Origin of the sequence: Nocardia sp. NBC_01388 (assembly GCF_045040085.1) — a bacterium.
Lineage (GTDB): Bacteria > Actinomycetota > Actinomycetes > Mycobacteriales > Mycobacteriaceae > Nocardia.
Genome location: NZ_CP109553.1, coordinates 3,641,310 through 3,696,431, shown reverse-complemented (window position 1 = coordinate 3,696,431; position 55,122 = coordinate 3,641,310). Strand labels below are relative to the sequence as shown.

62 protein-coding genes, 7 tRNA genes and 1 pseudogene (2 of these 70 running past the window's edge) are annotated in these 55,122 nt (G+C 65.3%); 26 read left to right on the top strand and 44 right to left on the bottom strand.

All coding sequences use genetic code 11. The features are described 5' to 3' along the window. Positions 1-240 carry the 5' portion of a VOC family protein gene (locus OG716_RS18315; RefSeq protein WP_405138768.1) on the bottom strand. It extends 201 nt beyond the left edge of the window, so the window shows 240 of its 441 coding nt (coding positions 1-240); its start codon is at positions 238-240; the stop codon falls past the left edge of the window. Positions 241-627: 387 nt separating this feature from the next. Here OG716_RS18315 and OG716_RS18310 point away from each other — a divergent pair, with 387 nt between their 5' ends. Then, a complete protein-coding gene (locus OG716_RS18310; RefSeq protein ID WP_405139736.1) occupies positions 628-1,131 on the top strand; it encodes a GtrA family protein in 504 nt (167 codons plus the stop codon). A gap of 94 nt (positions 1,132-1,225) precedes the next feature. On the opposite strand, the gene OG716_RS18305 is transcribed toward OG716_RS18310, so the two are convergent. The 8 genes from OG716_RS18305 to OG716_RS18270 all read right to left on the bottom strand — a co-directional run bounded on the left by OG716_RS18305 (position 1,226) and on the right by OG716_RS18270 (position 7,856). Continuing rightward, the gene (locus OG716_RS18305; RefSeq protein ID WP_327146498.1) at positions 1,226-1,525 is read right to left on the bottom strand and encodes a hypothetical protein; all 300 of its coding nucleotides are present in this window, start codon (positions 1,523-1,525) and stop codon (positions 1,226-1,228) included. 186 nt (positions 1,526-1,711) lie between these two features. Next, positions 1,712-1,783, bottom strand: a tRNA-Gly gene (locus OG716_RS18300). Between the two features lie 111 nt (positions 1,784-1,894). After that, the gene (locus OG716_RS18295) at positions 1,895-2,731 is read right to left on the bottom strand and encodes a hypothetical protein (RefSeq protein ID WP_405138767.1); all 837 of its coding nucleotides are present in this window, start codon (positions 2,729-2,731) and stop codon (positions 1,895-1,897) included. After that, positions 2,728-4,407, bottom strand: coding sequence for a cutinase family protein (locus tag OG716_RS18290; RefSeq protein WP_405138766.1), 1,680 nt, complete (start codon positions 4,405-4,407; stop codon positions 2,728-2,730). Before OG716_RS18290 ends, OG716_RS18295 begins: the two co-directional genes overlap by 4 nt. 17 nt (positions 4,408-4,424) lie before the next feature. Next, positions 4,425-5,054: a hypothetical protein gene (locus OG716_RS18285; RefSeq protein WP_405138765.1), complete on the bottom strand. Its 630-nt coding sequence runs from the start codon at positions 5,052-5,054 to the stop codon at positions 4,425-4,427. Continuing rightward, positions 5,051-5,911, bottom strand: a complete 861-nt coding sequence (locus OG716_RS18280; protein WP_405138764.1) for a hypothetical protein — start codon at positions 5,909-5,911, stop codon at positions 5,051-5,053. Before OG716_RS18280 ends, OG716_RS18285 begins: the two co-directional genes overlap by 4 nt. 3 nt (positions 5,912-5,914) lie before the next feature. Further along, on the bottom strand, positions 5,915-6,736 hold the full coding sequence (locus OG716_RS18275) for a hypothetical protein (RefSeq protein WP_405138763.1): 822 nt from the start codon (positions 6,734-6,736) through the stop codon (positions 5,915-5,917). Positions 6,737-6,746: 10 nt separating this feature from the next. After that, on the bottom strand, positions 6,747-7,856 hold the full coding sequence (locus tag OG716_RS18270) for a hypothetical protein (protein ID WP_405138762.1): 1,110 nt from the start codon (positions 7,854-7,856) through the stop codon (positions 6,747-6,749). 331 nt (positions 7,857-8,187) lie between these two features. Between OG716_RS18270 and OG716_RS18265 the strand changes: the two genes are divergently transcribed. After that, positions 8,188-8,826, top strand: a complete 639-nt coding sequence (locus OG716_RS18265; RefSeq protein ID WP_405138761.1) for a hypothetical protein — start codon at positions 8,188-8,190, stop codon at positions 8,824-8,826. A gap of 766 nt (positions 8,827-9,592) precedes the next feature. On the opposite strand, the gene OG716_RS18260 is transcribed toward OG716_RS18265, so the two are convergent. Beyond that, positions 9,593-9,793 (bottom strand): DUF397 domain-containing protein, encoded by a 201-nt coding sequence (locus OG716_RS18260; protein WP_405138760.1) that lies wholly within the window; start codon positions 9,791-9,793, stop codon positions 9,593-9,595. Beyond that, the gene (locus OG716_RS18255; protein ID WP_405138759.1) at positions 9,790-10,689 is read right to left on the bottom strand and encodes a helix-turn-helix domain-containing protein; all 900 of its coding nucleotides are present in this window, start codon (positions 10,687-10,689) and stop codon (positions 9,790-9,792) included. The genes OG716_RS18260 and OG716_RS18255 overlap by 4 nt, the downstream gene beginning before the upstream one ends. Positions 10,690-10,888: 199 nt before the next feature. Between OG716_RS18255 and OG716_RS18250 the strand changes: the two genes are divergently transcribed. From OG716_RS18250 to OG716_RS18235, 4 genes are all read left to right on the top strand, one after another. Continuing rightward, the gene (locus tag OG716_RS18250) at positions 10,889-11,116 is read left to right on the top strand and encodes a hypothetical protein (RefSeq protein WP_405138758.1); all 228 of its coding nucleotides are present in this window, start codon (positions 10,889-10,891) and stop codon (positions 11,114-11,116) included. Then, positions 11,113-11,328 carry a hypothetical protein gene (locus OG716_RS18245; RefSeq protein ID WP_405138757.1) on the top strand — a complete coding sequence of 72 codons (216 nt, stop codon included), beginning with the start codon at positions 11,113-11,115 and terminating at the stop codon, positions 11,326-11,328. The genes OG716_RS18250 and OG716_RS18245 overlap by 4 nt, the downstream gene beginning before the upstream one ends. 65 nt (positions 11,329-11,393) lie before the next feature. After that, positions 11,394-11,864, top strand: a complete 471-nt coding sequence (locus OG716_RS18240; RefSeq protein ID WP_405138756.1) for a nuclear transport factor 2 family protein — start codon at positions 11,394-11,396, stop codon at positions 11,862-11,864. Between the two features lie 17 nt (positions 11,865-11,881). After that, complete coding sequence (locus OG716_RS18235; protein WP_405138755.1) at positions 11,882-12,490, top strand: MerR family transcriptional regulator; 609 nt, start codon at positions 11,882-11,884, stop codon at positions 12,488-12,490. A gap of 131 nt (positions 12,491-12,621) precedes the next feature. Here OG716_RS18235 and OG716_RS18230 read toward each other — a convergent pair whose 3' ends face one another. Beyond that, a complete protein-coding gene (locus OG716_RS18230; RefSeq protein ID WP_405138754.1) occupies positions 12,622-13,866 on the bottom strand; it encodes an alpha/beta hydrolase family protein in 1,245 nt (414 codons plus the stop codon). Between the two features lie 45 nt (positions 13,867-13,911). On the opposite strand from OG716_RS18230, the gene OG716_RS18225 reads away from it, so the two are divergent. After that, a complete protein-coding gene (locus tag OG716_RS18225) occupies positions 13,912-14,814 on the top strand; it encodes a MerR family transcriptional regulator (protein WP_405138753.1) in 903 nt (300 codons plus the stop codon). Between the two features lie 227 nt (positions 14,815-15,041). Here the strand turns inward: OG716_RS18225 and OG716_RS18220 are convergent, their stop codons facing one another. Further along, positions 15,042-15,884 (bottom strand): hypothetical protein, encoded by an 843-nt coding sequence (locus OG716_RS18220; protein WP_405138752.1) that lies wholly within the window; start codon positions 15,882-15,884, stop codon positions 15,042-15,044. Between the two features lie 375 nt (positions 15,885-16,259). On the opposite strand from OG716_RS18220, the gene OG716_RS18215 reads away from it, so the two are divergent. Together OG716_RS18215 and OG716_RS18210 are read left to right on the top strand one after the other, a co-directional pair. Continuing rightward, a complete protein-coding gene (locus tag OG716_RS18215; protein WP_355120768.1) occupies positions 16,260-16,505 on the top strand; it encodes a hypothetical protein in 246 nt (81 codons plus the stop codon). A gap of 137 nt (positions 16,506-16,642) precedes the next feature. Next, complete coding sequence (locus OG716_RS18210) at positions 16,643-17,422, top strand: enoyl-CoA hydratase (protein WP_405138751.1); 780 nt, start codon at positions 16,643-16,645, stop codon at positions 17,420-17,422. A gap of 142 nt (positions 17,423-17,564) precedes the next feature. On the opposite strand, the gene OG716_RS18205 is transcribed toward OG716_RS18210, so the two are convergent. From OG716_RS18205 to OG716_RS18190, 4 genes and pseudogenes are all read right to left on the bottom strand, one after another. Next, positions 17,565-18,113: a hypothetical protein gene (locus tag OG716_RS18205; RefSeq protein WP_405138750.1), complete on the bottom strand. Its 549-nt coding sequence runs from the start codon at positions 18,111-18,113 to the stop codon at positions 17,565-17,567. An 81-nt stretch (positions 18,114-18,194) separates the two neighbouring features. After that, positions 18,195-18,407: a hypothetical protein gene (locus OG716_RS18200; protein WP_405138749.1), complete on the bottom strand. Its 213-nt coding sequence runs from the start codon at positions 18,405-18,407 to the stop codon at positions 18,195-18,197. A 568-nt stretch (positions 18,408-18,975) separates the two neighbouring features. After that, a complete protein-coding gene (locus tag OG716_RS18195) occupies positions 18,976-19,200 on the bottom strand; it encodes a hypothetical protein (RefSeq protein ID WP_405138748.1) in 225 nt (74 codons plus the stop codon). Between the two features lie 118 nt (positions 19,201-19,318). Continuing rightward, positions 19,319-19,713, bottom strand: a pseudogene (locus OG716_RS18190) (helix-turn-helix transcriptional regulator); the annotation flags it as partial. 62 nt (positions 19,714-19,775) lie between these two features. Here OG716_RS18190 and OG716_RS18185 point away from each other — a divergent pair. Beyond that, positions 19,776-20,144, top strand: a complete 369-nt coding sequence (locus tag OG716_RS18185) for a YybH family protein (protein ID WP_405138747.1) — start codon at positions 19,776-19,778, stop codon at positions 20,142-20,144. A gap of 83 nt (positions 20,145-20,227) precedes the next feature. Here the strand turns inward: OG716_RS18185 and OG716_RS18180 are convergent, their stop codons facing one another. Then, entirely contained in the window at positions 20,228-20,626 is a 399-nt protein-coding gene (locus tag OG716_RS18180; protein WP_405138746.1) for a VOC family protein, read from the bottom strand. Between the two features lie 105 nt (positions 20,627-20,731). Here OG716_RS18180 and OG716_RS18175 point away from each other — a divergent pair, with 105 nt between their 5' ends. Next, complete coding sequence (locus OG716_RS18175) at positions 20,732-21,721, top strand: helix-turn-helix transcriptional regulator (protein ID WP_405138745.1); 990 nt, start codon at positions 20,732-20,734, stop codon at positions 21,719-21,721. Positions 21,722-21,824: 103 nt separating this feature from the next. Here the strand turns inward: OG716_RS18175 and OG716_RS18170 are convergent. From OG716_RS18170 to OG716_RS18145, 6 genes are all read right to left on the bottom strand, one after another. Then, positions 21,825-21,899, bottom strand: a tRNA-Val gene (locus OG716_RS18170). 14 nt (positions 21,900-21,913) lie between these two features. Next, positions 21,914-21,985: transfer RNA gene (locus OG716_RS18165), tRNA-Gly, on the bottom strand. Positions 21,986-22,363: 378 nt separating this feature from the next. Then, positions 22,364-22,573 carry a hypothetical protein gene (locus tag OG716_RS18160; RefSeq protein ID WP_405138744.1) on the bottom strand — a complete coding sequence of 70 codons (210 nt, stop codon included), beginning with the start codon at positions 22,571-22,573 and terminating at the stop codon, positions 22,364-22,366. 164 nt (positions 22,574-22,737) lie between these two features. Beyond that, positions 22,738-23,499, bottom strand: coding sequence for an isocitrate lyase/phosphoenolpyruvate mutase family protein (locus tag OG716_RS18155; protein WP_405138743.1), 762 nt, complete (start codon positions 23,497-23,499; stop codon positions 22,738-22,740). Between the two features lie 48 nt (positions 23,500-23,547). Next, the gene (locus OG716_RS18150; protein ID WP_405138742.1) at positions 23,548-24,984 is read right to left on the bottom strand and encodes an MFS transporter; all 1,437 of its coding nucleotides are present in this window, start codon (positions 24,982-24,984) and stop codon (positions 23,548-23,550) included. A gap of 47 nt (positions 24,985-25,031) precedes the next feature. Then, positions 25,032-26,081, bottom strand: a complete 1,050-nt coding sequence (locus tag OG716_RS18145; protein WP_405138741.1) for a sigma-70 family RNA polymerase sigma factor — start codon at positions 26,079-26,081, stop codon at positions 25,032-25,034. A 423-nt stretch (positions 26,082-26,504) separates the two neighbouring features. On the opposite strand from OG716_RS18145, the gene OG716_RS18140 reads away from it, so the two are divergent. Continuing rightward, entirely contained in the window at positions 26,505-27,725 is a 1,221-nt protein-coding gene (locus OG716_RS18140; RefSeq protein ID WP_405138740.1) for a sensor histidine kinase, read from the top strand. Then, positions 27,722-28,402, top strand: a complete 681-nt coding sequence (locus OG716_RS18135; protein ID WP_405138739.1) for a response regulator — start codon at positions 27,722-27,724, stop codon at positions 28,400-28,402. Before OG716_RS18140 ends, OG716_RS18135 begins: the two co-directional genes overlap by 4 nt. A gap of 8 nt (positions 28,403-28,410) precedes the next feature. Here OG716_RS18135 and OG716_RS18130 read toward each other — a convergent pair whose 3' ends face one another. The 9 genes from OG716_RS18130 to OG716_RS18090 all read right to left on the bottom strand — a co-directional run bounded on the left by OG716_RS18130 (position 28,411) and on the right by OG716_RS18090 (position 32,478). Beyond that, complete coding sequence (locus tag OG716_RS18130) at positions 28,411-28,716, bottom strand: hypothetical protein (protein ID WP_405138738.1); 306 nt, start codon at positions 28,714-28,716, stop codon at positions 28,411-28,413. A 112-nt stretch (positions 28,717-28,828) separates the two neighbouring features. Then, entirely contained in the window at positions 28,829-29,428 is a 600-nt protein-coding gene (locus tag OG716_RS18125; RefSeq protein ID WP_405138737.1) for a chorismate mutase, read from the bottom strand. 80 nt (positions 29,429-29,508) lie between these two features. Continuing rightward, on the bottom strand, positions 29,509-30,012 hold the full coding sequence (locus OG716_RS18120; protein ID WP_405138736.1) for a carboxymuconolactone decarboxylase family protein: 504 nt from the start codon (positions 30,010-30,012) through the stop codon (positions 29,509-29,511). A gap of 33 nt (positions 30,013-30,045) precedes the next feature. Then, the gene (locus tag OG716_RS18115; RefSeq protein ID WP_405138735.1) at positions 30,046-30,582 is read right to left on the bottom strand and encodes a VOC family protein; all 537 of its coding nucleotides are present in this window, start codon (positions 30,580-30,582) and stop codon (positions 30,046-30,048) included. Next, the gene (locus OG716_RS18110; RefSeq protein WP_405138734.1) at positions 30,579-31,238 is read right to left on the bottom strand and encodes a TetR/AcrR family transcriptional regulator; all 660 of its coding nucleotides are present in this window, start codon (positions 31,236-31,238) and stop codon (positions 30,579-30,581) included. The genes OG716_RS18115 and OG716_RS18110 overlap by 4 nt, the downstream gene beginning before the upstream one ends. Positions 31,239-31,275: 37 nt before the next feature. Continuing rightward, positions 31,276-32,064, bottom strand: coding sequence for an MBL fold metallo-hydrolase (locus OG716_RS18105; protein ID WP_405138733.1), 789 nt, complete (start codon positions 32,062-32,064; stop codon positions 31,276-31,278). A 150-nt stretch (positions 32,065-32,214) separates the two neighbouring features. Further along, positions 32,215-32,289 (bottom strand) — tRNA-Val (locus OG716_RS18100). 23 nt (positions 32,290-32,312) lie between these two features. Further along, a tRNA-Cys gene (locus tag OG716_RS18095) sits at positions 32,313-32,383 on the bottom strand. A 23-nt stretch (positions 32,384-32,406) separates the two neighbouring features. Then, positions 32,407-32,478 (bottom strand) — tRNA-Gly (locus tag OG716_RS18090). Positions 32,479-32,888: 410 nt separating this feature from the next. Between OG716_RS18090 and OG716_RS18085 the strand changes: the two genes are divergently transcribed. Continuing rightward, positions 32,889-32,960: transfer RNA gene (locus OG716_RS18085), tRNA-Val, on the top strand. Between the two features lie 276 nt (positions 32,961-33,236). Here the strand turns inward: OG716_RS18085 and OG716_RS18080 are convergent. Continuing rightward, positions 33,237-33,608 carry a MerR family transcriptional regulator gene (locus tag OG716_RS18080; protein WP_405139734.1) on the bottom strand — a complete coding sequence of 124 codons (372 nt, stop codon included), beginning with the start codon at positions 33,606-33,608 and terminating at the stop codon, positions 33,237-33,239. A 163-nt stretch (positions 33,609-33,771) separates the two neighbouring features. Here OG716_RS18080 and OG716_RS18075 point away from each other — a divergent pair, with 163 nt between their 5' ends. After that, positions 33,772-34,194, top strand: a complete 423-nt coding sequence (locus OG716_RS18075; protein ID WP_355121297.1) for an HSP20 family small heat-shock protein — start codon at positions 33,772-33,774, stop codon at positions 34,192-34,194. Between the two features lie 645 nt (positions 34,195-34,839). Next, positions 34,840-35,673 (top strand): PP2C family protein-serine/threonine phosphatase, encoded by an 834-nt coding sequence (locus OG716_RS18070; protein WP_405138732.1) that lies wholly within the window; start codon positions 34,840-34,842, stop codon positions 35,671-35,673. Positions 35,674-35,776: 103 nt separating this feature from the next. On the opposite strand, the gene OG716_RS18065 is transcribed toward OG716_RS18070, so the two are convergent. Then, the gene (locus OG716_RS18065; RefSeq protein ID WP_405138731.1) at positions 35,777-36,190 is read right to left on the bottom strand and encodes an ATP-binding protein; all 414 of its coding nucleotides are present in this window, start codon (positions 36,188-36,190) and stop codon (positions 35,777-35,779) included. 786 nt (positions 36,191-36,976) lie between these two features. After that, positions 36,977-37,873, bottom strand: a complete 897-nt coding sequence (locus OG716_RS18060; protein WP_405138730.1) for an NmrA/HSCARG family protein — start codon at positions 37,871-37,873, stop codon at positions 36,977-36,979. A 115-nt stretch (positions 37,874-37,988) separates the two neighbouring features. Between OG716_RS18060 and OG716_RS18055 the strand changes: the two genes are divergently transcribed. Both OG716_RS18055 and OG716_RS18050 read left to right on the top strand, forming a co-directional pair. After that, positions 37,989-38,813 (top strand): helix-turn-helix transcriptional regulator, encoded by an 825-nt coding sequence (locus tag OG716_RS18055; RefSeq protein ID WP_405138729.1) that lies wholly within the window; start codon positions 37,989-37,991, stop codon positions 38,811-38,813. A 255-nt stretch (positions 38,814-39,068) separates the two neighbouring features. Next, the gene (locus OG716_RS18050) at positions 39,069-39,698 is read left to right on the top strand and encodes a universal stress protein (protein ID WP_405138728.1); all 630 of its coding nucleotides are present in this window, start codon (positions 39,069-39,071) and stop codon (positions 39,696-39,698) included. Between the two features lie 131 nt (positions 39,699-39,829). Here OG716_RS18050 and OG716_RS18045 read toward each other — a convergent pair whose 3' ends face one another. The 4 genes from OG716_RS18045 to OG716_RS18030 form a co-directional block, all read right to left on the bottom strand. Further along, a complete protein-coding gene (locus tag OG716_RS18045; protein ID WP_405138727.1) occupies positions 39,830-40,396 on the bottom strand; it encodes a flavoprotein in 567 nt (188 codons plus the stop codon). 362 nt (positions 40,397-40,758) lie between these two features. Beyond that, complete coding sequence (locus OG716_RS18040) at positions 40,759-40,926, bottom strand: hypothetical protein (RefSeq protein ID WP_405138726.1); 168 nt, start codon at positions 40,924-40,926, stop codon at positions 40,759-40,761. A 63-nt stretch (positions 40,927-40,989) separates the two neighbouring features. Next, entirely contained in the window at positions 40,990-41,430 is a 441-nt protein-coding gene (locus OG716_RS18035) for a hypothetical protein (protein WP_405138725.1), read from the bottom strand. 36 nt (positions 41,431-41,466) lie between these two features. Next, positions 41,467-44,733 carry an MMPL family transporter gene (locus tag OG716_RS18030; protein WP_405138724.1) on the bottom strand — a complete coding sequence of 1,089 codons (3,267 nt, stop codon included), beginning with the start codon at positions 44,731-44,733 and terminating at the stop codon, positions 41,467-41,469. 1,205 nt (positions 44,734-45,938) lie between these two features. Here OG716_RS18030 and OG716_RS18025 point away from each other — a divergent pair. After that, entirely contained in the window at positions 45,939-46,622 is a 684-nt protein-coding gene (locus OG716_RS18025) for a hypothetical protein (RefSeq protein WP_405138723.1), read from the top strand. A gap of 7 nt (positions 46,623-46,629) precedes the next feature. On the opposite strand, the gene OG716_RS18020 is transcribed toward OG716_RS18025, so the two are convergent. Then, positions 46,630-47,232, bottom strand: coding sequence for a TetR/AcrR family transcriptional regulator (locus OG716_RS18020; protein ID WP_405138722.1), 603 nt, complete (start codon positions 47,230-47,232; stop codon positions 46,630-46,632). Between the two features lie 93 nt (positions 47,233-47,325). Between OG716_RS18020 and OG716_RS18015 the strand changes: the two genes are divergently transcribed. Then, positions 47,326-48,342 carry a DUF6670 family protein gene (locus tag OG716_RS18015; protein WP_405138721.1) on the top strand — a complete coding sequence of 339 codons (1,017 nt, stop codon included), beginning with the start codon at positions 47,326-47,328 and terminating at the stop codon, positions 48,340-48,342. 10 nt (positions 48,343-48,352) lie between these two features. Here OG716_RS18015 and OG716_RS18010 read toward each other — a convergent pair whose 3' ends face one another. Then, entirely contained in the window at positions 48,353-49,027 is a 675-nt protein-coding gene (locus OG716_RS18010) for a TetR/AcrR family transcriptional regulator (protein WP_405138720.1), read from the bottom strand. A gap of 137 nt (positions 49,028-49,164) precedes the next feature. After that, positions 49,165-50,388, bottom strand: a complete 1,224-nt coding sequence (locus OG716_RS18005) for an oxygenase MpaB family protein (protein ID WP_405138719.1) — start codon at positions 50,386-50,388, stop codon at positions 49,165-49,167. A gap of 457 nt (positions 50,389-50,845) precedes the next feature. Between OG716_RS18005 and OG716_RS18000 the strand changes: the two genes are divergently transcribed. The 6 genes from OG716_RS18000 to OG716_RS17975 all read left to right on the top strand — a co-directional run bounded on the left by OG716_RS18000 (position 50,846) and on the right by OG716_RS17975 (position 55,061). Beyond that, positions 50,846-51,136 (top strand): three-helix bundle dimerization domain-containing protein, encoded by a 291-nt coding sequence (locus OG716_RS18000; RefSeq protein WP_405138718.1) that lies wholly within the window; start codon positions 50,846-50,848, stop codon positions 51,134-51,136. Positions 51,137-51,227: 91 nt separating this feature from the next. After that, positions 51,228-51,584 carry a hypothetical protein gene (locus OG716_RS17995; protein ID WP_405138717.1) on the top strand — a complete coding sequence of 119 codons (357 nt, stop codon included), beginning with the start codon at positions 51,228-51,230 and terminating at the stop codon, positions 51,582-51,584. A 44-nt stretch (positions 51,585-51,628) separates the two neighbouring features. Further along, positions 51,629-52,204, top strand: coding sequence for a DUF6529 family protein (locus OG716_RS17990; protein WP_405138716.1), 576 nt, complete (start codon positions 51,629-51,631; stop codon positions 52,202-52,204). Positions 52,205-52,277: 73 nt separating this feature from the next. Then, positions 52,278-52,577 carry an antibiotic biosynthesis monooxygenase gene (locus OG716_RS17985; RefSeq protein ID WP_355120693.1) on the top strand — a complete coding sequence of 100 codons (300 nt, stop codon included), beginning with the start codon at positions 52,278-52,280 and terminating at the stop codon, positions 52,575-52,577. 20 nt (positions 52,578-52,597) lie between these two features. Beyond that, positions 52,598-54,040: an MFS transporter gene (locus OG716_RS17980; RefSeq protein WP_405138715.1), complete on the top strand. Its 1,443-nt coding sequence runs from the start codon at positions 52,598-52,600 to the stop codon at positions 54,038-54,040. After that, positions 54,030-55,061 (top strand): sigma-70 family RNA polymerase sigma factor, encoded by a 1,032-nt coding sequence (locus tag OG716_RS17975; RefSeq protein ID WP_405138714.1) that lies wholly within the window; start codon positions 54,030-54,032, stop codon positions 55,059-55,061. The genes OG716_RS17980 and OG716_RS17975 overlap by 11 nt, the downstream gene beginning before the upstream one ends. Here OG716_RS17975 and OG716_RS17970 read toward each other — a convergent pair. Continuing rightward, positions 55,052-55,122, bottom strand: partial view of an AsnC family transcriptional regulator gene (locus tag OG716_RS17970; RefSeq protein WP_405138713.1) — the 3' portion only. The gene runs 418 nt beyond the window's last position; the window shows 71 of its 489 coding nt (coding positions 419-489); its start codon lies off the right edge, out of view — the gene reads right to left on this strand; the stop codon is at positions 55,052-55,054. The two genes, OG716_RS17975 and OG716_RS17970, sit on opposite strands and share 10 nt — an antisense overlap.

Here is a 55,122-nt window from a genome sequence, read left to right as displayed (position 1 = left end):
AGCGACCCGTTCGACAGCGACCCCGGCGTCCTGCGCCAAATCATCACGCGAGTACAGCGACAGAATCAGCCCACTGTCGAGCGTGAACATGGCGACCGCACCCCCGGGATTGTCCTGGTCGCGCACGTACTCGGTGCCGATGATCGCCTCCGAGCGCAACCCGAGCCCCTCCCGATAGAACCACAACGAGCGATCCACATCCCGCACGCCCAGCGTCACAGCCCCGATATTCACCTTCATACCGACCGCCTCCACATCCTCAACCGCCGCCGATAGACCCCGCTCATCGAACCGGATACGCCCGGTCCAGCGTCGCTTCCGCGCCGACATAAGTCTTGAACGAATCGGACACTCACGTTCGCCAGCCGTAGCGAACCTGCGCCGGCGCGCACGATCGCTGATGTGCGGTGCCGCCGACGAGGGATTCGCCGCGCCACCGATCTGGGATTCGCCGCGCCACCGACCGAGGATCCACGGCGCCGCCGACCGCGCGTGGGGGCGATGGCTTCCCGCCCTTGCGCCCCTGGTCAGACCCGCGCCAGCGCCGTGTCAGTTCGGCGTCAGGTCGGTGTAAGCCGCTCTGGCGACAGTATCCATGTGAACACCACGGCAATCGCAGCCCCCGGAATGGGGAACGCCTTCGGAGACAAGTCGATCCTCTCCGGCATCGACCTGACGGTCGGTCCCGGCCCGGTGCTGCGCGCGCAGTGGCTCGCCCGCCTGGCCCGCGTCTCGCAGTATCTGCGCGGCGATCACGCCTTCGCTCAGCTGATCCGCTTCGCCCTGGTCGGCGGTTCCAGCAATATCGCCTATGTCCTGCTGTTCATGGCCATGAACGGAATCGGCCCGATGGTCGCCAATATCGCGGGCTCGATCGTCAGCACGATGATCGCGAACGAGCTGCACCGCCGGCTGACCTTCCGCGCGGCCGGACGCGTCAGCTGGTTCAGCGCACAGTGGGAGGGCGGCGCGCTGGCCATGATCGGCCTGCTGATCAGTACGGCAGCGCTGGCCGGTCTGGAGTTCTGGGCCCCGGGCCTGGGCGAGATCGCACAGGCGACCGCCATGATCGCCGTAATGGCGGTGGTCGGCGGCCTGCGCTTCCTGGCGCTGCGCGGCTTCGTCTTCTGATATGGCGCTGTCTTCTGACATGGCGCGTCAGTATTGCGCGAAAGCTGTTCCAGCCGATGACAGTTGGACAGCTTTCGCGGCGAGGGTCAGAGACTCAGCCGATGGCCGCGTTCATAATGGTGCCGGCACTGGTGGCGATAATGCCGCCGATCATGGCGCCCGCAACCATCTTCGGCGAGGCGAGCCCGCTGCCGGACCACTTCTCCCAGGCGAAGCGACCGCCCGCGTAGGTGATGCCCATAACGCCGGAGAGCAGCACGAACCAGGTGAAATACCGCACGAGCTTCATGAGCTTGTCGGCCACCGGCGGTGTCTCGGGCGTCGGATTGCTGATCTGAGCCAGCACGGGACTGCTCAGATGAACGAGCACAGTGTCGTGGAAGGCGCTGAGCATGGGAGTCACCCGCATAACGTTACCCCGAAAACCTGGCGACATGCGCGGGAATGTTCCTGAGATCTGCTGCGCGGGAGGGACTTTCGTCTGGTATACGAGGAATTTTCGCACTATCGGCGAGAGAGATCATCGAAGTGGAGCAGACAGAACTCGCGTCCCGGGAGAGACGAACCTTGGTTCGTGTTGAGCGGATGACGAGATTCGAACTCGCGACCCTCACCTTGGCAAGGTGATGCGCTACCACTGCGCTACATCCGCTTGCGCGTCCTTCGGAGCCTTGCGGCGCTGTCCGGCGTGCGAGAAAAGACATTAGCCGACGCGCTGCCCATCCACCAAACCGCCCCCTTTCCCATGCTCCGAACCGCGGTTCTAACGCGGTGTGGTGTTCTCCGGCAAGGGCACGATCGACGACACGAGCGTGCGATCCCCGGTGGTGGACGTCAGCACCAATTGCGGTGGCCAGACCTTGCGCGAGCTGTCCGGATGCGTCTCGCTGACCACCATGATCTGCTGCCCCGCGAACGGCCCGGGCATGATCTGCACGCAGTAGGTGGTCCCGGCCGGAATCGAGTCGATGCCCGCCTGGATATCGGCCACCGAGGGCGCGGTGGCATCGGGCGCGAACATCTCGTGCACCCGTTGGCCGTTGCGTTCCACGTAGTAGCGATTCTGTAGCGCCAGGATGACATCGGGTGCGGTGCGAGTACTGCCGGGACCATTGCCGCGCACGGTGGTGCCGTTCATCTCGTTCGGGCACAGCGCCGGATTATCGGCTGCCGCAGGCGCGGCCGCCGACGAGGTGGGCGCCGCCGGGGGCGCGGCGACAGTCGGCATCGGCCGCTTGTCGTCGGCCGGACTCACCTTGGCGATCTGCACGGCCACGGCGGCGGTCACCACGAGCACCGCCAGCACCCCCAATAGTGGTGCCGCCCAGGCGGGATACGCCCGGGGCCGCGGTTTGGACGGCAGCATCGCGCGCCGATGCCGTGCCCCCAGATGCGGCCGCAGGGCGGGTTCGTAACCCTCCGGCTCGTCATCGTCGTCGTAGTAGTCGTCGTAGCCCGAATCCTCTTCGTACCGGGCAGGTTCCGGCGCGGGCGCACTGGCGATCCAGTCCGCCCAATTGCCGGTGTGCTCGTCTTCGTCCTCGGCCGGCCCCAGTGGTGGTCCGTCGGTGCGTCCGGTCGAGGTGTCGTAGGTGGTCATGGCGTCCCCTGCGGTGAGAGGTTCGGAATGAGTGGCGCGGCGCTGGTGGGAACCGAGGTGATCAGTGGTGCGTCACCACTGGTGCTCGGTGCGCCGGAATCGCCTCCGCCGAGCGGGAATTGGCCTCCGTTCGGCGCCGTGGTGGCGACCGTGCTGGAGGGCGCGAAATCGAATCCGGAACTGGGCTTGTCACTGCCGCCGCGCGGCGTGGCCCCGGGCGCCGCTACCCCGGACAGATCGTGCGCCAGCGCCGCGAACCACGTTCCGACGAATTGTGTTGGACTGTCGCCGAATCCGCCGCCCTGCGCATGTGTGTAGTCATGCTTGGCCGCGGTGTTCCAGTACCGCACCCAGGTGGTGACGTCCAGCAGATCCTTGTTGTCGGTGACGTTCTGCACCAGCGCGGTGAACGCCGACGTGGTCAGATTGCTGATGGTGGTCGGCGGCACCAGATCGGTTACCGCGCCAACCAATTTGGTGCCGAGCACCGCGAGTCCGGCAATGGGATTGGCCAGCCCCGCGGCCGCGATCTCGGCGATATTGGTCGCGGTGAGCACGCTCTTCGCCACGGCCACCACGGAATTGAAGGCAATGGTGCCGACCTTGACCAGCGCCTGCATGGCTCCGGGCAGATCGACAGCATTGTTCGGATCCGACGCCTCGGCGATCCGCTGCGACAGCGACTTCTGCGGCTGGATCGACAGATCGGTGAGCGAGGTCCCGGAGATATCGTTGTTCACCACATTGGTGACGGTCTTGATGGACGTGTAGGCCAGCGCCTCCGCAATGGATTTCAACGAGGCGATCGGATCACCGCCCGAAATCTCGACCTGCCCTGCGATATTGGCCACCGCCCGCAGCAGCGGCGCATTGGCCGGTGCGTCGCAGGCGAGATCCCCGTCGGCGCAGAAGCTCGCGACCCGCCCGCTGAGGCTGCCGAAATTGGCGGTGCCCGCACCCGTGCCGCCATCGGTGGTGAGCGTGCTGGAGATCGTGCTGATCGAGCTGTTGCTGATCGCGGTCCCCATCCCCGATCCGGCGGGAGGCTGGTCGGACTGCGGCGGCGGCGGAAGTTTCGCCACCGCTTCACCATTGGTGCCCGGCGCGGCATCGGGCCGCTTCTGCCCGGGTTTGCCGGGGAACATCGACGCCCCGGCGGCGCGCGTCGGATCACCGAACAGCGCGACCGCGGCGATCCGATCGGCCGTCACCACGCCCGTGCCCCCGGCGACCTCCTGCGCGAACAGTGAGGCCACATGTGCGCCTTGCGAATACCCGGCGATAGCCAGCCGGGTATTGGGGCAGCGATCGGCGACCTGTTTCGCCATGGACCGCAAGGTGCTCAGACCGTCGCCGATGGATTTCGAGTACGTCGTCTTATCGGTGGAGACGGCCCCGCCGAAGGACGCCTCATAGGGCACATAGGCCCGGTCGACCAACCCGGCATCGCTGGCCTCGGACATCATGGGCCGGAACACCGTCGACAGCATTCCGGTGTCGGTGGTGACGGCCGCATCGGGCGAGGATTCACCCGTGCCCTGGATGCCGAGCGCGTACAGCGCCGGACAGGTGTCGATGGCCAGGCTCGTATCGGGTGGGCCCGCGTCGGCCACACTGAGGGTCGCTGCCGTGAACAGGCAGACGCTCGTAGTGATGAGCAGCAGTTTCCGGACCACGCCGCACCTCGTTCAGATCATGGACTCGGGTTCTGCGCGCCTGGGTGCGCGCGGGCGGTGATCCGTGCGCCGGCCGTACGGGCCGACGTCAGGATCTGCTCGGCCAGCAGCCGAACCGGTTGAGGCGGTGTGCGTGTGGGGTCGCCGTCGTCCAGCGGGGAGCTGTTGACGTCGGGTATCCACGCGGCCATATCGTGCGGTTCGAGGGCGCGCCACTGTTCCAGCCAGCCCAGCCGCCAGGTCTGCGCGCCGAGTTCGTGCGCGAGGTTCTCGGCGTCGTGCCGGCGCTCTTCGGCGGGCATGGGCAGCGGCCGTGCGGAATCGGCGACGGTGATGATCCCGACGAGTTCACTGCCGGCCGGGGTGGCCTGCTGCTCGTGCGAGACGAGCGCGCGATGCAGGGTGTTCAGCCCGTGCATATGGGTGCGGGCCACCAGGACTGCCAGCGGCGAATCCATATCCGCGCCGAAGCCGATGCGCGCGGGCCAGCGCTGCCCGGCATCACCGGCCCAGCTCATGCTGGCGGCCAGACTGCTCACACCCGCGCCGCCGTGCACGCCGACCAGCCACAGCAGCGGCGGCCGCTCGGGCCGATTCGGGACGGCGCGATGCCACATGGGCACCGGCGGCAGGCTCAGGGTGGTCATCGCAGCTCCCCGAGGAGCGCGAGGTAGGCGTCGCGGGTCTCGGCCGCGAGCCGGTGCCAGGAGATGAGCCCGCCTCCGGCGAGGTGAATATCGAAGGGCACCAGCATGACCGCGCGCACCCATGAGCCGAGATGGGCGCTGACATGCTCGAGGATGGCCGCGCCGGAGTCCGGAACCTGTTCGGTCAGCACGATCACGGCATCGCCGACGACGAATTCGCTGAAGTGCTCGTCCAGCCAGCTCAGCGAGGGTTGCAGCCGATTGATCGCATCCGGCCGCGCGGCGACGGTGATCACCAGGCCCACGCGCGGATCCGACAGCAGGGGAGCGGCGAGCCGGCTGGTCACCGGTGCGCCCGCATCGAAAACGGCCAGCAGTCCGGCGGTTTCGAGATGCCGCGCGACCGAAACCAGAGTTTCCCGGCGCGGCAGCGGATCCGGGCTGCGGCTCAGCACCCGCACCCCCGTGGTGGTCTGACCCGAGCACGCGCCGACGGTGGAGGGCAGTTCGGGATGCTCGGCGGAGAGCCAGTTCTGCACGGTGCTCACCGCCGGCATGGCATCACAGCCGCGCAGCCCGAGATCACCGCCGCCGAGCGTGGCGTCCACCGCTACCGGCCAGATCTCACCCTCACCGTCCACGGCCGCCGCGGCGGCCAATCCCAGTGCGGTGGTCGACGATCCCGACGATCCGGACCCTCCCAGCACCAGCACCGACGGCAGCACGGCCCGCAGCAGGCGGCCCTGTCCGCCATGCAGCGGGACCGGATCGGTCGGCGATCCGGTGGGGGTGCGCGGCCCTGGCTCCGGGGCGGGCGGTTCGGTCACGCGCCGGATGAGATCGTCGATATCGACCATCGCTCACCCGCCTGACGAAATGATCGAGCTGATCAGCACCCGGCCGTCGCCGCCGGTCGTGGTGGTGAAGGTCTGCTGCCAGGTGTTCTTGGTGCCGTCCGGGCGGCGCTCGTCGATATTCACATCCCAGTGATCGGCGGGCAGCCGGGAGATGGTGACGCAGTGCTGGGTTCCGGCCGGGACAGCCGAAATCGCGTCCCGGGTGGCCTGTTCCGGCGCGGCCTTGGCATCGGGGGTGAGCAGGCTGCGCACGACGGTGGCATCACGCAGCACATACCAGGCGTATTCCAGATGCATGATGACACCGGGCGCGGTGTTGAGATTGCCTGAGCTGGAACCACTCACCCGATCGGCGGATTCGACGGCCTGGCACCAGGCGCCCGGGGCGGCGGGCTGGTTCGGATTCGGCACCGCCGGAACCAGTGTCGGCGAGGGCGCGGCCTGCGATGCGGAATCGTCTCCGGGCGCGACTTTCACCCAGACGATCCCCGCGATCACGGCGAGCACCGCCGCCACGATGGCGGCCAGCGCCGCACGTTCGCGTATCTCGCGCCGCCGCCGCGTCTGCGCCGCGCGTTCCCGGGCCGCCAGCACCAGCGGGGCCATCGGATCATCCGACAGCAGATCGGCTTCCGCGGACGTGACCCGCCGAATTCGGGTGGTGGCCTCGCTGTCGGGCGTGTGGTCCTCATCGAGCCACTGCGCCCAGGCAGGGGTGGGATCCGGATCGTCCGCACGGTGGCGGCCCGGATTCGTCGGCGGCAACGCGGGCATAGCGGGGCGTTGCGCCGTGAGGTCTTCCTGTTCGATCACGGCGTCACCCATGTCTTTTCCGTCAGGCACCTGGAGCTGGCGCTAGCGCCGCCAGGAAGGATTCGGGGGTTAGTGGAGGCATCTGGGCGACCGCGGAGCGCAGCGAGTCGACGGTGCTGCCGACCTGCTGATTGACCTGATCGACCGCCTGATTGACCTGTTTGACTGTCTGGTCGACAACGGCGTTGACCTGCTGGACGACCGGTGCGGCAGCCTCCGCGATGGGTTGCGGGGCAACGATCGGCGCGACGGCGGGGATGATCGGCGCGGGAGCTGGGGCCGAAACCGGAGCTGCCACAGGCTGATCGATCAGAGGCGCGGGAGCGGGTGGTGCGGGCTGGTTCGCATTGCCGTTGCCCAGTGCACCACCGGCGAGTGCGGCGAGTGCGCCGCCGCCTGCTACCAATGGGACGCTGGCGAGTCCGCCAAGTGAACCACCGCCGACACATCCGGCAATGCCACCGACTATTGCCCCGGCAGGAGCACCGACACCAGCTGTCGGAATACCGCCGATCAATCCGCCTGCGACAGCACCGACTACGGCACCGATTCCACAGCCGATCGGCACCAGCGCTGCCGGTGCGACTACGCCAATCGTGCCCGCGCCGAGCAATGCGCCCACCGAGCTGGTGGCGGCCATTCGATCCGAGTCCTGGGTGGAGAAACCCAAGTGGTCGTAACCCGCGGCAATCTGCCATTCCGCGTAGTCGAGATAGGACTGCGCCTTGTCCCGAGTCTTCTCATCGACGAAATCGGGCAGCTCGACGGTGGAGGTGCCGACCCGCAGTTTGTGCGGGTCTACCGGAATCACCGCCGGTGCTTCCTCGGCAGGTGCTTGCGGCTGAACGGATTCGGGCTGCGGCGACGCTTCGGGCTGTACCAGCGTATTGGCCGGCGGCTGGGTCTGCTGTTTCGGACGCGGCCGGGCGGGCGGGGCAGGTGGATCCGGAATGAAATCCGCAGGGCTGGGTGCGGTCGCCGCGGGAGGCTGCGGGGTGGTGCTCAACCCCGGCTGACCTTCGCCGGGCACTGCCAGCCCCGGCTGTCCGGGCGAGGCCGAAGCCACTCCCTGGCTGGCCACCAGCATTATCGGCAATACCGACAATGCGAGCGAAGTGCGTTTGGAATTCATTGCCCATTCCCCTCATCAGAACGGCCGGTAGCGGGGCCACCCACCCGAAACCCCCTGCCGACCAGCGCTTTCCGCGCTTCCGGCCGCATGAACCGCAGCTGACCCATGACGAAACCCCACCACCGTGCGATGATCATGTTGCTGGGTCGATCCTACCCGTAACCGTGCCGCTCACAACCTGATACGGGTCAGTCGGGACGAATTCTTGTATAAATCAGTCGGAACGAATTCCGCTGCCGTGCGCATGCGCACCGTAAGATCACTTCCGCCCCGCAAGAACCGTGTGCCGCACTATCTCTCGTGCGTCCGCCGGTTCTCGGAAGGAAGCTCCATGCGTCTACCTGCAGCACACTTTTCGCTATCGCTGCTCGCTCTCGTGGCAGCCCTGACACTCACCGCGTGCGGCAGCGGCCTCACCTCGTCTCCCTCGGCGACCACCATCGCGCCCCCCGATCCGGCGCGCCCGCCCGTCGATATCCATTGGGAGGCATACCAGGGCTTCCAGCTACCGATCGGCGCGCACGACGGACCCACCAGGCAGAGCCCCGCCCCCTCCGGCTACTCCCATACCCCGCAGGGTGCGGCCCTAGCCGCCATCAATCAGAACGTCCGTCTCACCCTGGCCCCCGACGGCGCGTGGCCGGACATAGCGGCCGAATCCCTCATGCCCGGCCCCGCCAAGGACTCCTGGGTCCTGGCCCGCGCCCAGATCTCGATCACCGCCCCCGCGAATCCCGCCACCACCGCCCACATCGCCGGCTACAAAATCAACACCTACACCGCCGCCCGCACCGACCTCACCGTCTACAGCACCCTCTCCGACAACAGCATCCTGGCCACCCTCCTGACCGTCGTCTGGTCCGCCGACGACTGGCGCTTCCAACTCCCCGACCTCAACTCCAAAACCAACAGAAACCAATCCCCGGCAGCCTTCCCCGCCGACATGGTGAAACTGGAAGCCCCGAAGTAGCTGTCAGCCCCAGACCGGCAACGGGCCCGATCGCCGCCCACGGTTCCAACCCGGGTCCGGCCCCGTCGATCTGTCTCTGCGCTGCACAGTATGTGACGGGTGTCCGGCGGAATGGCCGCCGCACCCGGGGCCGCGACCTTCAGTTCACCGAGAGGTCGGCTGCGGCGATACGCATCACGCAGGCCCGGAGTGTGCGGGAACTGACGTTCACGACTGTGCGGTCCTGAATAGGTTGTCGGGGTCCTGGCGGTGGCTGTTCGATCCTGTCGCGGCTGTTTGGTGCCGGAACGGGCTATCGCGCAACGTCTCTCCGCACTACACAGCACGTGGGGGTTGTGGGACCTCGGCGCGGGCCGCGCGATCCCGGTGCGGCGGTTTCGGCCCGGCATGCGGTTGGGAGAGGCGTCGGTCGCTTCTGGCTCCGTTGCGACGGCTCGGCGGCGCAGAGTTCGGCTGAAACTTGAGCGGGCTGGCGGACTTTGCCGATCTGCGCGCGAACTGGGCAATTCGCGCCGCGGCCACTGTGGTGGCGTGAATCTGCGAACCCGGATCACCGGAATGCCTGCGTCCGGATCAGTCGCGGCGTGGTCTGTGCTGGCTGCGGGGTGGTGACTCCCGCAGCCAGCCCGAGGCTGCCGAACTAGGCTGAAGTGGCGGCAATCGTCGCGTTGTGATCAAGCTCGCGACCGGCTACCCGACCGGATAGTGACTGGGGCCGAGTCTGTTTCAGGCTCGGCTTGGTGTTCGTCCTGTTGGTGTAGCTCGTTCAGTGATTCCAGATTTCGCTGGCCAGGAAGCGATCCCACTGCTCGCCGGGGAACACGAGCACCGGCCCGTCAGGGTTCTTGGAGTCACGCACTCCGACTGAGCTCGCGGGTGCGCTGAGGAAAGCGATCTCGACGCACTCGGAGGCATCGGCCGATCTGGAGGACTTGAACCATTTAGCGTCGGCTAGGTCACTGATCATGTTGCGTACTCCTTCGCAATGCGCGACATCAGATCGCGAGTGTCGTTCTTACTCAACGCTACTCGATCGATGTCCATGAGTGCATGGCGAAATCGTGCGATTACATCGGCATGTTCCATATAAAGTGCGCCCTCGCAACCATCGACGTATACGACCGGCATCTCGACCAAATGACGTGCAAGAGGAGGGAATTCGAGCAGGGCGAACGATTGGACAACCAGCCCGAGGTACATGCCGCCGCTGAACGGCACCACCCGGATCGACACGTTTTCCCGTTCACTGACTGTCGCCAGGTGTGACAACTGCTCGGCCATGGCAGATGCCCCGCCAGGCTGATGGCGCAGCACAGCCTCCGACAGCATGACTTCGTATCGGAAGGTGTTGTCGGAGAGCCTTTCTTGTCGTCGAGCGGCAAGCTCGAGGCGGCGGTCTACATCTATGGCGGACATGTTCGGGTGTGTGGCCTCGATGATGGCGCGGCGGTATCGGGGTGTCTGCAACAGGCCGTGCACCAGTACGGATTGATATGTGCTCAGGTGATTCGCAGATGTCTCGAGTCTCAGATAGTGATCGAAATGCGGAGCGTATTGGCCGGAGTACTGCTGCCACCAAGCTTTCGCAGTGCCTTGCACTTTGGCTGCCCTGGTGTGTTGCTTGACCTCCTCCCACAGTTCGAGAGCCTCGGCTCGAGCCGCCGGACTGACCTTGTAGAGGTCGAACAACACCTGGAGCTGCGGGGTAGTCACCTTCGTCGGCAGGCCATCCTCGACACGTAGGACGGTTTGTTTCGAAGTCTCTATCTGAACGCCGGCGGTCAGCAACGTGACACCGGCCCGCTCGCGCATGCCGCGAAGATATCTTCCGAAAGCCCTACGGGGGATGGTTGATCCGACCATTTCGTTAGCCTCGCTATCTGGGGAAGCGTTTCAACAACGGTCTAAATTGGAATCCCATCTTATTCCCCCGTATCTCTTTCATGGTCGGTTCCCGGGGTTCAAAGTTATGCGTATACCGAGCGAGGGTGATCAATCGTAATAGACCTCTCGGTACTCAAATCGCCTTCCGCACTGGCTATCTGCTTGAGAGGGGACCGAAATGACCTGGGACATCTGGGCGCTGCTGTCGATCATCGTGCTGTGCAGCACCGTCATCGTCTGGTCCGGCTGGGGTTACTACCGCGAACTCCATCCGGAGGAAGTCGACTCCCTGCGCCTGCACCTCATAGGCGGCGGTCACCTCGACGTCCCCCTCGCTCCCGATCACCCCACCGGCCGTCACCGCGCGCCCCACTTCACCCGCCTCCACCTGGAGCCGACTCCGTGACCCCCGCAGAATTGGCAGTCCTCGCCGTGCTCCGCCCCAACCTCCCGCTCACCTCCACCCAGGTCCAGCAGGCCGCCCGCCTGACCGCCGCTCGCGCTCGAAATGCGCTGTCCCAATTGGAATCCCGGGGCCTGATCATGGCCAGCCGTCCCCGTGGTCGGTACCGGATCACCCCACGCGGCCGAGCGGCCCTGATAACAAAATCCCGCTGACCCTTGAAACTGACGTAACGTCAGGTTTTAGCGTGGGTGGTGCACATCGAGACGAGGAGCAGTAGATGAGCACTGACCTGCGGAGACTGTCCGATCGCACGGAGATCGTCGAGCTGCTGAGCGGCTACTTGGCGGCGGTTGACGATAAGCGGCTCGATCGCACCGTGGTGACCACGACTTTCGCGGCCGACGGCCGGATCGTCCGTCCCAATGGGGCCGCTGTTGTCGGACACGACAACATCCTCGAAAGCCAGTCCACGAGTTTCGCCCGCTTTCGGGCGACGCATCACGTCACCGGCGATCATCTTGTCGAAATCGACGGTGGCACAGCAAGAATGCGCGCCAACCTGACCGCCATGCATCTCTGGTCTCCGGAGGAGTCCGATTCCCACTCCCTGGAGACCCATTTCCTCGCCGGCGGCGTATTCGATGTCCGTGCGACGCGCACCGGCAGCGGGTGGAGACTGACCGAAATGGCGCTGCACAACACCTGGCGCAGCGGCACGGGTGTGGCCGCAATGCTGGCAACCCGCTGATTCGACAGGAGTGCACAGTGGCCGAAAAAGTATGGCGCGTAGGAGATCTGGCCCGCGCAACCGGCGTCACGGTCCGGGCCCTGCACCACTACGACCAGCTCGGCCTCCTGGCGCCCTCCTCGCGCACCTCCGGCGGCCATCGCAGCTACACCGAGTCCGACGTACATCGCCTGCACCGCATTGTGGCCTTGCGGGGCTTCGGATTTCCGCTCGAGGACATCGCGGCCCTCCTGCACGCCGACCCCGACCAGGACCCTCGCGACCTGCTCCGGCAACAGCTGACGCTGGTCGAAGACGGCATCGCCCGAGCCGACGCTCTGCGACACCGCCTGTTCGAGGTGCTCGACGGCCTCGATCGAACGGTAGAGCCGTCGACCTCGGAGTTCTTACGACTGATAGAGGAGACCATCACCATGAATCAGCCACTGACCCAGGAGGAATTCGCCCGCCTGATCCGGCAGCGTGAGGAATTCGCGCGGACCTCGAGCGCGGAAGAGTTTGCCGCACTGTCGAAACGCCGCGAGGACGCCTTCGCCGCAATGACTCCGGCGGACCGGGAGCGGTTGGAGGCCAGCCGCACTCGAATGATTCCGCCCGGCATCGACCTCGGACCCGCGGAAGGGTAAGCGGGAGGCTTGCTCTTCCACTCCGCTGATTTCACGTGAGCAACTGGCCTAATCGTGCACTACCCGGCCTCAAATGGCGGTTTCCCGCCGAATCCGCGTCGATAGTGCACGAAAAGGCCGACCGGCGATCCTCAAGGAATGAATCTCGTATTCGGGTAGCCCGGATTGCCTTCATCGAACAGGTGACTGTCGCCGTGCTTCAGGTGCAGATCGAAAAACGCTGCGACATAGGCACGTTGGGCGATGACCGACTGCTCGGGATCGATCCGCCCGATCTCCCGCTGCTGCGCACCCCGCTTCAGCATCTGTGCGAGCTGCGGAACCACGACCTGGAGATCGGTGAATCCATTGTGCGCGGCGCCGTCGAAGTGCAGATCTCGTTTCCACGCCCGCTGATTGGTCCAGAACTCCATCCACGACGGATCGATATCGGTGCTCATATGGGAATGCTCGAGTGTGTCACCCGTCGCCGGGTACACGAAGTCGGAGCCCACCAGCAGTAGCGGCCGATCCAACCCGTGCCGCACGCTCTCCCCGGCCTTACCCGGCGACATCGCGCCGTCGAAGTTGATCCCGGCGCCGATCCGCCGGTCGTAGTACATGCTCTCCGCGGTCGTGCATCCGCCCAGTGAGTGTCCGAACATGCCTATCGCCGAAAGATCCAGCGCTCCGGCCAGACCCGTGGGCAGCGGGTGTTTCTCGGCATCAGGGTTGTCGCCCCGATCCAAGTGCGTCAGTTCGTCCAGTACGAACCGGGTATCGGCAATGCGGGCAGCCATCGTCCGCCGCAGGAATTCCACGCTCGACTCGGCGCTGCCGGTGACGACCCGCCCGCCGGGGAACTCGATCGCCGCCGAATCATGCGGATGTGACAGGGACACAACGATATAGCCGTGACTGGCCAGATCATCGGTGAGCACCGAACCGAGCTCCCGCATCAGGCCGAGGCCGTGCGAGAACAACACCACCGGCCACCGTTGTGTGCGATCCACCGCCGCCGACACCACGGCCTGCCGCTTGGTCCCGCTCCAATCGACCACGCCCGCAGGCATATCCAGAAAAGCCGGATCGGGCACACTCTGATCGAATACGCTCGCCACCCGCGGCGACATCCAGTCCGCGAGTTCTCCGCCGCCCCGCGCGGGATAGGTCACGGTAACCATCAGCTCCCGCTGCTCGCTCGGCTCCCACGGATCCGGCCGCGCATCCACCAGATGCAGATCCACCGTGCCCACCCGATACCGCCCACTGAGCCCCGGCAAGGTCAGGCGCACCTGCGGACTGATTGTGATCGGCGTCGCGGCAGCCAGCAACCCGAGCCCGGCGATCAGCCCCACAGCACCCGCGAAGACCCGCCTATCGAACACATCGGTCACTTAACCACTTGCGTCTCCAGCGGGTGGAAGGTGCAGCGTATTGCCATGACCGACGACCTCCACACGATCGGCGAGCTGGCCCAGCGCACCGGCCTCCCGGTCCGCACCATCCGCTTCTGGTCCGACACCGGCGTCCTCACCCCCGCAACCCGATCCCCGGCGGGCTACCGCCTGTACGACGCAGCAGCGGCAGGCCGCCTCGACCTGATCCGCACCCTCCGCGAACTGGGCCTCGGCCTGGAGACCGTCCGTCAGATCCTGGACAACCAGCTCACCCTCTCCGACGTAGCCGCCACCCACGTCCGAGCACTGGAGGCGGAAATCCGCACCCTCCGCCTCCAGTGCGCCGTTCTCCGCACCGTCGCCGACCGCGAATCCACCACCGAGGAACTGACATTGATGCACAAACTAGCCACACTCTCGGCGCGAGAACGCCAGCAGATCATCGACGAGTTTGTCGCCCGAGCCTTCGAGGGTGTCACCGACGAAGACAGCACGGCCATAGCCGATCTCATGCGCGAACTACCACCCGCCCTCCCCGACGATCCGACCCTCGAACAGGTCGACGCCTGGATCGAGCTGGGCGAGTTGGTATCCGACAGATCTCTGCGGCACACCCTTCGTCGACTGGTTCTCTCCGGCGCCACCGACAACCGCATCGAATTCGGCCTGACCATCCGCCCCCTGATCCTCGAACACGCGGGCCCGGCGGTCGCCGCCGGCATCGCTCCGGATTCGCCTGCGGCCGAGGCGATCCTGGCGCGAATAGTTCCCGCGGATCTTCCCGAACCCGGCACCGTCGCCCTGGTGGCCTGGCTCGACACCGTGTCCGAACCGAAGGTGGAGCGCTACTGGGAGCTGCTGACCGTGATCAACGGGTACCAGCCCGCCCCGCCCGCAGTCCCCGCCTTCGCCTGGCTATCAGCAGCCCTGCGTGCCCACCGATAGCTCTCCTCTCCGGAATTCCACACCAATGCTGCAACGTCTTCGGCTATTTGCAGCTGGGGACCCCGCCCGCGCGCGGCCCGTCCGAGAGTCATCCCTTCCGCCGTGTGAATTTCGACCAGGAACTGGTGGCGGTGCCTACTCGGTGTTTGCCGCAACCAGTTCCTGGTCGATGGCATTTCACGTGTGCGAATGGAAGATTCGGTCGAAGGTGGGGGAGATGTGGTGGGTTACAGCCACTTCATCAGGGTCATGCTCGAGAGCTGCGCGTTGGTGATGGTCGGCAGGTCGACCTTCTTCGGCGGACTACTGCCGTCCACCGTGATGACATAGACGGAGGTTTGGCCGGTGCCCTGGGTGTCGAGGTACTTGAAGGCGATCTGAGTGCCGTCGTGATTGCTCACGGGGTTCGATATACCAGCCGTATTCGTGGTGGGCAGCAGCGGCGTCCTGTTGCTCGCGGTGAAGCAATTGGTCGCCGGATCCTTGACGACGTCGGACCGATATACCTGAGTGTCCTTGGCATCTATCACTTTGGCAGGGCCACCCAGCCAGATCAGTGTTCCGCAGTCAGCGGTGGGGAACACGATGGTCCCGTCATAGTTGAGGTAGGGACCGCCGAGGTGTCCGTGCCCCACGGCCTGCGGATTACTTGTCGACCCAGCCGGTATCTCGTAGTAGTTGTCCACCGGTGTCGCAGGCTGCCGGTAGTAGAAGTTGCCCGCGCCATCGAACCCGATGGATTCGAAATCCGGCTGCGTACCCCCGAATGGCCCGAGCGCGGCCGCAGGCGTCACATTGGTGAATGTCCCACCGGCATCTATCCATCCAGCACTGTCATGCCCGTCGACCTTCTTGGTGAACGCGAATCTCTTGAGATCCGGTGACGCCGAGAGAACATTTCCGGAATCGCAGGTATTCGAGCACGCGGAGACATCGAAAGAGGCGACTTGTGAATACTTTCCGGAGCGGGGATCGATGAATCCATAGTTCATATGCCCCGCGGATCCGGTGCCGACGAATATCTGCGTAAGTATCCCCGACGTCACCTGCGGCGCAGTAGCACTGGTCACCGAGGCTGGATTGGTCGAGGTCGCAGCCGCCGCGGGCGGACTGCTCGATGCGGTAGCTGATGGCTTGGTGGTCGAGTTATTCGCCGAGCATCCGGCTGTAAACGCTAGTAATACTGTCGAAATGGCAAGAATTGCTGACAAACGTCCATGGGATTCTGCATTCATGCGGACTCTCCGGCCAAGCGGTGCAACACTGTCGCGTCATTATGCGCTCCGCAGAGAGGTTGCGGGTCCCGATCCGCCGGGCGCCACCGGGGCCCACGCAACCAGGGTCTTCCAAAACGATCATCTGAACCGTGATTATTTCATATGCTCTCACCGGCAGAGCGGCAGAACACCGCGTCTGCCTCGGCAAACAGATTTGAGGACAACTTCATGAAACGAACCATTCTCGTCGGCGCCGCCGCCTTCGCCCTTCTCGGTGGTGCCATGGGCACGGCTGCCGCAGAAGGGATTCCGCTCACCGCCCAGAACGTCGACATCACCCCCGGCTCGGCCGCGGACCTGGGCAATGCCATCGGTACCGGCTCGGTCGACACCGGCAGCACCGCCGCCGCCCTCGGCAGCGCCTTCGGCGGCGGCTACGCCGGCGGCGTACTCAGCAGCCTCTCCGCACACTGATCCAGGCGGAACAGCAGAAGGGCCCGGCCGAAACCGGGCCTGATCTGGTCTATGTTCGGGCGCAGGGGACCGTATGAGCATCGGCGAGATCGCGTTGGTCTATTGACCCGTCGCGGCCACTCACTTAGCATCCAGCGATGCTCCTCGTCGATAAGAACGACTTAGTCCTGACCTTGACGCTCAGTCGGCCCGAATCGCGAAATGCATTGTCGCCGCAGCTGATTGAGGAGTTGCAGACTCAGATCGCCGCGGCTGACTCCGACCCCGATGTCGCCGTTGTGATCCTCACCGGTGCTGATCCGGCCTTCTGCGCGGGAGTCGATCTTCGAGTGATAGGCGCCGAAGGCGGTTGGGACAATATGGGCGGAGGGGAAGGTGGCGCCGGTGATGCCCCGGCCGGGCACCCGTGGACGCCGATCAGCAAGCCGATCATCGGCGCGGTCAACGGAGCCGCGGTGACCGGCGGTCTCGAGCTCGCATTGGCTTGCGACATCCTCATCGCCTCGGAACGGGCGCGATTCGCCGACACGCATGCCCGCGTCGGCGTCATGCCGCTGTGGGGCCTGACCGCCCGCCTGCCGGAAGCCGTCGGGTTCGGGTTCGCTCGCCGAATGAGCTTGTCGGGCAACTTCATCGATGCCCACACCGCCCTCTCGCACGGCCTGGTCACCGAGGTCGTGCCGCACGACGAACTGCTCCCCACCGCACGCCGGCTCGCCCTGGATATCGCGTCCAACAATCAGACCGCGGTCACCACGCTCCTCGGCTCCTACCGCCGGGTTCAAGACCACGTACTCGCCCCTCAGGCCCAGATCGAAGCCGCGACCGGCGCGGATTGGCTGGCCGGTGACGCCGCGCGCGACATCGCCAAGGACGCACGCGCGGTCATCGACCGGGGGCGGGCTCAGCTGCATTGAGTCACCGCCAAGCTCTCTCCGCGAATTGAACCGGTATGAATTCGAACGTGAGGCATTGATCGCCTCGCATTGATTTCGGCCGACTCTGATTCGGATTTGCGAGCGCTCCCGAACGCCGGTGGGGTGCCGGATCATTCGAATGTCAGTGCTGGCAAAGCCATTCGGTGCCGTAGTGTCCGGCATTGCCACCGTCGAGGTGAACCCAGTGGCCGTCGCCTTCGCAAGGTGCGCCGTCTACCTGAGCCGAGTTCTGCGGGGACGTGGTCGTGGGGACGACAACCGGTGCGGTGGTCTCGGCGGGTGGGTTATTGTCCGGGCCCGCGCCGTTGTTGGGGTTGGTGCAGATCGTGCCCTCGCACGGAACCCAGGTGCCGTCGCCGTTGGGATTCTGGATGGCGTTGGGGCCGACGTAGCTGCCGAGCGGGCAGCCCGGGTCCTGATTCTTCGCGCAGTACTCGGCGCTCAGGCCATTACCGGTGGAGCCGTCGGCCCCGCGCGGTCCCGGGTTGTTGTTCGGCTGCGGCTGGACCGAGGTCCCCGGGGCCGGAGCTGCCGTAGTCGAAACGGCTGTGGTCGTGCCGGCCTTCACCGTCGTGCTACTGGGCGACGGAGAGGTCGACGAATCATTCGAACACGCCGCGGCGCTCAGAATGAGGGCCAACCCCGCGAGGACGGTCAACGAACGCTTCACGGCATTCCCTTTCAGATGGTGTCACCCGGCAACTGCCTGCCCAATGAGGATGGGGTCGTGCGAAATTCAGCGTTGTGCGGATCAGCGGCAAACCGAATCGGTGAACGCCTGTGCCACCGGAATTACCGGGCTGCTCTTACCGCCGGTCAGCTCGATCACGATCGCCAGAGGGTAGCCCACAATCGAGCACGGGGGTGCGGGCGGCGCGGGCGTGGCGCTCGCGGTGCCGGTCCCGGCGACGGTGTCCGTGGCGATCGCGCCACCGGTGGGGGCTACACCCAGGAACTTCCGCATGACTGTAGATCCTTTGCTGGTACCGCGACCGGCACTGGCATGCTATCGACCGATCATTAACCAATAGATTGCACGATGACGGGGCGAGTTCAGTTGATATTGAACCTCGCGTGTTTTCCACGGCTCAGGAGATCGGGCCGGCGATCTTGTCGAACGCTATTGCGTGTCTGGAAGACAGCGGCACGCCGGGTATGACGGCCACAACACCGTCCATGCGCGTCGCTCGTGTGCCGGGCGATGCTGCGCTACGGAATTGGGAATTTGAAATCCGGTCCGCCTTTGAGCGCCGCTATCCACGCTCTTGCCGAGTTCCGTGCATCGATCCGAGGTGAACTTTTCGTGCAATCCATCGCCCTCACCGGCGGGATGTCGACAATTTCACGTGCTGTTGCACGAGAAGTTCACTTCTGCAGGAGAATTCAAGCCCGCCAGGGCAGCCGGACACACCCTGTCTGCGGCAAACCACATCGTGCGTAGCGACCAGCGGCATCCGATCACGCCGCATGCCGCGCTTTTCGGACGGTCGGCGGTACCCGGAATGGCGTAGGCCGGCGGACGAGAAAACCGGTCAGGCCAGCCCCAGCCGGCGCAGTGCGCTTTCCCGCACCGAGTAGGTCCGGGCGACAGTGCTCGCGTCGCGGGTGCAGTAGGTGTCGAATCGTGCTTCCTCGACGGTGAACGGATTCCAGTCGATACCCTGCTGGCGCAGCCATTCCCGGGCGTCGTTCTGGATCCAGCCGTCCTCTCCGATGCGGGTGAGCGCGACCACCCACGGGTCGGACGTCTCGGGCACTTGCAGCAGTATGCCGTAAGCGGCTTATCCGTTCACCAGAAGCGTCCTGTCCGCCACCGCCCGCGGCTCAAAGTCAATTTCCTCCTCCGACGTTCACCGTCGGTACTCGGTCAGATGGTTGCGAGAACAGATCGGTCTCCGGGTCGATGAGCAATCGCTCGGCCGCACCGGTCGCGGTCTCGCGAGAGCTCGCGGGCAGCGCGTCAACCACCTTGCGGATGGCCGAGGCGAGTGCCGAGCCGAGCCCGAAAGCCTGTGCGCCGCGCCGTGATCCGGCGACCAGCAGGCGACGGTCTCGTCATGGTTGAGTCCGATGAGCTCGGTCTGGAAACCGGGCAACAACGCAAAACCGCCGTGCCGCCCGCGTTCGGCGTACACCGGGACACCGGCCGCGGACAGCGCCTCGATGTCGCGCAAGACGGTGCGGGTCGACACCTCCAGCTCGCGGGCCAGCGCGGACAGCCGGCCGTGCCGGCGCAGCAGCACCAGCGAGACCAACCGGTCGGCGCACATACGAAAACCTTTACAGAAATACGCGACACAGTATGTCGTGTTTCGTTGGGAGCCTTATCGGTATGACGAACCAGAAAGCGGCCACCGAGCCGAACGACCTGGGCAGGTACTTCATCGAGCGCGCCAACGCGGGCGACGTCGACGGGCTGGTGGCGCTGTACGAGCCGAACGCCGTGTTGGCGTTCCCGCCGGGCAACCTCTCGACCGGACATGCGGAGATCCGCAAGATATACGAGCAGTTCGTCGCGGCCGCACCGGTGCTCTCGCCGGGCCGGCAACATCCAGCACTGGTGAGCGGCGACCTGGTGCTGACCGCCTCCACGCTGACCGCCTCCACGCTGACCACCGGAGAGGTGACCGTCGAGATCGCCCGCCGACAGCCGGACGGGTCGTGGCTATGGGCCGCAGACCAGCCGACTCTCGTGCCGTAGGGCGGCGGCCGTATCGGTCGATGCGTCACACGATGCGGTGTTGTCACCTCCGCCGGTGAGAACTCGTGTTCCGACCGACGTGGTCAACCGGCGAATTTTGCGATGGCCTGCGCGGTGACCGGGGTGAAGAGATTGATCAGGTTGCCGTCGGGATCGCGAAACAGCAGCGACCGGTTGCCCCACGGCATGGTCGCCGGCTCGTTGACGAAATCGCCGACCGTAGCCCGCAACCTGTCGTAATCCGCATCGACGTCGCGGACCAGGAATTCGATGATCGCGGTGTGATTCTCGGCCGGACGCGCGCTGCCCGCCCCGAACAGCGCCACGGTGCGGGTGCTTCCGATCGCGAGTGTGCCTGCCGGTGTGCCGATTTCGGCGAAATCGGGTGTGGCCCAGGTTGCTTCGACACCGGTCACCTGCTCATAGAAGCCGACCAGTCGTTGAATGTTGTCAGTGATCAGGCGAATCGAGACGAGCTTCACTGTGTGCCCTCTCTGTCGGATGAGGCGGTGGTTCCGCCTTTGTCTGTGCCACCGTAGTGTCAATACCGGACAGTTTCCGCCCGGTATAGATGCGAGAATTTCCCGATGACGCGCCCCGCCGCCCGAGTGCTGGCTCTGCTCGAACTGCTGCAGACCGGCGGCACCCATACCGTCGGCGAACTCGCCGGACGACTCGGCGTCGATGAACGCACCGTCCGGCGATACGTCGACCATCTCACCGATCTGGATATCCCCGTTCGATCGGTGCGTGGCCGCTACGGGGGGTACCGGCTCGCACCCGGGTACCGAATGCCCCCGCTGATGCTGACCGACGACGAGGCGGTGGCCGTATTACTCGGCCTGCTCACCAGCGGCACAGGCCCCTCGGCAACGGCTGTCCACGCCGCCGCCAGCGCCACGGCCAAACTCCGTCGCGTCCTGCCCACCCGTCTGACGGCCCGGCTGGACGCACTGATCAACACCGTCGAATTCACCGCCGACCCGAGCCCGGAAACCGCCGTCGAGACCACCGTCCTGCTCCGGCTCGCCGAGGCCACCCGCGAACGCCAACCGGTCACGATCGAATACACCGACCGCAGCGGGCGGTCCAGCGAGCGGACCGTCTACCCGTACGGGCTCGTCGCGCATTCCGGCCGGTGGTACCTGACCGGGAAGGACGGCGATAGCGACGAACTACGCCCGTTCCGGCTGGACCGCATCACCGCGGTGACCACACTGCCCGGGACATTCACCCCACCACCCGGATTCACCCCGGCCGCGCATCTGCTGTCCGCACTTGCCACGGCGCCCTACCGGTACGACGTATCGATCAGAGTTCAGGGCACGCTCGCCCAAGTCCGCCCGCTGCTCCCCGCGACGATCGCGACGGTGCACGAAATCGACTCCGCACCCGAGGCCCTCCCGTGGGTCCGGGTCCGAATCCGAGCCGAACAACTCGACTGGATTCCTCCCCTCCTCGCCGGCCTGAACCGCCCGTTCGTCATCGAACGCCCCGATACCCTCAACGACGCCGTACGCGCCCTGGCTAGCCGACTTACCGCAGCTGCCGACGGCCGATATCAAACCCCCGGGTAGACCCACATCACCACACAGGCAAAACCACCCACCGCAGCGTAGAGCGCCCTGCGTGGGATCAAATCGGTTGGCTGCCAGCGGAACTCGCTGGCCGGTCGAACTATGGTGCGCGATACTGGGATTGAACCAGTGACCTCTTCCGTGTCAGGGAAGCGCTCTCCCGCTGAGCTAATCGCGCGTGTTCCCCCTTTGAGCGGATGACGAGATTCGAACTCGCGACCCTCACCTTGGCAAGGTGATGCGCTACCACTGCGCTACATCCGCTTGCTTGCCGGGGCTCGGGAGCCGATCGGCTTGCGGGACAGAACTTTAGGGACAAACCGCCGCAGATTGCAAATCGCCACCATAACGGGGGTGCGCGGGTTGCTGGGGGAGTGGTGGCACGGTGTGCGGGAGCCGGTCGAAAAAAATGAGGCCGGGCGATCGCCGGACCTTCTTCCCACTTCAATGTATAGCGCACACGCCTCTTGTCGAAAGCCCCCGATTGCCCACCATAATCGCTGTTCGTAAGCCATTTCGGGGGGGGTCCATGCACTGGATCGAGCGCTGGCCGCCGATACGGTAGCCCGAGCCCGCTCGCTCACCACCGAAATACGCACCGACGGCACAGAAGTCGCCGCCAGGCATCTCCTCGGCTGACACTCAGGAGCCGACGAATTCCCGATCACCATATTGCAGCCCGGCCGAATCCCATTGCCCGCCAAGACCGTTGACAAAATCCCGCGTCAACTCCAGATCGGCCCGATCGATCACCAGAATCAGCGCCCCGGAATCGGTGACCGATCCGCCGCCGATCCGATCCCGCACCTGCGGATCAGCCTCCAGCGCATCGTGAAAGCGCGTCCGATCCACCCCGGTGACGGTAATGCTGACGGCATTCGCCCGCGCATCATCGGCGGGCAGCAATTCGAACGGCGGTCATGCGTGCGGTACTCATGCGGCGCTGCCTTTCGCTCGGGGCGACTCGCACCGCGGCTCTAACCCACCGCAATGCGGGACCTGAGCTGTATCGTAAGTCAGCTGCGCAGGTGCTGGACAGCAACTTTCAGATCGGCCAGGGCGGCCCGGTAGAACCGGGGGCCGTACGACACGCGTGCCACACCCGCCTCCCGCAGCGTCGCCAGATCCAGAAACTCCCCGGTATTGCCATTGACCGGGCCGGGCAGCTCACTGACCAGTGCGGCGATATCGTGCTTCTCCCGCACACCGATCGGATAGACGCAGTCGGCCCCGGCATCCAGATAGCGCCGGCCGCGCCGGACGGCCTCCGCGAGCCGTTCTGCCTCGGGTATCCCGGCGACCGGCAGGAAGGCATCCACGCGCGCATTGATGACAATCGGGACTCCGGCATCATCGGCGGCGGAACGGACGCCGGCGAGCCACTGAGCGTGCGTCTCGGCGTCAACCAGACCACCCGCCCGATGATCGGTGTCCTCGAGATTGCAGCCGACCGCACCGATATCGAGCAGCCGATCCACCAGTTCGCGCGGCTGCATACCGTAGCCCGCCTCGGCATCCACCGTCACCGGGACCGAAACCGCCCGTGCGATACGACCGGCCGCGGCGAACATCTCCTGCCACGGCGCACCCTCACCATCGGGGTAGCCGAGCATCGCCGAGATCGCAGCGCTGGCAGTGGCGACGACGGGAAACCCCGCCTCGGCCACGATCGCCGCGCTGGCCGCGTCCCAGGCATTGGGGAGCACGAGCATCGCACCGCGATGGAGATCCCGTAGCAACTCGGCACGCACCTTCAGCACTGTCGCATCTGTACTCATCGATATCCTCCAAATCAGAAGTATGACTGCATATTTCGACCGAGTGGGTCAGAGCGGCGCGGGCACGCTCTCCGGCTCGGCACTCGCCGTTTGCGGTTGTTCGCCTGCCCGCTTCCCGGGCATTCCGATCGCAATGAGCATCCCGATGAACGCGAAGGCGGCAACCGCGCCCATCGCCGCCGAGAATCCCCGGGTGAACTGCTCGGGCGAGGAATAGCCCCCGGCGCTCGAGAAGACGGCAACCGCCACCGCGACACCGAACACACAACCGAAGGTGCGCAGCATCATGAACGTTCCCGACGCCTGACCGATCTCGTGTGGTTGTACCGCGCTGACCACAGATTTCTGCGCCGCCGGCATGGCCATGGTCAGCCCGACCCCGCCGATGATCAGCGCGGGCAACAGTGTCAGATAGTTCGAATTCGCTTCGGCGGCAAGGGCGATCCAGCCCATGCCGATCGTTTGCAGCAGCAGCCCGCCGATCACGAACTTCCGCTCGCCGACCTTATCGGTCAGCTTTCCGGCGATCGGCGCGCACACCAATAGTGTTGCTGTCCAGGGCATCAGCCGCAGTCCGGCGCCGAGTGGCCCGTCGCCCCGCACGATCTGAAAGTACTGTGCGAGAAAGAACAGCGTGCCGTACAGCGACGCGAACAGCAGCGCATTGGCCGGATTGGCCGTGGCGAATGCCCGCACGCGGAAGAACCGCATCGGCAGCATCGGCGCTGTCGAGCGCTGCTCCCACAGTACGAATGAAATCAACAGCGCAACACCGAGTATCAGTGTGCTCAACACCTCCGCACTGCTCCAGCCAGCGGTATTTCCACGCACCAGACCCCAGATGAGCCCGAACCCGCCCGCGGTCACGAGCACGACCCCCGGCAGATCGAAACGCGCATTCGCACCGAAGCTTTCGTCGATGCGCCGTGCCGTCAACGCGATGGTGATCAGCCCGATCGGCAGGTTCAGCCAGAAGATCCACTGCCACGCAAGTCCTTCGGCAATGGCGCCGCCGATGAACGGGCCACTGAATGTCGCCAGCCCGGTAATGCCCATGTACAGCCCCATCGCCCGGCCTCGGTGCTGTGGCGGAAAGGCGGCGGTGAGCAGGGTGAGCGAGAGCGGCAGCACAATGGCGGCGCCGACGCCCTGCAGCGCCCGGAACATGATCAGCATGCCGATACTCGGCGACAGCGCGCACGCCACCGAGGCGAGGGTGAACACTGCCAGCCCGGTGCTGAACATGCGACGCCGGCCGTAGCGATCACCCAGCGCGGCGCCGGTCAGCAGCAGTACCGCGAACGTCAAATTGTAGGCGTTGACAGTCCATTCGAGTGATTCGACCGATGCCGTGAGATCCTTCCGGATCGTGGACAGGGCGGTCGTCACGACCAAACTGTCCAGGGCCATCATGAATGACGCCACCGAGGCAAGCCCCAGTACCCATGCTTGCTTGGACGTCATTCGTCCTTCGTCGGTATTCACCGATACTCCTTAGTGCAAAGCTGAATATTGTCGGTAGCAAACGACGATCAGTACCGCAGTGAGCGCGGCAGCCCGAATATCGGCAGCAGTGAGTTGTCGTGGAATCGCGTCATCGCCGCAATTCGATTGCCGCTCAAAGTCAAAACGAGCACTCCGTGCGCGTGCAGAATCGGCGTCCGCGGATCACGCAGGTAGTAGCCGAACGCCGGTTGGCCGTTCGCGCGGGTCGGGATCAGCACGTGGCGGGGGCCGTTGCGCATCACCACCGTGGTCAGGAAGTGCCGGATCGCCTCCACGCCTTGGTATTCCAGCGGGACCGGCGGCATGGTCAGCCAGGCGTCGTCCGTCAGCACGGCCACGATCGCCTCGACATCCCCGGCATCGAACGCGCGGATGAAATCCTCCACCACCCGGCGCTCCTGCGGTGAGTTCGGCAGGGGAGCGCTCTCCCGATCGAGACCGGTCGCCGGATCCGCCAGGGCCGTGCGCGCGCGTTTGAGCGCACTGGTCACCGAGCTCTCGCTCGAGTCGAGAATGTTCGCCACCTCGGCCGCCCGGAATCCCAGTACATCGCGCAGTACCAGCACCGCGCGCTGCCTCGGCGGAAGTTCTTGCAGTGCAGCAAGAAACGCCAGTGACACCGACTCTCTGGCCTCATATCGCGCCTCCGGCCCCGGCAGGTCGTCGGCGATCCGGTCGAGCAGCAGATCGGGGTACGGCTCCAGCCAGCTCGGTTCCGGCCGGCGATGTGATGGCTCGGGCAACGGAACCTCCGTCTCATAGACCGTGAGATCATGCGGACGCCGGGCGCCGGCCCGTAGGGCATTGAGGCAGCGGTTGGTCGCGATCCGGTACAGCCACGTCCGCACCGACGCCCGTTCCTCATAACCGCCGAGCCCGCGCCACGCCGCCAGCAATGTCTCCTGCAGCAGATCCTCGGCGTCCTGCACCGAGCCGAGGATGCGATAGCAGTGCACCTGCAACTCGCGGCGATACGGTTCGACGAGCCCGCGGAATGCCTCACCGTCCCCGGCTCGAGCCAGCTCCAGCAGCTCCGTCGACCGAGCCTCGCCCCTACTCGGCGGAATCCCTCGCATAGTGGCTCCTACTCTCCGAAAGATGGTCCTTTCATAGAGATGGACACCGCGAGCGGCCGAAAATGGTCGGTGCTCGGTCGGGGATGTGCTGAGCGCGGAATTCGTCGTGCGCGCGCCAGCCGGCTCGAAGCGGCCGCGATCGAAGAACGCCGGGTCGAATCATCTGGCTGAGGCGCGCCCATGCCGCGTGGTTGTCGGTCCCGCAGGCCGCGAGCCCGGCCACGAGCACGCCCACAATGATCAGCCGAGAGATCCGCACGACACTCCTCAGGCTCGCGGTCCGGTTGCCCGCTGCGGTTCCATCCTGACGGCCTCCGGCGGCGGGCACATCGATCGCCGGTCGGGGCGACGTCATACTTCGGGTGATCGAGTCGTAGACCACAGGCGGATGCGCGCGGGCGTCGCACCGGCAATGCTGACCCGATGACCGCCGGCATCGCACCCCTGCGCCCATCTCCGGCGCCACTACAGCGGTGGCAGCAGACTTGGCGACTGCTGTTGGTGCTCGCGTTCAGCGTGTTGTCCTGGATTCTCACCGTCAACGGGCTGCCCTCGGGCATCCATCCGATGCTGCGGGTCTGGTTGTTCGCCGTGGACCCGATCATCGGCGTATTCAGCATCGTGCTGGTCCTGTTCCGGCGCCGCTACCCGGTTGCTGTCGCCGCCATCACGACCGCCGCTTCCGCGGTATCGACAATCGCCGGCGGAGCCGGACTCCTGGCGATGTGCTCGCTGGCGACCCGGCGGCGCTATGCGGAAACCCTTGCGGTCGGGGTGGGCTTCGTTCTCGCGGGCGTGGCGATCAGTGTCCTCTATCCGACTCTCGACGTGCAGACCGATGGACCTGGGCAGTATTGGTTCACTGCCGGTTTCATGATCGTCTCCGTCCTGGCCATCGTCGCGATCGGCTTCGCGGTCGGGGCGCGCCGCGAGGAACTGTGGTCGCTGCAGCAGCGCACCGAAATAGCCGAACGTGAGCAGGTCGCGCGTGCCGCCGAGGCCAGAATCCTCGAACGGCACCGTATCGCGCGCGAAATGCATGATGTACTCGCGCACCGGATTTCACTCGTCGCCATGCAGGCCGGAGCGCTCAGCTACCGTCCCGATCTGTCTGCCGAACAGGTCGGCGCCATCGCGAAAACAATTGCCGACAACTCCCGCCAGGCATTGGAGGAACTGCGCGATGTGCTCGGTGTCCTGCGCGCCGATGAACTCAATGCCACCGACCCACCCGAACCACCGCAACCCTCGCTCGCGGCGCTGCCCACCCTGGTGGCCGATGCGCGCATCTCCGGGCTGAGTGTCACGCTCACCGACAGCACCGCCGGTGAGCCGCCGACGAAGAGCGCTCGCACGGCGTATCGCATTGTGCAGGAGGGGCTTACCAATGTCGGTAAACACGCACCCGGCGCGACGGTCTGGGTCGGCATCGAAGGCGTGGAAGGGCAGGAATTGACCGTGACAGTATTGGACTCCGGCTCCACCGGGTCCGCGGCGCCCGCGCCCGTCTCCGGATATGGCCTGCTCGGACTCACCGAACGAGCCGAATTGCTGGGCGGCACAATATCGTTCGGTCATCAGCCCGAGGGCGGCTTCCGGCTGCGTGCCATTCTGCCCTGGCCTGCCTCGGTGCAGGTCTCATGAATGCCGTTGTCTCACCACCGATTCGCATAGTGCTCGTCGACGACGATCAACTGGTGCGGGCGGCCCTGTCGCTGATCATCGGGGGCGATGCCGGACTGCTCGTCGTGGGTGAGGCCTCCGACGGCGCCCAAGCTATCGGCGTGGTCCGCGAACAGCATCCGGATGTTGTGCTCATGGACATTCGCATGCCGGTCCGCGACGGCCTCAGCGCCACTGCGGAGCTGCTCACCTGGCGCACGCCGCCCCGCATAGTCGTCCTCACCACCTTCGACTCCGACGATATGGTGCTGCCCGCGTTGCGCCTGGGCAGCCACGGCTTCCTGCTGAAGGACACCCCGCCGCCGGACCTCATCGCCGCGATCAAGGGCGCCGCAGCCGGTCGGCCGATGCTTTCGCCCAGCGTCACAACACAACTCATCACCGCCGCCACCGCACGTCTACCCACCGGCGCTCGTCACACGGCCCGCGCCACCGCCCGCCGTGCGCTCGATCAACTCACCACCCGAGAGCTCGACATTGCCCGCGCAATCTCGCGCGGCCTGTCCAATGCCGAAATCGCCACCGAGCTCTACCTCAGTGTCGCCACGGTAAAGACCCACACGGGAAGGCTTTTCGCCAAGCTCGCGGTGGAGAACCGAGTCCAGCTGGCCCTCATCGTCCGCGACGCCGAGGACTGATCACTCGCCTACCGCTGTTGTTCGGAGCTCTGGTACTCGCGCCATGCCTTCTGCGTCTCGGTCAGTTTCGGACGCGGGGTGCGGTTGCGGAAGAAGTTCACCACCATCATCACCGGCAGCAGGAACGCCTGGAAGAAGATCAGATACGAGCCGCCGTCGAACAGGAACGCGAGATACCCGGCATAGCCCAGGAATCCGGCGCCGAAGATGGCATTCATGCTGCGTGAGCCGGTGCTCTGCCCGTTCTTCACCGCCGCCATCGCGAGCATCACAACCCCACTGATGGCCAGCAAACCGACATACCAATCGAACACGGGAACCCCCCCGATGCAGTTCGGCCGTACCGGTCGGTCCGGCCGCGCCGAACGTTAGCACCCGCGGTAGGACTCGCACCACCGACTATCGAGGCGGTGGGAGCGGTCGTATCTAACGCAGGCCCGGCGCGGCACACAGTGAGGTGGACGCCCGTACCAGCGCTGCCTCGTGCAGTGGATCGCTCCGACGTGCGCCGGCGGTTGACAGCACGCTGCTCGCCAACCGGGCCGCGCAATCGGCGCTCGCCAGTTCGGCTCGCCGAGCGGCCAATTCGGCAATGATCTCCGCATCGACCCGGTCGATCACCGGACGCACCGCCGCGAGATCCATTGCCGGCGTGGGAGCGGCCGTGAGCCCCGAGCGCCACTGCAGCACCAGACCACGCTGCACCAGCTTGCTCGCCTCGATCTGCCCCAGGAAAACCTCGCGCACCCACGACTCCGGCAGGTTCCGCTGCGCCCCCAGCTGCGCCATCGCGTCGTAGATCGCCGCTTCCCGCACCGGATCATCGATGACCGGCTCCTGCCCGTCGCGGCTCGCGACGGCCCACTTCACCGCGGCCACCGTGTCAGCGGTATCGATGCGATCGGCCAGCAGCCCGACCAGATAGTCCAGTGAGCTGGAACTCTGCGCCGCGGCCGCGCCCTCGGTTCCGAACTGCCCAGCGAGCAGAAGTATCGACGACACCGCCACCAGTGCCAGAGCCTTCATCCCTCGACCTACCTCTCCTCGGATCAGGACGGGTATCAGTCGTGCAGCATGACAGATTCCGGACGCTGCCGCGCGCTGCGTCAGAAGGGCTCGCCGTCGGTGGTGACTTCGAACGCGTTGAGGAAATTGCAGACCAGCTGGTAAAAGCCGACGGTCAGCACGAAGTCGGCCAGCTGGGTGACGCTGAGGAATTCGAGTGCGCTCTTGCGGTCGCTGTCATCGAGGGTGTGGCTGAGCAGCAGCCGGTCGGTGAGCGCGAGAATCGCTGCCTCCTCGGAGCTGAGGCCGTCGGTGGATCCGGTGGCGGCGGCCGCGATCGCGATATCGCCGAGGCCGACGGCGCGAGCGAATCTCTCGTGGTGATGGATTTCGTATGGCGCGGAATAGATATGGCCGACGCGCAGGATCGCGAGTTCCCGCAGTGGCAGGGGGAGCGAGTTGGCCTGCAGCATGGCATCGGCCATCGACAGGAAGCTCGCGGCCATGCCGGGGGAGTGCGCCACCATCCGGTAGATATTGGCGCTGTGGGTGCTCAGCGCCTCCTGCAGCTCGCTCGGCAGGTTCGTTGTGTCGGGGTATTCCATAGTGAAATCCTTTGCGAGGCAGTACGAATAGAGTCAGGCGAGCTTGTCGACCTCACCGCGGATGGGCTCGCTGCCGTCCCAGGTGGCCGCGACCTCCCGGATGTATTCGAAGAACTTGCCCTTGGGGCCGCTGATATCGGAGATCTCGATAATGTGCCCGAGGGATTTCTCGGTATCGAGATAGGCGAAGCGGCCGAGTTCGCCGCCGATGGAGCCCTCGTGCCCGACGGTGTAGCCCAGGCCCAGCGCCCTGTCGTACAGGCCCTGAAAATCGTTGGTCCAGTAGGCAATATGCTGTAATCCCTCACGACCGGAGTCGAGAAACTCCTTGTACAGCGACGGCGCGTCATTGCGAGGCTGGATCAGCTCGATCTGCAAGTCGCCCGAGTTTGCCAGCGCCACACTCATTTTCATCGGCGAGGGCGTGCCCCGGTAGGTGAAGTCATCGGTCTGCACGTCGTGGACGTAGAACCAGGGGCCGACGCCCTGATCGATCCAGCGCTGCATCTCGGTCTGGATATCGCGGACGACGTAACCGAGCTGGGTGATACTGCCGAAGATCCGGCTCATCGGTGCTGCCCTTCCTTGTGGGGATCCGAAATATGTTGTGGCGCAAGCCGTGCGAAGAGCATCTGCTCGAGTTCGCGCCGGGCGGCGGCCAGGTCCAGTTCGGGGTCGAGCATCGATTGCAGTGCGATACCGCGCAATACGCCGACCACCGTGATGGCCAGTCCCCGCGGATCGACCTCGGTGGCGAATTCCCCGGCCCGCTGGCCCCGCGTGATGCGTTCGGTCAACTCCTCGCGGAACTCGCGATCGGAAGCCAGCACGATTGCCCGCCGCTCCGAGGGCGTCGCCACCGCATCGGCCCACAGCACCAGCCGGGCGCGATTGATCGGCGGGAGATCGGCGACCACCGTGAAATAGATATCCAGGAATCCGCGCAGCGCCTCGATTGCCGATCCCGAGCCGGTCTTGCCCAGGATCTCGTCGCGAAACTGCTCGGAGACGGTGCCCACGAGCCGCTCCATCATCGCGCCTTTCGACCCGAAGTGGTGCGTGACCAGCCCGCGGCTGTACCCCGCTCGCTCACCGACGGTGGCCAGCGTGAGCTGCGAGGGCCCGAATTCCGCGACCGCCTCCGCCGCCGCCTCCAGCAACCGCCGTTCCGCCTCGCCGCGGCGTTCTTCCTGCGAGCGGCGTTCGGAGGCACTACCTGTGCTCATCATCGTCTCCTGTCACCAATGTGGTGCTGCCGGGCGGTCATTCGGTCGCCCTGGCGTGTTCCAGCAGGGCGGGATCGTGTGCGCAGACCAGCAGCAGATCCGGGTCATTGCGGCGGCAGAGCTCGGCGAGGCGGGCGTGATTGTCGCGGACCTGCTTCACATTCCAGGCAATAGCGGTCTCCATCCCGGAGAGCACCGCCGGCACGTGAGAACGACCGTCGAGGGTGCCGGGATGGTAGAAAGCGTCGCCGGCGTGCAGAACCCAGCGATGACCGGCATCAACAGCCACGGCAGCGTGGCCGCGAGTATGGCCCGGCAGCGCGAGCAGCACGATTCCCGGCGCGATATCGGTGAGCTCCTTCGCCGCGGCGAAACCACGCCACTTCTCGCCGTCGGGTTCGTGCTGAACGATCGCCGGATCATGAGACCACTGAGATGTGCGAAACCGCATTCGCTCTCTCAGTGTCGGATTCGCCACCGCGCCAAGATATTCGGCCGCCGTGGTGTGCACGGTGGCATGCGGGAAGTCGGACAGCCCGCCGATATGGTCGGCATCGAAGTGCGTGGTGATGATGTGTCGCACATCCGCCCGCCGAAACCCGAGGTACTCGACCTGGCGAGCAGCCGTCTCATCCGGATCGAGCACCGGCCGCAGCAACCGCCGCGACGCCCCGATCCGCCGGGCAGGCTGCGCGACGTCCTCGAGCCCGAACCCGCTGTCGACGAGCACCAGCCCTCTGTCGGTCTCGATCAGCAGCACATGGCAGACCACGTCGACCCCGGTCGGCAAACGCATCGTGCCGCAGTTCAAATGCCGAACCTTCACGAGGCGGCCCCTTCAACCCTGGCGAACCCCTCGGTCCACTTACTTACTAGTCAACCAACAAGTTATTGTCAGTGCGGGCCGCTGTCAACGGGTCGGCCAGTCCGGAAACAGCAGAAGGGCCCGGCATCTCTGCCGGGCCCTCTGCAACTCTGGTGCGCGATACTGGGATTGAACCAGTGACCTCTTCCGTGTCAGGGAAGCGCTCTCCCGCTGAGCTAATCGCGCGAGATTTCCTATTGCCTCTTAAGAGGCGGCGACGGGAATCGAACCCGTGTGCACGGCTTTGCAGGCCGTTGCCTCACCACTCGGCCACACCGCCAACCAAGGCCGGGTTGGCCTTCGAGCGGATGACGGGATTTGAACCCGCGACCCTCACCTTGGCAAGGTGATGCGCTACCACTGCGCTACATCCGCATTCTGTCCCCCGGTGCCTCGCGGCTGTCCGGCTGACGAGAGAGAACATTAGCCGACTATCTGCGCAAGCAACAAATCGCCTGGTAGATGGGGGTAAAAGTGAACTACAGGCATGTGATTCGCGAACGGCTCAGTGAACGTTCGGCAGCGTGCGACCCGGATTATGTCTCCAGTGCCACGACGTCACAGAAGGCAATGGCAGGTGTGTCCACGGCATCCGGGCGCGTCGCCCAGTAGCCGCCCGCACCCCGTTGCGGCCGCCACTCCGCCACGCGGACCCGCCACCCCCATCCCACGGTCGCACCGCGTTTTTACGCCGTTGTCCACGCGATTTGGTATGTCACCGGTAGTGCGTGTTAATGTTCTTTCTCGTTCGACCAGCACAGAAACACCGGCCGAACAACCCGTAAGGTCTCATAGCTCAGCGGGAGAGCATTCGCCTCACACGCGAAGGGTCGCTGGTTCAATCCCAGCTGGGACCACCCAAAGGGGCTTATTCCAACCAGCGTTCGCTCGCTGGCGGGGGTAAGCCCCTTTCTGCTTTCCGTGGATTGAGCGGTGGTGCTCGGCCACCGGTTCCTCGATGACTTCGGCCGGGACGTGGCCAACGAAAATGATCATGCCCCACCGTGTCTGCTGTCGTGTCGATGCGAGGCCAAATCGCTTGCGGCACTTGTCCTACCGCCTGAACACCGTCCCCTGTCCGAGCTGTCGTCGATGCCCGCCAGTCGTCGAGGGCCGGCATCGACTTCGGCGCGCTAGCGGCGGGGGCGCAGTTGGTCGCGTTCGGCGGTCAGTGCGGTGTTCGATCGGTGCAGGGCGGTGTTGGTGTCGGTGAGGGTAGTGTTGGCTTCGCGTAGAGCGGTATTGGTGTCTTCGAGGTCGAGGATGCGCCCGATTCCGGTGAGGTTGATGCCCTGGGCGGCCAGTTCGATGATGCGGGCCAGGCGGGCAAGGTCCTCGCCGCTGTAGCGGCGGGTGCCACCGGCGCTGCGCAGTGGGGTGACCAGTCCGTGCTGCTCGTATAGGCGCAGTGTCTGCACGCCCACGCCGGCGAGGTCGGCGGCCACCGAGATCGCATACACCGCCTGCCCCGGCAGTGGGAGGTGGCCTTGTTCGTGCCCCGGCATCGTGTCGATCTCCCTGTCTTCGTTCATGATCTCCAGCCTTCAGATTACCTTCCGGGCACTCTTGCACTCTCCTATTGGGAGTGCTAAAAATTATCTCTGTCAGATGACATAGGTTATCTGAATCCTCTTCGATCGAGAATGGAGTGAGTTGGAGATGGCGACCATGCTGATGCGTACCGATCCCTTCCGTGACCTGGATCGTTTGACGCAGCAGGTCTTCGGCACGCCGGCGCGTCCGGTGGTCATGCCGATGGACGCCTGGCGTGAGGGAGACGAGTTCTTCGTCGAGTTCGATCTGCCCGGTATCGACCCCGATTCCCTGGATCTGGATGTCGAGCGCAATGTGGTCACCGTGAAGGCCTCGCGCCCGGAGCTGGACCAGGGGCGGGCGATGATCGCGGCCGAGCGCACCCGCGGAGTGTTCTCCCGCCAACTGTTTCTCGGTGAGAACCTCGACACCGACGCGATCCGCGCCGACTACCGCGACGGCGTGTTACGGCTGAGCATCCCGGTTGCGGAGAAGGCCAAGCCCCGCAAGATCGAGATCACCCGCACCGAACCCGACCGCCAGGCCATCGACGCCTGAACGCGCCCACCCTCTCGGGGTCCCGCGATGGCGCACTCGGGAGACGACACCTGTCCGAAGTCGTTGCACGAGAACATCATTTCGAAATCCTCCGTCGACGGGTGAGCTCGTTCAGCCGCAGGCTTGCGGGCTCACCCGGCCCTTCCCGATCCCTCACCGTGACTACGCAATCACTACAACCGGTATAGACGCCATGACATCGACACACTCACCTCAGGCTGCTCGCGATTTCGCCCGGCCCAGTCCGGCCGCGCGCCGGATATCAACCCGTGCAACCGATCCCGAAAACACCGATGTGGTGCGGTGGCCCGAACCGAGCCACCTGCGCCCGTGGTGGGAATCGATCATGCAACCCGCCATGCCCGCTGACCCGGCCGTACCCAGATCCCCCGATCCCCGGCACCCACGGGCCCGCAATCCCTTCGCGCATCGCTCCCGGCCCGCCCGCATCGCCGCCCACCGCTGACCGCGATCCGGTTGAAATCGCCTCTGTCGTAACATTTCTCGCCCGGCATGCTGAACGCGCACCAGCGGCACGACACTCGTGAGACCGAGTTGGCCGACGGCTGGTCGACGACGGAAATTCTCTCGAGGCGGATGCCCAGCGCGACCATCACGCCGTGAGTGCCGGCCTACAGAAAGCCGGTGAGCTCGAGCAGGCGCTGCGCGGACCGGCTGGGCGTTTGGATGATCAGCTTGTGCCCGGTCGGTGAGAGTTGTGCGGTCAGCCGGACTACGAGCCGCAATGCCACACATCCGAAGAAGGTGACCCTCGCCGCGGAGATGCAATGGCAACTGCTGCCGGGACGCGGCTGTTCTCGCGCCGAGTACGCCCTGGGCGGGCAACTCGAACCGGCATACACCATCGGCGGGGACAACTTCGACTGGAGCACTTCCGCGGACTACCTCACCGTGACCGTCTCCAATGGCATGGGCCAGGGCATCGGGGCCGCGTTGCTGACGAACCTGGCCATCAGCGCCCTGCGTAACGCACGCCGGGCCGGACTGGATATCGCCGACCAGGCTGCCCTGGCTGATCAGGCCCTCTACGCCCAGTACGGGGGCAGTCAGTACGTCGCGACTTTGCTGCTGCGCTTCGAAGTCGCCACCGGCCGTGTAGGAGTGATCGACGCGGGCTCCCCGCGCGCGCTGCGGCTGCGCGACGGGGTGGTCGAGCTGATCGAGTTCGACGCGCAACTGCCGCTGGGAATGTTCGACCGCACCGACTATCGCGAGCAAACCTTCCAGGTCGAACCCGGCGACCGGCTCGTCATCGTCAGCGACGGAGTGCACACCGCCCAAGCCCCGACCGGTGTCGAATACGGCACGACCAACCTCGACCTCTCGATAGTCGCCTCCAGCAATTTGCCCGCCTCCGAAGCCGCGCGGGCCATCATCACCGAGTTGCTCGACTACCACGAGGACACCGATCTGCTCGACGACGCGGTCGTGGTCTGTATCGACTGGAACCATCCCTGAGTCGAGCCACGCCAATGGAACTGCTCGACCTGTGCAGCTGCCGCATCGGCGTTCCGACACGCAGCGACGCGGCGGCGGTCCAGATCGCTGATCTGTGCGGCACTCACCCCCGATGCCGGTCCACGGCGATCTCGGCCCACACGGTCTTGTGGTCGTGGTGGCGGTTGTGCGCCCACGCGGTGGCGAGGCGGTCGATCAGGAGTATGCCGCGTCCGCCGGTCCCGTCCGGCGGGCGTGGGCGCGGGTCACCGGGGCCGGTGTCGTCGACTTCGATGCGCAGCAGCGAACAGTCCGCCGGCAGTGACACCCGGGCTCGCCGTGGCGCGCGGCCGTGGCGGCGGGCGTTGGTGGCCAGCTCGTCGAACACCTGAATCGCGTCCGCGACCGCCATTTCCGGCAGGGGCGCCAGCAGCGTGCGCATCATCGCCCGCGCCCGAGCTGGTGCGATCAGGTCGAGATCCATCGCAACGCTGCGGTCTGTGGTGCGGTGCGGATCATCGGTCATCGGGGTCGCCACAACCCTCACCCTCCTGCGTCACTGTTCGGATGCGGCCGATTTACCCCGGTTGCGATGATCCGAAACCGCCCACGCCATCGCCGAGCAGGATCCGGAAGTGGGTGTCTTCGCGGCGATACGCTACGGAAAGCCGTCCGGAATGCATTGCCCGAGTACTTGTTCGAGCCCGTTGACGCATCTGGAGCAGCCACACGACAGCCCGGCGGGCGTCGCACGTCCATCGGGCGGCCCGGTGCGGCGTGACAGCTCGTGCCGAATACGGACCCGACGTGCCGTATCGAGCAAGAAGTATGTGCGTAGGAAACGAGCAGCGCTATTGTCCGACTTGGGGATTCGTCGGCGAGGACTGGTCCTCCCCGCTCTCGGAAACCCGGGCCGCATCGCCAGGTGGCCCTTCGGTTCTCTCCTGCTCAGGGGCGGGGACCAGCATGAGATCGCGCAACGTGCCGGCGGGAGAACCTCAGACTCCTCTCCCGCCGGTGCGGCGCGGCCACTCCGTCCTGACCGGACCGGTTTGTCGGCACCCGGCGCCGTGTGCCGGGTCCGGTTGCTTGTCGGCGGGGTGAGGAAATTGCGGATGGATTGCTCATCCATCGAGATCCCTGCATCGCCGCGCTGGTGACTATGGACCCGGACGCCGTAGCCGCCGCGCGGCAGCACGCGCTCGAGGTGACTGCGGTGCGCAAACCCATGGAAGCGAAATACGCCATCGGCAGAATGCCCTCCGGCTCAGCGATAACGCTGGGCGGGAGGGCATTTCGTGTTCCGGTTCGAGCGTCGTGGGTCCTAGGGGAGTAGCGGCTTCCAGGCGACTGAGCGGAGCCAGGCATCCAGGTCCATCAGGCCGGGGTGCTCGGTGCGGAGTGCTGGGATGTCGAGTGGGCCGTCGGGGTTCTCGTCGAAGTGTGTGAACATCTGGGCGACGTACTTGTCGAAGGCGCGTACCTGTTCGAGGGGGACCTGGTTGCTGCGGGCGGGCAGGCCGGCGTGGCGTCCGATGATCTCGGCGATCTGGGGTGGGGTCAGGTAGTCGCCCGCGAGGGGGATGGTGCGGCCGAGGAACTGCCCGGGCCGGTCGAATGCGAGGGCGGCGAAGGCGCCGATATCGTGCGTCGAGATCAGGGAGATCGGAATGTCGCTGCGTACCGGGAGATTCACCACCAGTTCGCCCTTCTCGTCCAGGACCGGGCGGTTGAAGGCGTTGAGGTTGTCCATGAAGAAGGTGGGTCGCAGGACGGTCGCCGGTAGTTCGAGTTGGCTGATGTGCGCTTCGATCGCTTCCTTGGCCGCGTAGTACTCGACGCCGGTGTTTCCTCCTGCGCCGCGCAGCGAACTGTAGACGAGATGTGCGACTCCCAGCTCCTTCGCGATATCCGCTACTCGCTTGCCCCAACGCTGTTCTGCCGCAATACCTTCGGCCGTGATATGGATCCCGGTCATCATCGTCAGCATCATGAAGACGCCGTATGCGCCTTCCATCGCCGCCCTGATCGATCCGGCATCGTCCAGATCGCCCTCGATCAGATTGGCCCCCTGGGTCTGCAGTGCCATCGCGGCGGGCGCGTTCAGGTTGCGCACGAAAGCGTGTACTTCCCAGCCGCGCTTCAGCAGCTGCTCGGTTGTTGCCCGGCCCTGCTGGCCCGTCGCGCCGATGACAAGTACCGGTCCCTTGTTGTTCGTCATGTCATGCTCTCTTCAGTGGCCGGTGATGTCTGTCGATCACCTGATGACTACAACGCTAGGGATGATCGATCGCCCGGTCCTGGTAGTGATAGTGCTTGCCAGAGAGGCGAATTCAATGTCCAACGAGCACCGTGCCGAACTGGCGGAATTCCTGAAGGCGCAGCGCGCGCGACTGACCCCGAAAGAGGTCGGCCTGCTCGAGGACATGGAGCCGGGTAGACGCCGCACTCCTGGATTGCGGCGGGAGGAAGTCGCCGAGCTGGCCGGGATGAGTCTGACTTGGTACACCTGGCTGGAACAGGGGCGCAAGATCGCGACCCGCCCGCAGGTGATCGACGCGTTGGCGCGGGCACTGCAGCTGGAACCGGTCGAGCATCGACACCTTCGTCGCCTTGCCGGACTGGCAGATCCGGTGGAGCACAAGAATACCGAGGATTTCCGGCTACAGCGGCTCGTCGACTCGATGATGCCCAACCTCGCGGTGGTCCATAACGGATTCTTTGATTTCGTGGTCTGGAACATCGCATTCGCGCGCGTTCGCGTCGACCCCGCCGATCTCCCCGAGGACCGGCGGAACCTCATGTGGTGGATGTTCACCGACGAGCGCAACCGCGCCATGATGCTGCGCTGGGAACCTGCCGCCCGCGCCATCCTCGGCCAGTTCCGTGTCGTCGTCGGCCGGACGCCCGACCATCCCTACCTGACCTCCATCGTCGCCGGTCTCAACGATGCCAGCCACGAGTTCCGCACCTGGTGGCGGGAGTACCCGGTGCAGGACTTCCGGGCCGCTACGATCGGCATCGACCACCCCACGGCCGGTGTATTGAACCTGGACCTCTACCAGCTGCGGCTGGTGGAGAACTCCGATCTGGTGTTGGTCGAGCAACTGCCCGCGACCGAACACGACCGTCTCCGCATTGCCGAACTCCTGAGTGACTAGGTCAGGGTGCCGGGGGTCGGCTGGGTGGCGCAACGCGGCGAGTGTCTCAGGCTATGACGGTCCGGTTCGCCGCGTGGATTGTTGCGACTTCTGCACCGGTCCGGACAACGGGCCGCATCGAATGTATTGCTAGTTACCGCAAGGCAACCGGGGAGGGGCACTGCCCGCCTTTCGATGTCAACGGCGCGATGGGCCGATGAAAAGACTCGACCGGGACCGACGGATTGATGAAGCAACATAATCGAGGGAGTTCTGATGCAGGTCACGGATTGCTGCCCACCAGCGCATACTCTGGGAGGTTATCGTTCGATCGTGGTGGGCATCGCTGACACGCCACGATCGGAGCCGGCGATCGCGGCCGCAACGCGCTTGGCCAAGGATGCGCGCGCCACGCTCACCATCGTGGGCGCCTACCGCAGAGTGCGTACGCGCGATCAGGCGCGCGTCAACGACCTGTTGGGTCGCGACGCATACAGTTCCATGCCGGTCTCGGCGATGGACGAGTTACTCGCTGCTGCGGTGGACAACGCCCGGGCGGCGGGGGTGGCAGGAGCGGTGGGACGCAGTATGCCCGGCACTCCGATCGAGGTGTTGCTCGCTGCGGCGGCAAGCTGCCGCGCAGACCTGGTCGTCGTCGGCGAGCGTGTCTTCGACGCCTCATGGCGGCGATTGTTCGGCTCGTTTCACACCGAGGTGGCTCGGCGCTCGGCGGCTCATGTGCTGATCGTCCCTCGCACGCGAAGCGGGACGACAAAAATCGTCACCGTCGCGCCGACCGGTAACGGCGTTCGGCGTGATATCAGCGAACGCGAACAACTGTCAGGGACATCGGTCCGGCGGACCGATTCCAGTGCTGCGGCCTCGATCAGCAGCTATTCGCGCTGACCTCGCCCGGTATGAGTGAGCGTGGCGACTGGACCGTGGGTTCGATCGCGCTGCACACCAACGACAGTCGAAACCTTGCTTGCCGTAGTAGCTTTGGGAGCGCCTCTGACCCGGTAGGTCCTCAGTCGGAGTCAGGCTGGATTTGTCGTGCGCCACGGATGCTCCGCAACCGCCTGCCACGCGAGTGCCCACGGAAACAAATGAATGGACTTCTCACCGGTTCCGGGCTCGTGCTGTTCATAGAACTCGTCGCCGACGAGCATCGTGACGCCCCATTCGGACAGCTTGCGAATCGCCTCTCGCAGCGCGGGGAAACTCATTTGGGCGTGATTGGAGAACGGAACAGCTACGACGGGAAGTTTCTTGCCGACGGCTTCCACCAGCAAACCGAGTGGGAGGGTATCGGAGATGCCGACGGCCCACTTGGCCAACGAGTTACAGGTGAGCGGCGCGACGATCATGGCGTCGGCCGGCGGCAGGACGTCGGGAGCGCCGGGATCCTTGTACTGGCTGCGCACGGGGTGGCCGGTCGTGGCGGCGAGGGCGTCGACATCGATGAACCGCGCGCCATCGGGTGAGGCGATCACGCAGACGTCCCAGCCGTCCGCTTGCGCGAGGTCGACGAGCGTGCCGACGTCCCGCGCGGCGGGTGATCCGGTCACGAGGGCGTAGAGGACTGGAGCACCTTGATCGTTCATGGGTCCATGGTGTCAGCTGCCGGATGCCGCACCAGCGCAATGTCGGTCATCAGTGCACCGCTCCCGCACGGTGCCGTACAGGCGCTGCGGCTCGGGGTGCTCGTGGGCGGGCCAGGCCGCACCGCTGTTCGATCTCGAGGCGGGCGAGTACATCGTGCACAGTCAGGCGGGCGTGCTCGCCGGGGTGCTCGCGCAGCAGAGCGATCAGCCACTATGCGGCGAGGCCGGCCAGCAGACCGAGCCCGATCTCGAAAAGCGGGAAGTTCACTGGGTTACCCGCCGTCAACGGTTTTCACGACGGCGGTCATCAGCCATTTCTCGTCGTTGCGGTCGAAGGCGGTGCAGGTGGTCTTGGCACCGGACTAGGCTTTGACGGCAGCGCATTTCAGGCTTTTCGCATCGGCTCCGGCGGCCGTTCGGAAGAACTGGCCGATCTCCTTCGCCACCTCGCCGCCGCTGACTTCGTCGGGCCTGAACAGACCGCATCCCGATACGGCGAGTACCGAGAGCACCACAAACAATCTACGCATTTCGGACATGCTACGAGAGGCTGGGCGACTCGGTATGCGCCCCTGGGCAGTTCCGGCGACCGTCTAAGACGTGGTCACTGCCCGGCTGCGCCACACGCCGATCGCGTCGGTGGCCAGCAAGGCCCATGCGACGAGCGCCGGCTGGAACACCAGTCGCACAGCGCGTTTGGCGTCGGAATCGAGGCCGAACGCGTCGCGATGCTCGACCAGTTGCGCGATGTTCCCGGGAAAAATGGCAACGAAGAACGCGGCGACGATCGCTCCGACGAGTGCACGTCGGGGCTGCTTCCATGTGCTGAGAAGAGCCGCGCCGAGCGTGATCTCGACGACTCCGGAGGCCAGCACGACGACATCGGTGTCGAGTGGAAACCATGACGGCACCTGGGCGCGGAAATCTTCGCGAGCGAAGGTCAGATGGCTCGTGCCCGCGGACATCAGCATCACGCCCAGGAAGGCCTGCGCTGCTAGTCGAACTCTGGACGAACTTTCACCGTGGATCACCATATGGAAAGCATCGCACACGATGTATCAGTTGACGCTTCACTGCACCTGCGCGTATTCGTCGAAGCCGAGCCGGAGGTTGTGATCGGCGCCGCCGGTGATGGTGACCTGATCGGTCACCATCGAATATCCGCGAACCATGACGGTGTACTCGTCGGCGGGCAGGCCGGTCACCGTGTAGCGGCCGTACTCGTCGGTACGGGCGGTTCCGACGGTGTCGCCGGACGAGTTGAGCACGGTGACTCTGGCGTCGCGCACCGTGTGGCCGTTGGCGCGCACCGTGCCCGACAACATCGCCATCGGTGCCAGCACGACGTCGAAACGGAGTCGGCCGCTGTCGGGGACTGTCAATGTTGTTGCCGTGGGCCGCATCCGGGCGGCGACCGCCACCAGTGTGTAGGTTCCGGTGGGCACGCCATGGCAGGTGTACGTGCCGTCCGCCGCTGTGACGGCGGTAGCTGCTACATCACCGAGCAGGTCGGTCACGCTGACGGTGGCGTCCGGCACCGGCTCGTGCGCGGTCGTGCGCACCACGCCGGACACTTCGCCGGATCCCGACAAAGTGACGTCGAGCCGGTGTGCGCCGTCATTCCGCACCGTGACGTTCAGCGCGGTCGGTTCATGTCCGTCCGCTGAGACGATCAAGACGTAGCTGCCAGGTGCGGGCGGCTCGATCGTGTAGCTGCCGCCGCTGTCCGCGGTTGTTCGCGAAACCTGTTGTCCGCGTTGGCTGATCAGTGTCAACATGGCCGCAGGCACAGGGTGCTGGTCATCCCGGCGAATGTGGCCGTCAATGGTCCGTCCACCGCGGCGCAGCTCGCGGGCGACGAGCCCGAGGTGCGTAGCGTCGTGATCGACCGGGGTGGGTGGTTCGGAGTAGACCGCCTCTCGACTGTGCGTCGCGATCTGATCGGTGCGATTCTGTTCGACCACGACCTGCGTGCCCCCGGCCTGCTGGGGCGAGAGCTCCTCCGGCTCGGAGTGCGCGGCATCGACCGGCGCGGGCACGTCGGGATGCACCGGCGGCCGGTGCAACTCACGCAGTTTCGCGCCCTCGACATCGATATCGGGCAGGATGCTGTTGAGCCACTGCGGAATCCACCAGGCGCGGTGTCCCATGATCACCAGCAGGGCCGGCACCACAACCATGCGCACCACAAAAGCATCGATCGCGACGCCGCAGGCCAGGGCGAAGCCCATGGATTTGGCGGTGGCATCGGATTCCAGCAGGAAGGAGCCGAACACCGAGATCATGATGATCGCCGCCGAGGTGACCACGCGGGCTCCGTGGTGGTACCCGGAGATCATGGCGTCCTTCGGGGACTTACCGTGGACGTATTCCTCACGCATGCGCGTCACCAGGAACACCTGATAGTCCATGGCGAGCCCGAATACCAAGCCGATCAACATGATCGGCAGGAAACTGATGATCGGCTGTGGATCGGAGATCAGGCCGAAGGTGCCTTCCTGGAAGATCAGAACGGTAGCGCCGAAGGTGGCGGCCATCGACAGCAGAAAACCGGCAGCCGCGGTGAACGGCACCAGGATCGACCGGAAAACCAGGATCAACAGCCCAAAGGCCGCGCCGGCCACGATCGCCAGATAGGGCACGATCTTGCCGAGTAGGACGTGGTCCATATCGGCGTAAATGGCAGTGGTTCCGGTGATTCCGTACTCGATGCCGTACCGCGAGGTCAGTTCACCTTCGGCGTCGCGGGCCGCGCGCACCAAATCCTTGGTCGCCTGGTTGTTGGGCCCCGATTTCGGGACACCGCTGAGCATTACGCCGAGCTTGTTCGCACTGAGCTGCGGTGCGGTGACGTAATTCATCTGCGCGAACCCGGCGAGCCGATCACGCAGCGCGGCGACCGCGGCATCGCGCTCGCCCGCCGGGACCTTCTCCAGATCGCCAACGACGGTCAGCACACCGTTGCTGCCTTCGCCGAAGCCCGCAGTCCTGATGTCGTAGGCCTGCCGGACCGTGGAATCGGCCGGGAAGCTGTTCTCACCCGGCAGCCCCAACTGCAACCCGAGTGCCGGAGCGGCCAACGCGCCCAAGGCCGCCACGGCGATGATCAATGCGACCCATGGTCGTTTGCCGATCAGGCGGGCCACCCGGGTACCGAGGGTGACCGAGGTGTTGTCCTCCGGGTCGTGCCGAGCGACCATCGGCAGCTTCGGCGTGAACAGGAAACGGCCGAAAGCGCCGAGCAGAGCAGGCATCAGGGTGATGGCGGTGAGCACCGCGAAGAAGGCGGCGACGGCCCCGCCGAGGCCCATGAACGTCAGGAAGTTCACCCCGACGATGCTCAGCGCACCCAGGGCGACAATGACAGTGAGTCCGGCGAAGACCACCGCGGAACCGGCGGTACCGACCGAGATGCCCGCGGCCTCTTCGGAACTGTCCGCGACCCGCAGTTCATGCTTGTAGCGGGAGACGATGAACAGCGCGTAGTCGATGGAAAGTGCGATACCGATCATCGACGCCAGAAACGTTGTGAAGCTCGGTATCTCGATGATCGAGGTACTCAGCGAAATCACCATCATGGCGGCGCCGAGCCCGACGATGGCGGTGACGATCGGCACGAAGGCTGCCACGATGGCCCCGAAGGCGATCACCATGACGACCAGCGCCACCCCCATGCCGATCATTTCGGAGTGACCGCTCGGCTTCCCCTGCTTCTGCTCGATCGCCCCGCCGATCTCGACGGTCAATCCGTGCGCGCGAGCGGGGGCGGCCACTTCGTAGGCGGCCCGGCGCTGCGCGTCGGTGATCTCCGCTGCCGAGGCGATATCGAACGGCACCGAGAACATCGCGACAGTGGCCGGCGCATCCTTGTTCAGCACATTCAGCGGCGCACCGGCGCATACCGCCGGGTTCGCCTCGGTCAGACATCCCATCGTCTTGGTCACCGCGATCGGGTTCTTCAGTGCCGCGGAGTCCTTTTCGGTGACGAGCCGCTTGTGGCCGTCCTCGACCGAAAGGTTCCCGAGATCGGTGATCAGCGCATCGATGGCGGCAGTGTTGTCCTTATCGGTCAGTTTCGTACCCGCGGGCGCCTTGATGACGTACGTTCCGCTGACGGCATCGATGCCGAACTGTCCTGACATGCCTGGGAACTGCTTGTCCAAGATGTCGGTGGCACGTTCGGACGGTAGCGACGGCATGCTGAACTTGTCGCTCATCGGCTTGCTCAGCATGCTGCCCCCGACTGCGAGCGTTGCGAGCAGCAGGAGCCACACCGGAAGAACGATCCACTTGCGTCTGAACGCGAATTTGCCCCACCGATAAAGGTATACGGACACGAAGGGTTCTCCTAGGTGGTATCCGGGTGTGCCGATTTCGGGGCCCGTGTACAACACTTTCGCGGCCCGCAACGCATGCGAACAGTTCCCCCGGCCCGCTCTGCCGATCTACCGCACCGCACGCTGGTCGATCGACAGAAAGCCGAAAATGGAGGAGTAACCTCAAGTTTCGCGAGCTTACCGCACGAGAAATCGACGCCGAAGTCGGCGGGGTCCGGTCGGCGGAACACACAGCATCCGAGTTGCTCTCGGGCTCACGTAGATTGCCCGCCTCCACCGGGCGGCCCGCCCAGCTCGACAGAGCCTGTTTACCGGGAGGGCTCGATGACCTGGCTCGGAATGGCCAGGGCGAGGGATGGCTCGGAACCCGCTCGTGTCATGCAGGGTTCCCGAGGAATGGTCGGCACGAAACTATCGGATCGAAATCTTCGATTCGAAACTGGCACAGCAACTTTCGGTAACAGGTGAGATTTGGCACATGCCGTACCAGTAATCGGCTTCGGGCTCGCACGGGGTGCGCCGAGGGCACACTGTGACCGGTGAACGCACATCACCGCTTGGATCTGCGATTTGCGAGAAACCGTAGTGCCGGGGACATCGCCGGCTGGCCCGCGGTCGACATCCGCCGGCTCCGCCGCCGCGATCGCATGTGGTGCGGCGTGCCTGTTGTGAAGGTGATTCGGTCGATTGTGACGCCCGGCGTCGAGGAGGTCCGGGCCCGGCTTGCGGACTGGGCCGTCGCCTACCCCGACGATCCCTGGGTGCGGCTGCTTTGTGCCGAGCGTGGGTGCACCGGCCGTCCGGGCCCGGGACGGGAGGCGGCTTTTCTGCTGGCGCTTGTGACAGCCTCCGGCGAAAGCTGTCCGTCGGATGATGCGCTGGATCCTGCCGGGCTCCACTTGGGCGGGTTGCCGTTCCGGCTCACCCTGGGCCGGGACTGGGCGCAGTTCAGTCATTCGCATGCGCCGGGTGACGGTTTCGCCGCATGGTATTTCCTCGGAATGCTGCTGGCGCCGGGCGATCGGGACGATACGCGATCCGGTCAGCGGACCGGCGCGCCACTGACTCGTGGACTGCTGCGAGCATTCGGCCCGCCCGGATCACGACTTCCGCACGCGATCGCGGTTCGCCGAGAACTACGGCAACTGCGGCCCCCGGGCACCCGGCGTGCGGTCGAAGGCGCGGGTCGCTCGCATTCCTCCTCCGTGGTGACAGCGGTCAGTCCCGATTCGTTTACCCAGCGGGTCCGCGTGTTTCGCGCGGCGCGGGGATCGGCGGCGTCGGTGATGTCGATCATGACGATGCGGGCGCTGCTGCTGTGCCGCCACCACGGGCTCACGGTCGACGGCTCGATCGCGTTCATGGTCGACCTGCGGCGGTATCTGGTGGCCGACGCGTCGGTCGACGGCAACTTCAGCTGGTCGAAGTCGGTTCCGGTCCCGGATTCGGACACGCCGACGCAGCTGAGCGCCCGGATCGCCGGCATCCTCGACAGCGGTCTGCCATTGCTGATCTTCGGTGATGCCCTGCGGCACTACGTAATTCCGCGCCCCGGCCGGTCAACGGTGAGCAGTCACGGAGACCGCGCCATCCGCTTGATGATCTCGTACGCGACCAAGTGGGTGAATGCGCCACAGCCCGCCGGCTCGGCGCCGCCGCGGATCACCGTGTCGATCGCACCGCCGGGCCCTAACTTCGTGGGCTTCAACGTCGTCGAAGCCTATGGACGCATCCACGTGTCGATGAACTGGTGCGCGGCGACACTCGATCGGGCGGTCGCTGAGCGGATCGCCGCCGAATTCGTCGCCGACCTGGGCGCCGGACCGATCGACGAGTCGATCTGGGAGCGCCACCGGGAGTCCGGCACCTCCTGGACGGGGTTGCCCTAGCCGAGGTTCAGGCGGTGGTCAATGCGGTCAGGATGCGGTGTGCGCGAGCGCTCATGTCGTCGGCTGTCTGATCGGGATTGTCCAGCCACCATGACACGACTGCGGTCACGCTGTTCATCCAGATGTGGGTGAGGAGTGACAGGTCGCGTCCGTCGGACAGGCCGGCGGCCGCCAGCGCCGACCAGACGCCGGTGGCGGCTTGTTCGGCGATGATCCGGCGGTACCGGCGGGCGACGGTGGCAGTTTCGGTGTCCGGTGGGGCGCCGTGGTCGTAGAGCACATTCCAATCGTGCGGGCGTGGTTCGAGCGCGGTGAAGATCGCGTCGAGTACCGCGGCGGCGGCGAGGAAGGTCGGTGCGGGCGCTCCCATCGCCTCGGCGATCTTTGCCGCCAGTGCGGACCCGGCACGCTCCGCGCATGCGGCGCCCAATCCGTCTTTTGACGAAAAGTACAGGTAGATAAGCGGTTTCGAAACCCCCGCGCGAACGGCCACATCGGCGACGAGGACCGAGGCGTACCCGCGGGTTCCGAACTCGATCGCGGCCGCATTCAGGATCTGCGCTTCGCGCTCGCCACGCGGCATACCCTTGCTGCCCGTTCTCACCGTCACCGTCTCGCCACCTCGCTCATATGACTTGTAAGTCAAATCTATACGATACTGTCGGTTACGTATACATTGGCGCTCGCGAAAAGGACTCTCGAAGTGAGCTTGAAAGACGTAGCCCTGCACACTGCCCAGCGCGGCATCTCCGGCTCCTACGCGTTGCGTGGCACTCCGTTCGATCCCGCGACCGCGTTTCACCCGCCACGTGGCTGGCACAGCACCGTGCACTACGGGCTGATGCTGCCGAATCTGCCTGCGCCACTGAACTTTATCGACGTCATCGCCGTCATCGGTCAGCCCAGAATCACGCTGTGGAACAACCATCACCTCGTCGAAACCAGCGCCGCCGATACCGCCAGTCTGCTCATCGGCACCGGCGTCGAATTCCCCGGTCAGTTCCGCGGTTACCGGGTCGGTCGCGATCTGGAGCTGGCTCCCGACTCGAGCCTGGTGCGCTTCGGTGACGATCTGCGGATCGAAGGCGCCTACCCCAATTTCACTGTCACCTACCGCAACCCCGCGTTCGATCTGGACCTGCGGGTGCGCGCCACCGACAAGATCTCGCACTTCGTCAAACTGCGCGGCGGTCTCTACGACCACTGGTCACTGCTGTGCCAGTACGAGGGCGTCGTCACCTATCAGGGCGAGACCCTGGAAATCTCCGGTCTCAACACCCTCGAATACGCGCGCGGCGCGCACATCAAGCTGCCGTTCACGTTCTTCACCTACCACATCATCAATATCGACGACACGACTCAGGTTCTCATGGTCGAGGTGCTGGGTCCGCTCGGTCTGGCGGTCCAGCGTTCGGTCTACGTTCGCTCGCTCACCGACCACGGCGGCACGTACGAGAACAACTTTCGTTTCGAAGTCCGCCGCCTCGAACCCGCGGCACGCCGCACACCCAACGGATTGTCCATGCACCTTGCGGCAGAATTCGATTGGAGCGTCGACGACGAGGGCGGCACCGAACTCATCGAAATCCACGGCACAACCAACGACGACTACGTCTTCGGAATGGCGGGCGGATACGCCGGCAGCTACCGGTACACCGGCCGGTTCCGCGGTGAACCCGTCAGCGGCACCGGATATATCGAATACATCGGCAACCACTGACGCCGGACTTCTACCCTGCGGTCGGTGGCTCGAGCATCGGGACGAGGAATTGGCGGGCGATCGCGGCCAGTTGCTCGTCATCGTCCAGATCGATGACATGGCTCGGGATCGCCAGGAACGAGGCGCAGATTCGGACCATCAGCTCGGCGACCAAGTCGGTGCGCAGGTCCGGGGAGATGGTGCCGGCGCGCTGCTCCTGGCGGAGCTGGTGGGCGACGAATTCACTGACCATGGCTACCGCGCGCCCGCCGTCACCGATGAGCGAACTGACAAAATGATCGGGTTCCTCCGTGATGAGGGAGCCGATCAGCGGATTGCCGCGCAGTGCGCGCAGCGAGCTCACGAAGCCGAGTACTACGCGATCGCCCGGGGTCGCGGCCGCGGTGATATCGACGAGGAATTTGTCGAAGTAGCGGCGGAATTCACGCAGGACAACATGTTCGACCAGATCGTCTTTGGTGGCGAATCGGCGGTACACGGTGATGCGTGAGACGCCCGCCTGTTTGGCGACATCCTCCATGGTCGAGCGCTGGATGCCCCACCGTTGGAATTGCTGGTTGGCCGCATCGAGGATGCGTGCGCGGATCCCGTCGGTAGTGCCCGTCTGTTCGATGGCCTCGAGGTAGGCGCGCTCGAGCAGGGATTTACCGGCCGGGGGAGTACCAGCGGGTAGCGCCGATTCCACGGGTGCCTTCCTCGGAGATACGTAGGTACGTCAGCTGTTCCATCGTATGGCCTCGGTGGCCGAACGCAGCGGCGCGGCGGGCGCAGGGCAGCACTGTTCCTTTCACCCGCCGGGGGCATATCTGCCGCAGACGTGAATCAGCGGTTGGTCAAGGGGATTTCGATGCTGAGCGGCATCCGAAGCTCGGCCACGTACCAGAGCGCGAACTGGCGCAGGAACTCGTCGAACATCCAGTAGGGCGCGTCCACGACCGGAGCCACCGACAACACGCCTTCCCGGACGGCGACGAACGGGCCCCACGCGACTTCGAGCAGTGGGCTCCACACCGGCTCTCGGGGAATGGTGAGCCAGTCAGCGACCTTGTCTCCCATGACAAATCGGGTGAACGCCCCCAGGACGCCCCGGCTGATCAGGGTGAGATCCAGGTCCTCGCCGAGGTTGAGCAGCTGGTTGGCCAGGTCGTTGCCCTCGGCGGTCGGCGCCAGGATCGGGTCGAGCATCTGCGCGGCCTGCGCATCGGCCTGATCCCATGTCGCGGGGATGTATTCGTCGCGAATGCCGAGCAGGTGACCGGCCAGCTGCCAACTGTGCAGGTAGCCATCGGATTCGGCGGCGGGGATGGGCACCTTCCACGCGTTGAGCGTCCGCATGATCGTGGTCGCCAGACTGTGCCAGGTGACCATCAGATCGTCCTGGCTGATCGGCGTGATGCCCGCGGGCCAGTGCGGCGACTGTGGCAGCAGATGTCGCACGGACGCATGGATGATCCTGGTCTTCACGCAGGTCACGACCATCTCGCCATCGTCTCCGTAGGCATTGACCGTGCCGATGTCGTACCCGAATTTCGCGGTCTTGGCGATGCGTTCCTTCAGGTGCGAACCACCCCGCGAGTAGTACACCGCAAGCGCTTCGTGCGGAATGACCGTGGACATCATCCCGCTGGCGAACGCGTAGAGCACGCCCAGATACAGGCCGCGCTTCTTGGTGAACTCGAACGAGTTCGCCAGCTTGCCCTGATCGGCCCAGGACGGCAGCTGCCGGGCGTGTTCGATGAAATCGGCCAGCCCGGTGGGCAATCCGGCCGGTAGGGGCTGGCCATTGCGGGTCCACGTCGCCAGCAGCCTGTTCACCTCGGGCACATCGGCGTGGTCCATCACATCCGCCAGCACCGAATCGGCGTCGGGGTCGTACACCGTCAGCGGATCGGCCCCACCTCCGCTGCCGACCACCGAATCGTTCGGCGACCACGACCACGGCTCCGCCCTCGCCGTGCGCGCTGTCAGTGCCAGCGCGCCGACCGCGCCCAAAAATCCGCCGCCAGCCCTCAGTGCGTCACGCCTGCTGAGTCGATGTGCATCCATCCCGAGGTCCCTCTTCGTTGAGTCTGATACAAAGACACGAGTGCTGTATCTGAGTATCTTTATGACAGCACACGGTGACTGCCATCACAACCGATCGGCAGAAATCGCCGCCGGCTACCAACCGAGATGAAGGACAGCAGATGAACCCATGGGTCGTAATTCAGAATCTCCTCAACCAGCTGGACCTGGGGTCCGCCGGAAGCAGCGGACCGTCACACTGACATGCGGCAAACACGCTGTTGCAGTTGCAATTTCATTTGTCGCTTGCAGGTGTCGATGTCGAGGACATGTGGTGCCTAGTCGCTGACGCGCTGTGCCACAAACGAATTCGGAGTAGGTGAGCCAGCCGGTAGCCGCGAGACTACATGGATGCGGCCCGGGCGGGGCCGTCGCCGGGCACCTGATGAGGATTTGGTTATCGGCGTCATCCATTGGCATATGGAGGCGAAATCAGAGCATGAGCGCATCCGAAGAGGAGCGGCAGATCAGCGAGCTCGTCGGCCGGCTGGCCGATAAATTCCCGCATCTGGCGGCGCGGGTGGTCGGTGAGGAAGTGCGCGGGATACACCGTGAATTCGACGGTCATCGGGTTCGGGAATTCATACCGTTGCTGGTGGAGCGGATTGCGGAGCGGCAGTTGAGCAGGCGGGTGTCCTACAGCTCGACCACCGGCAACCCGCTCGCGGCGGTTGGTGACCCGCTGTGGAATCGGGTGCAACCAGTATCTCCGGTTCGCATGCGACGGTGAGGTTGCGGAGTATTGTCCGTTGGAGGGTCCTATCGGTCAGGAACGAGAGGGATCGACCATGCGGGGTATGCACCGAGGTGTGTTCGGAGCCGTGTCGGCGAGCGTTCTCGCCGTGCTGCTGATCGGTGCGTCCCCCGCCCTCGCGGACCCGCTGCCGATCGTGCAGCTCGGGTTCCACAACGGCTACTGCTCGACGACCGAGGTCGGTGTGCCGGCGAATACCGCGTTCGATATCGATATCGACACCACCTTCCAGTTCACCGATACGTCCCAGTTCCGGATTCCCGCACTGGGCATCCGGGTGATCCTGCCGAGCGCCTACTTCAACCCGCACACCCGGGTCGAGATCGGCCCGCAGCCGCCGGGGCCGATTCCCTTCGAGCTCGAGACGCCCTGGGTGTCGGGGAGCGCGGGCAAGGGCTGCTTCGGGACCATCCAGGTCTGGTGAGAGTTCGAGCGATACCCGCGTAACCCGTTGCCGTATCTGTCTGTATGAAGTCGACCGTATCGGGCCCGGCGGGCGTCGTGCCGAATACCGCTGTCCGGCAACTGATCGCGGTGGCGGTGCTGCTGACCGGCGCCGCGATCGCGGTGACACTCGGGGTGCTCGGCACCCACTTCGGGCCCGTCCCTCGACCACTGCCCACATGGGGTTTCTCCGCACCACAAACCTTCAAGGCATATCTGAGCAGCCTGGTGCTGATATTCATCCTCGCCCAATTGCTCACGGCCGTATGGATTTACCGGTGGCACGCGGGACGCTGGGTCCATCGCTACCACCGCATTGCCGGTGCGCTCACATTCACCGCAAGCCTCCCGGTGGGCTACTACTGCCTCTACAGCTTCGGTTTCCACCTGGATGACGGCATCCCACCGCGCATCCTGATCCATTCGATCGCCGGCACCGCCTTCTACGGCGCGTTCGCCGCCAAGATGCTGGCATTACGCCTGCGCAACGCACCGGGGTGGCTGGTGCCGGTCCTGGGCGGGCTCGTCTTCGGAACCTTCGTGCTCGCCTGGTCGGCGGCGGCTCTGTGGTGGTTCCACACCGTCGGCTTCTCCCGCTGATCGGGGCGGTCACACCGCGTCGGCGATTAGTTCCGGTCTGTCGTTGCCTCTATCCATGCAGGAGGTGATCGAGATGACCGCAGCGATCGTGGTGCAGTACCGAACCAGGGCCGATTCCGCGGCACACAATCAACGGCTTGCCGAGCGGGTTGTCGAAGAGCTCAACGCACGAGATCCGGGCGGATTGCGCTATCAGGTTTTCCGGCTCGAGGACGGTGTGGGATTCGTGCACATCGCCGTATTCGACGGCACGGCAGACCCATTCGGGGATTCGTGCGCCTTCGCGGCGTTTCATGCGGAGTTTCCCGCGCGCCTGGTCGGACCCGCGACGGTCCTGCGGGCAGCCGTTGTCGGCACTTACGGAATCGAATGACGAGCGAAGGAATGAGAAGCATGCACACGGCAATGGATTCCGGAACGGAGCAGGCGGTGCGCAGCCGCTACCGGGTGTTGGCGCTGGCGTGCGCCGCCATGTTCATCACGGTGGTCGACCTGACGATCGTCAATGTGTCGCTGCCGAGGATGGCCCTGGATCTCGGGCTGGGTGAGGACGCCCTGCAGTGGGTCGTCATCGGATACAGCGTGCCGTTCGGCGGCCTGCTGCTGCTGGCCGGGCGGGTCGGCGACATGCTGGGGCGGCGCCGCGTCCTACTGGCCGGCCTGATGATCTTCACCCTGGCGTCACTGATCGCCGGATTAGCCACCAGCACAACGATGTTGATTGCATCGCGTGCCGCACAGGGCGTCGGGGCAGCGCTCATCGCACCGTCGGCGCTGGCAGTTGTCGCGGACACCTTCCCGGAGGGAAAGGAACGCAACAGCGCTCTCGGAATCTATGGAGCGCTCGGCGGTGCGGCCGCCTCGGTGGGCGTGCTGGCCGGTGGATTCCTGACCGATGGTCCCGGCTGGCAGTGGATCTTCTTCGTCAATGTGCCGATCGGCGCGGTGCTGGCGGCGGCCACCGCGGTGTTGCTGCGCGGCCGCCAAATCGTCCGTCGCGGAGTCGGTTTCGAGCCGCGCAGCGCACTGGCGGTGACCGGCGGATCGATGCTGGGCCTGTACGCGCTGAACCGGGGCGTGGTGGACGGGTGGACCTCGGCGACAACACTCGCGCTCGCCGCGTCGGCGATCGTGTCACTGATGGTGTTCGCCTGGTCGGAATCGCGCAGCCGCAGTCCGCTGATTCCACCCTCGTTGCTGGCGAATCGGCCGGTAGTGCAGGCGAATCTGGCGGCGGCCACCGGTTACGGCAGCTTCTTCGCGTTCATTTTCCTCACGACCCTGCTGATGCAACAGCAACTGCACTACTCACCGACGAAGACCGGCGTGGTGTGGCTGCTGACCTCGGGCACCGGCTTCGTATTCGCGGGCCTGACCGGCGCAGTCCTGGCCAAACGCTTCGGCCCCCGCCGGTTGATCGGGCTGGCGTCGATATTGATGGTGGCCAGCGCCCTCGGGCTGATGGTCATTCCGCAGCATCCGCATTTCGCCGTTTCCCTGCTGCCCGCCTTGGTGATCGCAGGGGTCGCCGTCGGCCTGTTCGCGCCGTCGGTGCAGATCGCGGCCCTCACCGAGGTGTCCGATACCGATTTCGGTGCCGCCTCGGGTCTCATGGAGACCTCGCGCGAGTTCGGCGGTTCCATGGTGATCGCCTCGGCATCCACCGTCCTGCTGGGCGCGCACACCGACTTCCTGCACGGCGTACACGGCGGATACGCAGTCATCGCCGTCGCCGCGGCTCTGGGCGTCATTGTCGCCACCCCGCGCGCGCGGCAGCGCCAACCTCTGACAAAGCGTGCGGCCACGACCACAATTGGAGGCAGCCATGAACACTGATATCGAGGATCGCTCGCGTGACGAGGACTTCGCCCGGTCGGCCGAGCCGCTGCGACGCGAATTGATCGGCTATTGCTACCGGATGCTCGGCTCACTGCACGATGCCGAGGAAGTGGTCCAGCAGGTCTACCTCGATGCGTGGCGGTCCTACGACCGTTTCGAAGGCCGTTCGTCATTGCGCACCTGGATGTACCGGATTGCCACGAGGGCCTCGCTCCGAGCGCTGGAACGCGCCAGATATCGCCCGCGGCCGTCGGGTCTGGGGCCGCCGGGCACCGATGCGGGCGCGGGCGACTCGGAGGTGCGGTGGCTGGAACCGTTCCCCGACCGGCTGATCATGTCCGACCCGGCCTCGGTGGTGATAACGCGACAGACCACCCGGCTGGCGCTGGTGGCCGCGCTGCAGAAGCTGCCTGCCCGGCAGCGGGCCGTACTCATACTTCGCGACGTACTCGATTGGCACGCAACGGAAGTCGCGGTCGCGCTCGAGATGACCGTTGCCGCGGTCAATAGCGCGCTGCAGCGTGCCCGCGCCCAAATGCCCGTCACCGAAGAAGGTTTGACCGAACCGATCCAGGCTCGGCAGCGCGAGCTGCTCGACCGATACGCGGCCGCGTTCGAGAACGCGGATGTCCGAGGTCTCGTGGCAGCGCTCACCGACGACGTCACCTGGGAGATGCCGCCGGACCCGCTCTGGTTCGCGGACCGGGCGACCACGATGGCCTTCCTCGGAAGCCGGATGGAGGAACTGGGTTCCGCCCTGGTCCAGCCGATTTCGGCGAATGGACAACCGGCACTTGCCCTGTATATTCGCGACACCACCGGAGACTGGTGCGCACATGCCATTCACGTGTTGACCGTTGTCCCCGAAGGAATCTCCCGTGTTGCCGCCTTCCTGGATCCGGCCCTGTTCCCAGCGTTCGGCCTTCCCGACCGGCTCCACCCGGATTCTCGGGGAATGACAAACGGTTCCGTGCCTGCCTTGTCGGTGGAAGACGCTGCGGAACAAAGTCATTCATGACTCTGCGATAGGCCGTCGGGGTCGGTCCAGATTGCCATCGGGACCGTCTCCGCACTGCGTC

What these genes read in the sequence shown, in the direction of transcription:
- OG716_RS18185 (WP_405138747.1), top strand. Translation starts at nt 19,776, where the DNA reads ATGACGAACCAGAAAGCGGCCACCGAGCCGAACGACCTGGGCAGGTAC.
- OG716_RS18055 (WP_405138729.1), top strand. Translation starts at nt 37,989, where the DNA reads ATGTCCAACGAGCACCGTGCCGAACTGGCGGAATTCCTGAAGGCGCAG.
- OG716_RS18175 (WP_405138745.1), top strand. Translation starts at nt 20,732, where the DNA reads ATGACGCGCCCCGCCGCCCGAGTGCTGGCTCTGCTCGAACTGCTGCAG.
- OG716_RS18285 (WP_405138765.1), bottom strand. Translation starts at nt 5,054, where the DNA reads ATGACCACCCTGAGCCTGCCGCCGGTGCCCATGTGGCATCGCGCCGTC.
- OG716_RS18240 (WP_405138756.1), top strand. Translation starts at nt 11,394, where the DNA reads ATGAGCACTGACCTGCGGAGACTGTCCGATCGCACGGAGATCGTCGAG.
- OG716_RS18280 (WP_405138764.1), bottom strand. Translation starts at nt 5,911, where the DNA reads ATGGTCGATATCGACGATCTCATCCGGCGCGTGACCGAACCGCCCGCC.
- OG716_RS18140 (WP_405138740.1), top strand. Translation starts at nt 26,505, where the DNA reads ATGACCGCCGGCATCGCACCCCTGCGCCCATCTCCGGCGCCACTACAG.
- OG716_RS18080 (WP_405139734.1), bottom strand. Translation starts at nt 33,608, where the DNA reads ATGCCGGGGCACGAACAAGGCCACCTCCCACTGCCGGGGCAGGCGGTG.
- OG716_RS18045 (WP_405138727.1), bottom strand. Translation starts at nt 40,396, where the DNA reads ATGAACGATCAAGGTGCTCCAGTCCTCTACGCCCTCGTGACCGGATCA.
- OG716_RS18075 (WP_355121297.1), top strand. Translation starts at nt 33,772, where the DNA reads ATGCTGATGCGTACCGATCCCTTCCGTGACCTGGATCGTTTGACGCAG.
- OG716_RS17985 (WP_355120693.1), top strand. Translation starts at nt 52,278, where the DNA reads ATGACCGCAGCGATCGTGGTGCAGTACCGAACCAGGGCCGATTCCGCG.
- OG716_RS18200 (WP_405138749.1), bottom strand. Translation starts at nt 18,407, where the DNA reads ATGCGGAAGTTCCTGGGTGTAGCCCCCACCGGTGGCGCGATCGCCACG.
- OG716_RS18255 (WP_405138759.1), bottom strand. Translation starts at nt 10,689, where the DNA reads ATGGTCGGATCAACCATCCCCCGTAGGGCTTTCGGAAGATATCTTCGC.
- OG716_RS18145 (WP_405138741.1), bottom strand. Translation starts at nt 26,081, where the DNA reads ATGCGAGGGATTCCGCCGAGTAGGGGCGAGGCTCGGTCGACGGAGCTG.
- OG716_RS18250 (WP_405138758.1), top strand. Translation starts at nt 10,889, where the DNA reads ATGACCTGGGACATCTGGGCGCTGCTGTCGATCATCGTGCTGTGCAGC.
- OG716_RS18210 (WP_405138751.1), top strand. Translation starts at nt 16,643, where the DNA reads ATGCTCCTCGTCGATAAGAACGACTTAGTCCTGACCTTGACGCTCAGT.
- OG716_RS18120 (WP_405138736.1), bottom strand. Translation starts at nt 30,012, where the DNA reads ATGGAATACCCCGACACAACGAACCTGCCGAGCGAGCTGCAGGAGGCG.
- OG716_RS18040 (WP_405138726.1), bottom strand. Translation starts at nt 40,926, where the DNA reads ATGCGTAGATTGTTTGTGGTGCTCTCGGTACTCGCCGTATCGGGATGC.
- OG716_RS17980 (WP_405138715.1), top strand. Translation starts at nt 52,598, where the DNA reads ATGCACACGGCAATGGATTCCGGAACGGAGCAGGCGGTGCGCAGCCGC.
- OG716_RS18295 (WP_405138767.1), bottom strand. Translation starts at nt 2,731, where the DNA reads ATGACCACCTACGACACCTCGACCGGACGCACCGACGGACCACCACTG.
- OG716_RS17975 (WP_405138714.1), top strand. Translation starts at nt 54,030, where the DNA reads ATGAACACTGATATCGAGGATCGCTCGCGTGACGAGGACTTCGCCCGG.
- OG716_RS18050 (WP_405138728.1), top strand. Translation starts at nt 39,069, where the DNA reads ATGCAGGTCACGGATTGCTGCCCACCAGCGCATACTCTGGGAGGTTAT.
- OG716_RS18115 (WP_405138735.1), bottom strand. Translation starts at nt 30,582, where the DNA reads ATGAGCCGGATCTTCGGCAGTATCACCCAGCTCGGTTACGTCGTCCGC.
- OG716_RS18060 (WP_405138730.1), bottom strand. Translation starts at nt 37,873, where the DNA reads ATGACGAACAACAAGGGACCGGTACTTGTCATCGGCGCGACGGGCCAG.
- OG716_RS18310 (WP_405139736.1), top strand. Translation starts at nt 628, where the DNA reads ATGGGGAACGCCTTCGGAGACAAGTCGATCCTCTCCGGCATCGACCTG.
- OG716_RS18270 (WP_405138762.1), bottom strand. Translation starts at nt 7,856, where the DNA reads ATGAATTCCAAACGCACTTCGCTCGCATTGTCGGTATTGCCGATAATG.
- OG716_RS18005 (WP_405138719.1), bottom strand. Translation starts at nt 50,388, where the DNA reads ATGGATGCACATCGACTCAGCAGGCGTGACGCACTGAGGGCTGGCGGC.
- OG716_RS18000 (WP_405138718.1), top strand. Translation starts at nt 50,846, where the DNA reads ATGAGCGCATCCGAAGAGGAGCGGCAGATCAGCGAGCTCGTCGGCCGG.
- OG716_RS17990 (WP_405138716.1), top strand. Translation starts at nt 51,629, where the DNA reads ATGAAGTCGACCGTATCGGGCCCGGCGGGCGTCGTGCCGAATACCGCT.
- OG716_RS18110 (WP_405138734.1), bottom strand. Translation starts at nt 31,238, where the DNA reads ATGAGCACAGGTAGTGCCTCCGAACGCCGCTCGCAGGAAGAACGCCGC.
- OG716_RS18035 (WP_405138725.1), bottom strand. Translation starts at nt 41,430, where the DNA reads ATGGTGATCCACGGTGAAAGTTCGTCCAGAGTTCGACTAGCAGCGCAG.
- OG716_RS18265 (WP_405138761.1), top strand. Translation starts at nt 8,188, where the DNA reads ATGCGTCTACCTGCAGCACACTTTTCGCTATCGCTGCTCGCTCTCGTG.
- OG716_RS18305 (WP_327146498.1), bottom strand. Translation starts at nt 1,525, where the DNA reads ATGCTCAGCGCCTTCCACGACACTGTGCTCGTTCATCTGAGCAGTCCC.
- OG716_RS18125 (WP_405138737.1), bottom strand. Translation starts at nt 29,428, where the DNA reads ATGAAGGCTCTGGCACTGGTGGCGGTGTCGTCGATACTTCTGCTCGCT.
- OG716_RS18215 (WP_355120768.1), top strand. Translation starts at nt 16,260, where the DNA reads ATGAAACGAACCATTCTCGTCGGCGCCGCCGCCTTCGCCCTTCTCGGT.
- OG716_RS18225 (WP_405138753.1), top strand. Translation starts at nt 13,912, where the DNA reads ATGACCGACGACCTCCACACGATCGGCGAGCTGGCCCAGCGCACCGGC.
- OG716_RS18275 (WP_405138763.1), bottom strand. Translation starts at nt 6,736, where the DNA reads ATGGGTGACGCCGTGATCGAACAGGAAGACCTCACGGCGCAACGCCCC.
- OG716_RS18260 (WP_405138760.1), bottom strand. Translation starts at nt 9,793, where the DNA reads ATGATCAGTGACCTAGCCGACGCTAAATGGTTCAAGTCCTCCAGATCG.
- OG716_RS18135 (WP_405138739.1), top strand. Translation starts at nt 27,722, where the DNA reads ATGAATGCCGTTGTCTCACCACCGATTCGCATAGTGCTCGTCGACGAC.
- OG716_RS18155 (WP_405138743.1), bottom strand. Translation starts at nt 23,499, where the DNA reads ATGAGTACAGATGCGACAGTGCTGAAGGTGCGTGCCGAGTTGCTACGG.